Here is a 57067-nt window from a genome sequence, read left to right as displayed (position 1 = left end):
CTGGCAGCCGTGGTGGCCACCAGCGGCCTGTTCGTCTACGGCGCCTCGATGCTGAACACCGGACGCGAAACGATTCAGGCAGTTTTCGACGAGGGCCCGGCCTTCGATCCCATCGACGGCCGCTACAACATCGCGGTGTTCGGTGCCGACTCCGGTGCCAACCGCGACGGTGTGCGCACCGACGTTGCGGCGTTGCTGTCCGTGGATGCCAAGACCGGCAAGAGCCTGCTGATCTCGGTGCCGCGCAACTTCCAGAGCGCACGCTTCGCCCCTGGCTCCCCCATGGAGAAGATCTGGCCAGACGGCTACAACTGCGGTGATGAATGCATTTTCAATTCCATCTACCGCAACGCCGAAATGGAGCATGCCGATGCGTTCCCCGACTCGGTGAAGAACGTCGGCGCGCAGGCGGCCATGGACGCGCTGGAAGGCACCACCGGCCTTCCGGTCCAGGGCTACGTCATGCTCAACATGGCCGGCTTCGAGCAGTTCGTCGACGCCCTGGGCGGCGTCACCATCAACTCCGGCGGCTGGGTTCCGTACAACGGCAAGTACTACGAGAACAGCACCGTGCGCACCCACTGGTTCGCCCCGGGAACCCATGAATTCACCGGCAAGCAGGCCCTGTGGTTTGCCCGCTCGCGCGACTTCACCGATGACTACCACCGCATCAAGCGCCAGCAGTGCTTGCAGCAGGCAATCATCAAGCAGTTCACCCCGCAGACGATCCTGACCAATTTCACCTCCATCATGTCCGCCGGCGAGCAGCTGGTGGAAACAGACATTCCTGCCGGCCAGCTCGGTTCCTTCGTCTCCCTGGCTGAAAAGGTGTCCAAGGAGCCAATGGCCCGGCTGACCCTCGGTGCCCCGGACTTCGAACGCAGCTTCTCCACCTACCCGGACTTCGACAAGCTGCAGGAGCGCATCCAGTCGCTGATCGCGAAGCAGAACGAGCCGAAGAAGGACAAGAAGAAGGACAATTCGGAGAAGAGCGAGGATTCCTCCAAGTCCTCGGCTCCGGAAGAAACCACCGAGGCCTCCGAGGAGGCTGAGGAAACCACCGACGTGAACAATGCTCCGAAGCTGTCCAACAAGGAGGACCGGGAATTCACCCAGCCCGATGGCAGCCCGATCACCGAAGAATACTTGGTGAATCTGGAAATGGCTGGCTACCGCACGTTGATCTCGGAGATCGCGGCAAACAACGACGAATGCTCGGTTCCGTAAACGGTTAAGACCCCCCGACCGCCATGCGACCCATTTACCGCTCTTGAAAGGCTATGGTCAAAAGACGTGTTCGAGTTGAAAAACGCGATTAGGGACTACCACTGGGGATCTGCTTCGCAGATTTCCGATCTGCTGGATCTTCCTGCGGAAATCACCCCGCAGGCCGAAATGTGGCTCGGCGCCCACCCCGGGTGCCCGAGCCGGCTCTCCGATGACGGCACCGCGCTCAACGATTTCATCGCCCAGGACCCGGAGCGCATTTTGGGTTCGGCGGTTGCCGAGCGCTTCGGACGCCTGCCGTACCTGTTCAAGGTGCTCTCGGCGACCCAGCCGCTGTCGATCCAGACGCACCCGACGCTGCAGCAGGCGCAGGAACGCTTCGCCCAGGAAAATGCCCAGGGCAAGCCGTTGGATGCCGCCGACCGCAACTACCGCGATGACAACCACAAGCCGGAAATGCTGTTCGCCTTGACCGACTTCGTGGCGCTCTCCGGGTTCCGCCAGCCAGCGCAGATTGCCGAGGACCTGCAGCTGCTGGCAGCGCACCTGCCGGACTCGGCCCAGGCCCCGGTCAGCCAGCTCGTCGGTCTGCTGCAGGGCAGCGATCCGCTGGCCGCGATTTTCAAGCATGTGCTGACCGCCGGGGACGAAATCTCCCAGCTGGTACGCCAGATCAGCGATGCAGTGGCGGCCAGCGGCGAGCTGCAGCGCAACGTGCATTTCGCCGAACTGGTGTCGATCAGCAAGATCTATCCGGGCGATCCAGGGGTCCTGGTGGCGTTGCTGCTGAACCTGATCTTCCTGGAACCGGGCCAGGCCATCAGCCTGGGTGCGGGCAACGTCCACGCCTACCTGCGCGGCCTGGGCATCGAAGTCATGGCCAATTCGGACAATGTGCTGCGCGGCGGGCTGACCAGCAAGCATATCGATGTTCCCGAGCTGCTCGATGTCACCATCGCCCAGCCCTCCCCTGCCCCGCTGCTGGAGCCGGTCGCACTGGATACCCACGACCGCCTGTACAAGCCGGACTTCGAAGAGTTCCAGCTGCAGGTTCTCGATCCCACCGAACCTGGCCTGGCCGCCGACCTGCAGTTGCACGGTGCCGCCGTCCTGCTGTGCACCGCCGGCGAATTCCTGGTGGCCACCCGCGAAGGCGAGCACCACATCAGCCGCGGGCAGTCGCTGTTCCTCAGCGCGGCCGAGCTACCGGCCACCGCCACGCTGCAGGGCATCGTGCCGGGCCAGCTCTTCGCTGCCAGCGCCCAGATCGACTAGCCGCGCTGCCGCAAGGCCCCAAACGAAAACTGCGAGCCATGGACTTGTTTCAAGTCCATGGCTCGCAGTTTTGCAAGCAGCTAGCGGCTAGCGGGTGTACGCTTCCCACTTGTCCTGGTGGTGCTCGCCATCGACGAAGCGGATGGTGCCGGACTTGGCACGCATCACGATCGACTGGGTGTGGATGCGGCTGTTCTTGTAGCGCACCCCGCGCAGCAGATCGCCATCGGTGATGCCGGTCGCCGCGAAGTAGCAGTTGTCCGAGGTCACCAAGTCGTTGGTGGTCAGCACGCGGCCCAGCTCGTGGCCGGCGTCGATGGCCTTCTGCTTCTCATCGTCGTCGGTTGGCCACAGGCGGCCCTGGATCACGCCGCCCAATGCCTTGATGGCGCAGGCAGTCACGATGCCCTCGGGGGTGCCGCCGATGCCCATCAGCGCGTCAACGCCGGTGCCTTCGCGGGTTGCGGCAATGGCGCCGGCAACGTCGCCGTCCATGATCAGCTTGGTGCGTGCACCAGCCGCGCGGATCTCTTCGATCAACCCGGCGTGGCGCGGGCGGTCAAGGATGGTCACAGTCACCTGGCTGATCTTCTTGCCCTTGGCCTTGGCGATCAGGTGCAGGTTCTGCTTCACCGGCAGGCGGAGGTCGACAAGCTCGGCTGCCTCTGGCCCGGTGACCAGCTTCTCCATGTAGAACACTGCCGAAGGGTCGAACATCGAACCGCGGTCGGCAACAGCCAGCACGGACAGGGCGTTGTTCAGGCCCAGGGCGGTGAGCCGGGTTCCGTCAATCGGGTCAACTGCGACGTCGCACTCGGCGCCGGTTCCATTACCAACCTGTTCGCCGTTGAACAGCATCGGAGCTTCGTCTTTTTCGCCTTCGCCAATCACGACAACGCCATTGAAGTTCACGGTGGACAGCAGGCCGCGCATGGCGTCGACTGCGGCACCGTCTGCGGCGTTCTTGTCACCGAAACCAACCCATGGCGAGGAAGCGATGGCTGCCGCTTCGGTTGCGCGCACCAGCTCCAGTGCCAGGTTGCGGTCCGGCTCCGCGTCGGAAACCGACAGTCGCGGAGAAAGGTGGGCAAAATTGTTCTTTTCGGTCACGAAAGATCCCATCACTGAGTCGTAGTCATTGCGCCTATGCAAACAAGGCCATTCTATCCCCTAGGGTTTTCCCTTTACAGTTCGTGTCGGGCGCGCCTGATCATCGGTGGACGTGCGATTGGGCACTCCAGTTCGAATTACACAGAATCTTCGGGGAGAATGGAAGGCGTGGAACCTGAGAACAACACCGAGAACAACACCCAGGCAGCCGCCAATGCGGCAAGCGGTACGCAGATGCCTGCCACGGCTCGTCGAAGCCTCGACGATCCCAACGCCACCTTCGAGGACCTGCCGTTCAAGCCGCAGCTGACCGAGAAGCAGGCCAAGCGCGCGAACCAGACCTTCAAGGGCATGGTGTTGTCCATCGGTTTCACTATTGCCATCCTCATTCCGGTGCTCATGCTCAACCCTGCGCCCAAAGACGACGCGTTTGAAAGCGACGTCAACCTGCAGGCCACCGCAGAACAGACGGAGAAGATTTCAGGCTTTGAGATCTTCGCCCCGGAATTGGGCGAGAAGGAATACGCGAACTTCGCCCGCTGGCAGGCTAATACCGCACAGGGCGTCCCCTATTGGGAATGCGGACTGGTCTTCGAGAACAAGGACTTCGTGTGGGTTCGCCAAGCCGCTGAAGCCAACCCGACCTGGATTGCCCTGATCACCGATGCTGCGGTGCCAACCGAGACCCGCACCATCGGCGGAGCCCAGTGGGAAGTGCGCACCAAGGACCAGGGCACCTACCTGATCTCCGAGTTCAAGGACTCCACCGTGGTGCTGTCCAGCGACACCTCTGACGAGCAGCTGAGCGTTGTTGCCGAGCAGGTTGCCAGCGAACTGGGTTAAGTCACGTTAACGGGGATAGCCAGTCACATATTCGATATTCGAATACATTCCCGTAGAATCTGAGTCATGCACCCAGAATCAATAAAACCATCCATGACTCCTCAAGAGGCGTGGGAAAAGCTCAGCGCAGGAAATTTCCGTTTCGTCAATGACGATACCCAGCACCCTAACCAGGACAGTGCACGACGCGAGAAGCTGATTTCCGGCCAGGAACCCTTCGCTGTCATCTTCGGCTGCTCGGATTCCCGGCTTGCCGCTGAGATCATTTTCGACGTGGGATTGGGTGACATGTTCGTGGTGCGTACCGCGGGCCACGTCCTGGACCCGGCTAGCCTCGGTTCGCTGGAATTCGCCGTCGACATCCTCAACGTCCCATTGATCGTAATCCTCGGGCACAACTCCTGCGGTGCGGTCACCAGCGCCATCAAGGTCAAGGAATCGGGCAACATGCCCAAGGGCTTCGTGCGCGACCTCGTTGAGCACATCACCCCATCGGTCCAGGCCGCCGAGCGCAAGGGCATCACCGACGTGAACGGCACCGTCGTCGAGCACGTCAAGCAGACCACCGACCGCCTCGTCGATTTGTCCAGCATCATTGCGCTGGCTATCGAAGAAGGCCGGACCGCAGTCGCGGGCGTGTCCTACCACCTGCACGATGGCCGTGCCCAGCTGGTCTCCAGCCTGGGTCTCGACTAAGAACTCGAAGTTCTCGGGAAAAGCCTTGTAAAACGGCTTTTATTCCCATTTCGGCGAAGCGTCACTGTTGGTTGTGATGTTTGCGTCAGAGCCCTGTCTTTTGCTTGCGGTTCGGGCGTACTCTGGGCTCATGACTAACAGTGACGATTTCCGCATCGAACATGACACCATGGGCGAAGTCCGGGTTCCGGCCCAGGCCCTGTACCGTGCGCAAACCCAGCGCGCCGTCGAAAATTTCCCGATCTCGGGCAAGACCCTGGAATCCTCGCATATCAAGGCCCTGGCCCAGGTCAAGAAGGCCGCCGCCCAAGCCAATCTGGCGCTGGGGGTGCTGGATGAAGAACGCGCCACCGCCATCGTGGCCGCGGCCGATCAGGTCGCTACCGGCCAACACGATGAGCACTTCCCGATCGACGTGTTCCAGACCGGATCCGGAACCAGCTCGAACATGAACACCAATGAGGTGCTCGCCGAACTGGCAACCCGTGCCCTGGAAGCCAAGGGCAGCGGCACCGAGGTCCACCCGAACGACCACGTGAACGCGTCGCAGTCCTCCAACGACGTCTTCCCCACCTCCGTGCACGTTGCCGCCACCGGAGCGCTGATCAAGGACCTGGTCCCGGCGTTGGGCACCCTGGCTTCCGCACTGGAAGCGAAGTCTGCCGAGTTCAAGGATGTCGTCAAATCCGGCCGCACCCACCTGATGGATGCCACCCCGGTCACCCTTGGCCAGGAATTCGGCGGCTATGCAGCACAGGTCCGCTACGGCATTGAACGCATCGAAGCCGCGCTGCCGCGAGTTGCCGAAGTTCCCTTGGGCGGCACCGCAGTAGGCACCGGTATCAACACCCCGGATGGCTTCCCCCAGCGGGTCATCGAATTCCTCCGCGAAGACACCGGCCTGCCCATCACCGAAGCTCGCAACCACTTCGAAGCCCAAGCCAACCGCGATGGCCTGGTCGAGGCTTCGGCTGCTTTGCGCACCATCGCGATCTCGTTGATCAAGATCGCCAACGACCTGCGCTGGATGGGCTCCGGCCCGAATACCGGATTGGGCGAAATCGCGATCCCAGACCTGCAGCCCGGTTCCTCCATCATGCCCGGCAAGGTCAACCCGGTCATCTCGGAGGCAGCCATCCAGGTGGCAGCCCAGGTCATCGGCAACGACACGGCCATCGCCTGGGCCGGGACCAACGGCGCCTTCGAGCTGAACGTGGGCATCCCGGTCATGGCCTCGAACCTGCTCGAATCCATTCGCCTGCTGTCCAACACCTCGTCGGTGATGGCTGAGAAGATGATCGACGGCATCAAGGCCAATGTGGAACGCGCGCGCTTCCTGGCCGAGGCTTCCCCATCAATTGTCACCCCGCTGAACAAGCTCATCGGCTACGAGAATGCCGCCAAGATCGCCAAGAAGGCTGTGGCCGAGTCGCTGACCGTCCGCGAGGCAACCATCGCACTGGGCTTCGTCGAGCGCGGCGAAGTCACCGAGGAGCAGCTCGATGAGCTGCTGGATGTTTCCACCATGGTGGGCAAGCACTAGCTCCAGGCTATTGCACCCTCAGCTACCGCGGCCAGTTGCCGGCAACTGGCCGCGGTAGCTTGCTTAATCAGTTGGGGCGCAGCTAAATGAGCCGCCGTGGGGTGCCTCCAGCGAACTAGACCAGTTCAATCCAATAGCGTCGCAGGTCCTCGCGGGAGCCGAAGCGAGGACCGATTTCGGAAACCGGAGCGATGCTTTCGAGGACTCCTCCGCAAGCTTCAATAGTTCTCGCCGAAGCAATATTGGAGTCGTTGCACGTGAGCATGACTCGTGGCAGGCCCAGGTTGCGCGCTTGTTCCAAGGATCCGGCGAGCGCGATTCTGGCCAGGCGGTTTCCGCGGGCGCTCGGGCGTATTCCATAGCCGATGTGCCCGCCAACTTCGCGGAGGAAATCATTGCCCAGCTCGTGACGCAAGCTGGCTGCACCCAAGTATTCATCGCCATGCACTAGCCACAGTGTGCTTTGCGCGACGAAACCTTCTGGTGGCGTGAAGTCCGGCGTTTCCAGATCCTTGAGCAGCTGGACCCATTGAGCGAAGTCGTCCGCGTTGTGCAGATCCCAGCCGTATTTGGCAGCGAAGAAGACCGAGGCGCCGTCTTGATCCGTTCCCGCCCATTCAGCAGTGCTCCGCATGAAAGAAGCGTGGAGTGAGGCAGTTGGTTCAATCAGTTCGATCCCAGTCATGGAACAAGTCTATGCTCATGCCATCGGCAAGTGATTGCAGGACTCATCAGCTGGCGAAGTATCCGCCGGGCCGCGGGTCCAGTGCCCACTGCACAGCCCGCTCATGCAGCGGCGGGAGCTCTGGCCGATCAGCGAGCTCGAAATATCCCACTTCCAGGTTCTCGTCATCGTTGACCCTCGCATCGCCGGAGAGGTGGCGGGCTTTGAAAACCACATCGAGGTACTGGGCGTGATCCCCATTGGGATAAACCGTTGGCGCGGTCACTCCGACACCCAACAGGTCCGTGATTTCGCATTCAACGCCGGTCTCTTCCAGGACTTCGCGATACGCAGTGTGCGATGGTTCTTCGCCAGGGTCGATAATCCCCGCCGGCAGGGTCCATTGCCCATTGTCGGCACGGCGCACCAGCAGCACTCGGCTGTCCCGGAAGACAACAACTTTCACCCCGGAGAGCCACAGCGGTTCATGTCCGATACGTTGCCGAAGATGGGTGATGAATTCAGGAGTTGCCATGATTTCATCGTGCCACAAGCAGTACTGCCAATGCTCCAACCAGCATAAAGGGACCGAAAGGGACAGCTGATTTCAGTGTCAATTTCCGCACTGCCATTCCCCCGATCACCCAGCAGGTCGCCAGCACGAAGGTGAGCACGGTTGCGAAGAACAAGCTGGGCACAGAATAGTAGCCCAGGTTCATTCCCAGCACTCCGGCCAGCTTCACATCTCCCATGCCCATGGCGCCCGCGGAGATCAGCGTAATGATCAGATATCCTCCGCCCAGCAGCAGCAACCCCAGCAGGCCCATGAGCACGCCATGAGCATCAAAACGGAGGGTGCCCAGCAACACGATCACCACGGTGCTGGCGGCCAGCCAGTACGCGATAAGCCGATTGGGCAGGCGATGGGTTGCGATGTCTTCCTTGGCCAGGAGGAACCCGAAGCCGGCAAAGCAGGCCAGCTGGATAACGACTGCTGCCGCGACCGCCGGGCCTTCCTGGGCCACGTTCCAAATTTCTGACATGTGTAGAGCATAGGCATGTCCACGCCTGTACGGCAGAGGGGTATTCCCCTTGTGAATAATTCTGCCGCTTCTACAATTAGTGTATGGACGTTCCAGCAGTTCCACTTCTTTTCCCCGGGCAGTCTGCCCCTGAATCCGCTGCCCGGCGCCGTTTCCGCGCCCTGGCCCGTTCAGCCCCTTGGCTGAGCACCTCGTTGCAGTTCCAGGTCCAGGTCCCGGACGAATACGCCAAGCCGGAAGATGGCCTGGAAGGAACGCTGACCGCCATCATCCGCCAGCGCGAAGCCATTGCCGTGCGTTCGGCAGATGGGCAGCTGGTGTACCAGCAGGAGAAGTTCACCGCGGACCGCAGCCGCGGCTATGTCGCTGCCACGAATTCCTCCTGGAGACTGCCTGCCTCGCTGACCTCGCCGGTGTACACCTCGGACCAGTTGATATTGCGCCGTCCAGATATTTCCGGCTTCAACGGGCTGCTGCCCCTGGAGCATTGGGAATCGATGCTCGATCCCGTGGAGCTTGCCGGAACCGAGCCCGCCTCGCATGACCTGGCATTCGACCACCCCACCTACATCCACGAGCTGACCGAGATCACCCATGGCGGCCGTCCTGCGCTGGCCGCCGTCCTCACTGCGGGGCATACCTACCAGCCCACGCTGGCCAGCGCTCCTCTGGTTCCCGAAGGTGCTCGCACCCTCGTGGTCCTGGATCTGGCAACCGGCGTCTGCCTGAGCCGCCGGGTGCTGTCCGCCCCAACCGGGATGCCGCCGGCCCCGGAGCTCTCGCTCCAGGTTCTCGCCCACAACGAGTACTACATCGATTCGCTGTTCACCGCCCCAGCTCCCACGCTGACCGATGTCCGGGCACCGATTCCGTGGGAGCTGCGCAGCGAACGACGGTCCTAGGCCAGTGTCGGCGTATCGAGCAGGTTGGTGACCAGCGCGGCAATGGCAGAGCGCTCGGAGCGGGTCAGGGTCACATGCCCGAACAGCGAGTGCCCCTTGAGCTGTTCCACCACCGCGGCGACGCCGTCGTAGCGGCCCACATGCAGGTTGTCGCGCTGCGCCACGTCATGGGTGAGCACCACCTTGGAATTCTGCCCGATGCGCGAGAGCACCGTGAGCAGCACATTGCGTTCCAGGGACTGGGCTTCGTCGACGATGACGTAGGAATCATGCAGCGAACGCCCGCGGATGTGGGTCAGCGGCAGCACTTCCAGCATCCCGCGTTCCACCACTTCATCGATGGCGTTCTTGGACACGATCGACCCGAGGGTATCGAAGACCGCTTGGGCCCACGGTCCCATTTTCTCCCCTTCGGATCCGGGCAGGTAGCCCAATTCCTGGCCGCCGACAGCGTACAGGGGACGGAACACGGTGATCTTGCGGTGCTCCCTGCGTTCAAGCACCGCTTCCATGCCGGCGCACAGCGCCAACGCGGACTTGCCGGTGCCGGCATTGCCGCCCAGCGACACGATGCCCACGGAAGGGTCCATTAGCAGGTCCAGGGCAATGCGCTGCTCCGCGCTGCGGCCGTGCAGTCCGAAGGCCTGCTGGTCTCCGCGCACCAGCTTCACGGTGTTCGCATCCACCTTGCGGCCCAGGGCGCTTCCGCGCGGCGAGGTGATCACGAAGCCGGTGTTGATCGGTTCATCGGCTGCCGCAGGGTGGTTCAGCAGCTGCTCGTGCTCGTAGAGCTTGGCCATGGTCTCTTCGTCCAGTTCCAGCTGCTGGATGCCGGTCCACCCGGTTGAGGCGATCAGCTCATTGCGGTACACCTCGGCAAGGATCCCCATGGCCGAGGCCTTGATGCGCATCGGCAGATCCTTGGTCACCAGGGCAACGTCGAGGCCTTCATCCAGCAGGTGCTTGGCGACAGCCAGGATGCGTGAATCGTTATCGCCTGAGCGCATGCCTACCGGGAGGACCTCTGGGGCAATATTATTCAATTCGATGCGCAGCGTTCCACCGGTCTTGGACACCGGTACCGCCTGGGCCAGCCCGCCATGGCTGGCGATCAAGTCATCAAGCAGCCGCAAGGCCTGGCGTGCGAAGAAACCCAGATCCGGGTCCTTGCGCTTGTGTTCCAGCTCGGTGACTACGGTCAGCGGAATCACGACATGGTGCTCATCGAAGTGGAACATGGCTTTCGGATCGGAAAGCAAGACCGACGTATCAATGACGTAGGTTCGTACACCCTGTTCGGCTGTTCGTGTCATGGCAGCGCACCCATTCTCGAATCCGGCGTGGGGACTCTCCCCACGCGTCAGTGGGGAATCCCGGCACCGGATGTCCAAGGCGATTCCGGATAGCAATCCGGCTGGCGCTGCATTTGGTCATCTAGTGTGGAACCCTTCGCTCAGCCAGGGCTTGATGCCCCGGCCTTATGATCACCTTAGACCCCGAAACGCCACCAAGAGACGACGCACACACTACGTTCAGGTAACGATTAGTTGAACAGCCGAGCCTGGCGCAACGCGCTCGGCTCAGGTTCCGAAGCGGCGCTGGCGGTCAGCGAAGTCGCGCAGGGCGCGCAGGAAGTCAACGCGGCGGAAATCCGGCCACAGCGCCTCGCAGAAGTAGAACTCCGAGTAGGCGCTTTGCCAGGTCAGGAAGCCGGACAGGCGCTGCTCGCCGCTGGTGCGGATCACCAGGTCCGGATCCGGCTGGCCCTTGGTGTAGAGGGCCGATTCGATGTCTTCGGTAGACAGGCCCTCGGCTAGCTCCTCGATCGTGCGTCCATCCTCGGCGGCCTTGCACAGCAACGCCTTGAACGCATCGAGGATCTCGCGGCGCCCGCCGTAGCCGATGGCCACGTTCACATGGACGCCGGTGCGGTTGGCAGTCACGGTTTCCAGGGCGGCGAGCTTCTGCGCCAAGTCCTCGGGCAGCAGGTCCTTCGCTCCCACCTGCTGGACCTTGACCCGGTTGGTCTCGCCCAGCCGGTCCAGGGTCGAGCCGATGACCTCCAGTAGGTCGCGCAGCTCGCCGGCTTCCCGGTTGAGGTTGTCGGTGGAGAGCATGTACAAGGTGACCATCTTGATATCCAGGTCCTCGCACCAGTCGAGGAATTCCAGGATCTTGTCGGCACCGGCCTGGTGGCCCGCAACGGTCGGGGTGCCGGCCAGCTTGGCCCACCGGCGGTTGCCGTCGACCATCACGCCAATATGGTGCGGAAGCTTGTCGGCTGGAAGGGACTTCGCCAAGCGCCGTTCGTAGTAACGGTACGCAAGGTTCGGTAGCTGCACCTTGTCCCTTCCCTTCGGTAGATTCCAAAACTCTAGGTTCTAAATCTACCGCTAATTATCACCAAGCGCGGGCATCTGCCCGCCGCACCGCATCCACGGCGGACGCTTCGCCCTGGGCTCAGGCGTCCTTTCCCGAAGCGAACAGCGAGAAGAATCCGTCCATCCCGGCCACTGGCATCTGGCACAATTCCTCGCGGCACGGCTGGATCTGCAGGCCGTTCTCCGCGCCGGGCAGCGACGGATCGTGACGCACATTCATCCCCAGGCTCAACGCCACGGAACGCACGCGCTTGGCTTCTGCCGAATCCCACTGCGACAGCGCAAGATACTGGACGGGGCTGGAAACGATGCATTGCACTTCCAAGGCGGTCGCCACCTGTGTCGGCGCATCGCTGGCCAACGCCAGCGCATGGGCCGAAAGCACGCGGGCGCTGTCCAAGGCCGCCGCATCAGCTTCGCTGTACTCCCCTGCAGCCATGGACTGCAGCGCATGCATTGCCAACGCCTTGGCGTAGAGCGCCCCCGAAGCCGGCAGCGCGTCATCAAGTACCGTGACCGCAGCGATGTTGCCGCGCTGGGCGGCGATCCGCGCATCGGCGCCCACCGCATCGCGCGGCACCCCGGTTTCCGGATCCACGAAGTCCGCTGCACGTCCCAGCAACTTGCTGGCCCTCGCTGCCCACTGCTTCTGGCCGCTGGCCTGGCCCAACGCCAAGAAGCCCAGGGCCAAGGCGGCGTAGTCCTGCAAGGTGCCCTCGTTGCCGTGCTCGGCACGGTTGGAGAAGCTCACCCGAGCCAGCCGTCCGGCACGCTCATCCCACTGCATCTGCCACACAGAATTGGCCGCCTTCTCGGCGAGCTCCAGGGCCCTCGGCTGGTCCAGCAGCAGCGCGGCTTCAGCCAGGGCTTCGATGGCCAAGCCGTTCCAGCCGGCGATCACCTTTTCGTCGCGGACCGGCATGATCCGCGAGCGGCGCAGCGCGCGCATTGCCTCGCGCAGTTCCTGCAGGACGCCAAGTTCGCTCGGCTCGGGCACCCGCAGCAGCGAGAAGCAGAAATTCTGCGGGTCCTCGGCCACCGGCGCGAAACGCAGCAGCCCCTTGGGCAGGCGATGAATCAGCGGGTCGGAGACCAGCGCCATCTCCTCGCGGTTGAAGGTGTAGTACGCACCTTCGATCTGCTTGCCATCACGGGATGAATCGGCATCCAGCGACGCGGCGAAGGCCGGAGCGGCGGACGACGCGGTGAGCAGTTCCTCGTTGAGGAAATCGATGATGCCTTCGGCGCTGCGCCGGGCCAGTCCGGCCAGCGTCTGCGCGCGCTGGGCCACGTCCCCTTCGGAGGTGCGGGAGAATTCGGCGGCCAGCACGCTGGTGCGTGCCGCCAGCGACAGCAGCCCGGCATTGTCGTAGAGCATCTTCTCGAAATGCGGGACCGACCAGTTCTCGTCGACGCAGTAGCGGGCGAAACCGCCCTCAACGTGATCCTGCAAGCCGCCGAGGAACATCGCTTCGAGGTGGGTGGCCGCGGCGGTGAAGGCCTCTTCGGCCCGATCAGGGGTGGTGATTACTGCACGCCACAGTGTTTTCAGGGCCCAGGTCGGAGGGAATTTGGGTGCAGGGGTGAAGCCGCCTTCCGGCTTGGTGCCGGCAATCCACCGGTCCAGCGCTGCCCCGAAGGCCTTGTCCGCTGGTTCCTGGGATTGCAGGGACAACAGCGAGCTTTGCCGGCTTCCGAGTTCGGCCAGATGCCCGGCGAGCATCTGGGCCTGCTCCTCCAGCGATTCGCGCTTGGTTTCCCAGGCTTCATGGACCGCATCGAGCACTTGGCGGAAGCTCGGGGTCTGGCCGCGGGGCTCCTTCGGATAGTACGTGCCGGCATGCACGGTTCTCCCGTCGGGCAGCGCGAAAATGGTCATCGGCCAGCCTCCGGCACCGGTGAGCGCCTGGGTGGCCAGCATGTAGGTGTCGTCGACGAGCGGATGCTCTTCGCGGTCGACCTTGATGGCGACGAAGTTCTCGTTCAGCAGCGCCGCGATCTCGGGATCGTCGAAGGACTCGTGGCTCATCACGTGGCACCAGTGGCAGGCCGCGTAGCCGATGGAAAGCATCACCGGTACGTCGCGCAAACGGGCCTGTTCGAAGGCTTCGTCCCCATAGGGGAACCAGTCGACTAGTTGATGCGAATGCTGTCTGAGGTATTGGCTGGATGAGCCAGCGAGTCGTTGTGCCACGCAATCATGCTATCGCGCAGCTCACAAAGCTCCTACTGCTGCTCGTCGGTCTTCGGGTCGTGCGGCTCATCGGGTTCCTGAAGCTTGCGCTCTTCGCCCTTGGACACCATCTCCTGCTGCTTTGCCTCTGCTTCCGAGGTGTAGCGCACGCGGCGGACACGGCGGATCATGTCGCGGATCAGGAAGATCACGGCAACGACCATGGCTGCGGTGAAAATGAATCCGAGGAATCCTGGACCGTAATCGCTGGCAGTCTCCGTGCCGAAACCCAAGGTCGAGGAAGTCAGAGCCAAGGATTCAAAGATCGTATTCACGATGTAAAGACAACTCATTTCTAGTACTGGAAAAGCGCTTAGTACTATCTTAGTCCGGAGAACAGGTCGGTCTCGGGCAACTCGGTGGCTACCTTGGAGGAGATCAGCGTGTAGTCCTCCCACGGCCAATGCTCCGCGTAGACGTGTTCCGGCACGGCGAAGAAGAAACCTTCCGGATCAATCTGGGTTCTATGCGCCAGCAACGCCTGGTCGCGCTGCGAGAAGAAGTCCGCGCAGTGGATCTGGGTGGTCGTGGTGTGTGGGGAAACCCACTTGAACATCTGGTTGCCTTCGTCCGCTTCCCACTGCGCAACTCGCTCGGTGTACGGGGATTCGTACCCGGCTTCCAGCATCGCGTAGTGCAAGGTGCGGAAGCGATCCGAGGCGAAGGCACGGTCGTAGTACAGCTTGCTGACCGACCACGGGGCGCCCAGCTCCGGGTACATTTCAGGATTGGCCGCATGCTCGAAGGCAAAGGTGGAAACCTTGTGGCAGTGGATATGGTCCGGGTGGGGGTAGCCGCCATTTTCGTCATAGGTCGTGATGACATGTGGACGGAATTCCCGGATCAGCTTGATGATCCCGGCAGCGGCGATTTCAACTGGCTGCAAGGCGAAGGCACCAAAAGGCAGCTCGGGCAGCGGATCGCCTTCTGGCAGGCCGGAGTCGACGTAGCCCAGCCAGCGGTGCTTGACGCCCAGGACCGCGGCGGCCTCGGCCATTTCGGTGCGACGAACGCCCGCGAGGTCGCGGTGCGCATGGGCGAGTTCGCCAGCGGCGGCGTTGAGGATATCTCCGCGCTCGCCGCCGGTGCAGGAAACGACCATGACCTCGGCGCCGGCATCGACATAGGCGGCCATCGTTGCGGCGCCCTTCGAAGATTCGTCATCCGGGTGCGCGTGAATAGCCATGAGCCGCAGCCCCTGCGAAGGAGCAATTTTCTTCACGTCGTGAATCTCCACTTATCTTCTTTCCTTATGCCACGTTTTTGGACAGTCCGAAGCCTCAAATCTGCCCGTCACCCATAACAACTCATAGCCGACCACCGGTTATTCCCCCATGCCGAAAGACGGTAAACTTGAGCAGGGAATCTCTATACGGCATTCCCTATTCAAATTCCGCCAGGCAAGAGAGTGGTGCAAGGCAAATAATGTCTGATCCAAGCTTAACGGCTCGCTACAACAACCCCAAGAAACGCAGTCTTCCTAAGAAAACGCGTAATTGGCTGATTGCTGCCGCGCTCTCCGTCGGCGTTGCCGGGGCCGCTTATTTCGGCTTCAGCAATTACACTGCCATCCAGGCGCAGGACATCGAGTTCGAGGTCGTTTCCGCAACCCAGGCCAAGGCCATTGTCGCGGTTGAATACAACGCCAAGCACCGCGTGCAGTGCGACATTCGAGCGATGAATGAATCCAAGGCGATTGTCGGTTACGAAACCGTCTTGCTTGATCCAGGAGAAGCTACCGGGCACATCACCCAGCGCCTGGATGTCGACCTGCACACCGATAACCTTGCGACCACGGTTGGCGTGGAGTCCTGCTACGAGGTTCCGCAAGAATACAAGGGTTAACATTTCAGCTTGTTCATCCCCTAATAGCTGAATCTATTGGGCTTAAAGCGTTTTGGCGACTACTATCGTTGAAAAGATACGTTTCGCCCCGCATCGGCGCATGGTTCTAGCAAAGCAAAAGGACATGAGCCTAGCGGGGTCTTTGCTTGCATCTCCAATAACGTGCGAGCCCGCAGATCCGTACCGAATCCGACTTCGTCGACGCCACCGTTCCGGTGGCGTTCGGCTTTAGGACCTGTTGCAGGTTCCCAAGGCAGAGCGAAGTCCCTACTGACCAAAGGAAGTACAACGTGAGCACCAACAGCAACGAACCTGTCGTTTGGCTGACTCAGGAAGCCTACGATCGGCTCCAGGACGAACTGACTTTCCTCTCAGGCCCGGGACGTGCCGAGATTGTTGCCCGTATCGAGCAGGCACGTTCGGAAGGTGACCTGAAGGAGAACGGCGGTTACCACGCCGCTCGTGAAGAGCAGGGCAAGGCCGAAGCCCGCATCCTGTACCTGAAGGATCTGCTGCGTCGCGCCGACGTAGGCGAAGCTCCTGCCGATGACGGAGTTGTCGAGCCTGGCATGCTGGTGGTCGCCAACATCGCAGGCGACGAAACCACCTTCCTGTTCGGCTCCCGCGAAGTTGCCGGCGACACCGACCTCGAGGTCTACTCCGAGCAGTCCCCTATCGGCGTTGCCGTGCACGGCGCCAAGGTTGGCGACAAGCTCTCGTACCTGGCACCAAACGGCCGCGACATCAAGGTTGAGATCATCTCCGCGAAGCCTTACCAGGCCTCGTAACAAGATCCACAGAACAGCGCGATGGCCGCCACCCCGCAGGGGTGGCGGCCATCGCGCTTTGCTGCTCCTGGCTAGGCTACCGAACCGCCAGCCGTGTTGGTGACCTGCGGGTCGAAGCCCTCGGCACGCAGGTTGTTCAGCACCGTCTTGGAATGCTCATGGCCCTTGGTTTCCAAATCGATGGTGATCGCGACATCGCCCATGGACAGCGAACCGCCGATGCGGGTGTGGTCCAGGCGGGTGACGTTGGCATCTGATTCGGCGATGATGTTGGAGATCTGCGCCAGCGAACCGGGACGGTCCGGAAGCATCATCCGAATGGTCAGGAAGCGGCCGGCCGCAGACAGGCCACGCTGGATCACCTTAAGCATCAGCAGCGGGTCGATATTGCCTCCGGAAAGGATTACAGCGGTGGTTGCCGGGTTGATCCCGTGCGCCTCCAGCTTGTTCTCCAGCAGGGCCGCGACGCCCACCGCGCCAGCGGGTTCCACCACGAGCTTGTTGCGTTCCAGGAGCACCACTAAAGCACGCGCGAGCGTATCTTCCGATACCGTCACCACGTCGTCGACCAATTCCTTAATGATCGTGAACGGCAGCTGCCCCGGCTTGCCGACGGCGATGCCATCGGCAATGGTGTGCACGTTATCCAGCGGGACCAATGCGTCAGCGGCCAGTGATGGCGGATAGGCCGCGGCGTTTTCCGCCTGGACGCCCACCACCTTGATCTCGCGGCCCAGTTCGCGGGCCTTCTCCTTCAGCGCGATGGCAACGCCGGCCAGCAGGCCGCCGCCGCCCACGCCCATCAGCACGGTGTCGACCTCAGGCAGTTGCTCAAGCAGCTCCAGGCCGATGGTGCCCTGTCCAGCGATGATGTCCGGGTGGTCGAAGGGATGCACGAAGACTGCGCCGGATTCGTCGGCGAAACGCTGCGCCTCGGCCAGCGCCTCATCCACAGTGTTGCCGAACAGCACGACTTCCGCGCCGTGGTCACGCGTTGCGGTCAGCTTCGGCAGGGCTACGCCTAGAGGCATGTAGATCCGCGCCTTGATGCCGAGGTGGCTGGCGGCCTGGGCGACGCCCTGCGCGTGGTTGCCTGCCGATGCGGCGACGACTCCGCGCGCCTTCTCCTCGTCGCTGAGCTTGGACATGCGCACATAGGCGCCGCGGACCTTGAAGGATCCGGCGCGCTGCATATTCTCGCATTTGAGGAAGACTTCGGCGCCAACGTGCTGGGAGAGCACGCGGGAGTGCTCCACCGGGGTGCGGGCAATGACCGGCTTGAGTACTTCGGCCGCGGCTTCGATCTCAGCCAGCGTTACGGGCAACGTAGTTTCAGTGCTCATGGTTTATTCCTCATCTGCTGTGGGCCCAGGGTGCCGGGGCTCCGGCGAAGCTTGTAGGGCGGGGGCGGCGCCTGCAGCCGTTGCGGCTGGGCTTGTCTTCCCCGGGTCGCTGGTTTTGGGACTGTCCGCCGCGATCTGGCTACCGTAGAGCTCAATCACGAATTCATCGGTTTCCCAGGCTCTGCCCGACAGGTATTTCGCGACCGCGTTGATCACTGCCAGCAGCGGTACCGCGAAGAGCGCGCCGGGAATGCCTGCGAGCATCGTGCCGCCGGCGACGGCCAGGACGACTGCCAGCGGGTGCAGGCTGACTGCCTTGCCCATGATCAGCGGCTGCAGGATATTGGATTCGGCTTGCTGGACCAGCAGCACGACGGCCAGCATGATCAGCGCGTTGATCCAGCCATTGGCAACCAGGGCAAGCAAAACTGCCAGGGCGCCGGTAAACAGCGCACCGACGATCGGGATGAAGGAGCCGACGAAGACCAGCACGCCCAGCGGCATCGCCAGCGGCACGCCGAGGAAGAAGGCGCCGAACCCGATGCCGATGGCGTCGATCAGCGCCACCACCATCTGGACGCGCACGTAGCGGACCAGCGAGCCCCAGCCGCGGGTCAGGGCACCGTCCATTGCCGGGCGGGCGCGGCGCGGCAAGAGGTTCACCAGGAACAAGCCGATCTTGCGTCCGTCGAGCAGCAGGAAAATCAGCGCGAAGACTGCCAGCAAAGTGCCGGTCAGGATCTGCCCGATCGCCGAAGTCCAGCTGATGGCCTCGCTCAGGATGTTGGTGGCATTGCCGCGAAGCTGGACCAGGGCGTCGTCCAGCACGTTTTGCAGGTCGTCATTGGTCAGCTTGAGCGGGCCGTTGAACAGCCAATCCTGGACCTGCTCGATGCCCGACAGGGCTTGGGTCCACAGGGCGGTGAATCCGGCTGAGAGCTTTTGCCCTGCAACCGAGAGTCCAGCTGTAACTAGCGCTAGGAAGCCGATGAGCGTAATGCCGACGGCCAACCCGCGGGGCACCGCCAGCTTGCGGTTCATCGTGTTCACGACCGGTGAGAGCAGCCCGGCCAGCAGCGCCGCGACGAGAACGGGGATGACAAGCAGGGAGACTTTTGACAGCGCCCACACCAGTACGCCCACGGCCGCGACGATGATCAAAAAACGCCAGGCCCACGCGGCTGCCATGCGCACTGCGTAGGGCATGTCCTCGGCGCTTTTGAAATCCGTCAGGTCTGGGCTCGGTGCGGCAGGGATTTCCACCGGCTTGCTCGGAAGCGAGACACGAATACGGCGTAGACGTTCCAACCGGCTGCTTTTCATGGAACTACGCTATCGCGTTTGCCAGACAGCGTCTTGATCCATGTCTCAATTGTGACAAATTCCAAAGACCAGTGCCCGATATGGGCACTGGTCCTAGAAATCTAATTCAATATGTGTATTTCACTCCGCCGCAGGTAACCAGATTGCGCAGGCCGCCCAATCCTGGACATGGGGCGTGGAAGCCACGGTTCATCAGGCGTTTCGCGCACCCTTGCTCCGGCGGCGCATGACAGCTTCCAGGACCTTTTCCTCGGCGTCTTCGCCGGGCTTGATTCCGGCTGGCACCTTGAAGAAGTAGATTGCGCCCAAGGCCCACCAGATGGCGAAGATGGCCCATGGTTCCCAGCTCAATGATGCAGGCATGCCCGGCATGTACAGGCTGAAGAGCGCAGCGGTAAGCAGGACCGAAATCCAGCCGATGACCGCTCCAGCATTTCCGGTGCCGCCGACGCGCAACGGCCGGTCCATCTTCGGTTCGCGCTTGCGCAAGACCAGGAAGGTGACCGAGACCAGGAAGTAGGCAACAATGATGCTTGGCGCTCCCGAATCAACGAGCCATCCCAGCATTTCGGCACCGAAGAATGGGGCCAGCATGGAGATCCCGCCGATGAATACCAGGGCGTTGGCCGGGGTGCGGTACTTGGGATGCAGTTTGCCGAACCAGGATGGGAGCATGCCGCTGCGGGCCAGCGAGTAGACCAGCCGGGAGGCTCCGAGCAGCAGCGAGTTCCACGAGGTCAGGATGCCGGCGATGCCGCCGGCGATCAGCACCTTGGCCATCAGATCCGAACCGAACAAGGCTCCGAACGCATCCGCCGTTGCAATGTCGGCTCCGGCCAGTTGCGCTGCAGGCATCGCCGAGGACGTGGTCAGGACGACCATCACATACCAGACGGTGGCCAGGATGACGGAGAGGACCACGAGCTTGCCAATCTGCTTGGCCGGAATCTTCACTTCCTCGGCAGACTGCGGAATCACATCGAAGCCGATGAACAAGAAGGGCACGGCCACCAGCACGGCAAAGAACCCGCTGGTTCCCGGGGTGAAGAACGGCTCCATGTTCTTGGCTTCGCCGCCGGCAAAGGCCCCGGCTATCATCAAGAGGCCGATGGCCACGAGGAATAGCACCACGAAAGTCTGCAGCACCCCGGCTTGCTTCACGCCGCGGATATTGATCCAGGTGATGATGATTGCCGACAGTACGCCGACCAATGCCCAGGTCAGGTTTACTTCAAAACCGGCAATGGTCCACAGGGGAATCTGGCTCATGCCGGGGAAGATGTATTCCACGGTCCGCGGCAAGGCGACCGCTTCGAAAGCCACGATGGTCACGTAGCCGCCGGTGATCGCCCAGGAACCGATAAACGACGGCCGGGCTCCCAAAGCACGCAGAATGAAGTTGTGCTCGCCGCCAGCTTTCGGCATGGCCGCGGTCAGTTCGGCATAGGTCAAGCCGACGACAGCCATGATGCCACCGCCAACGACCATGGCCAGCACAGCGCCCATGGTGCCAGCGTTATCCAGCCATCCACCGGTGAGCACCACCCAGCCGAAGCCGATCATCGCTCCGAACCCCAGGGCCAGGGCATCCAGGTTGCCCAGGGACTTCACCAGACCCGGCGAATTTCCTTCTGCTTGCTCGATTGCCATTGCGCTCTTCCTGTCAAAATAACTGTGAGTTGGATAACTGAATAGCTATAGGGAAATCTAACCAAGGATTCGCGTAACTGCCCAATCAGCTGTCATTTTCCATCGCATTGGCGGTTGCGGCAGTACATATTGGATTCATATTTGAACAGCCGCTTAATGTAGAAAGACCAGCGCCCTGAATGGGCGCTGGTCCTTTCAAGCTGTGCTGCTGCGGCTAGTCGTCGCCGCGCAGGATCGCGAGGATGCGAAGGATCTCGGTGTACAGCCAGATCAGGGTCATGGTCAGGCCGAAGGCACCGCGCCAAGCCATGATGGCCGGAGCGCCCTGGTTGGACAGTTCCTCGATCATGGTGAAGTCGGCAACCAGTGCGTAGGTTGCCAGCAGTACGGCAACGACACCGATAACCAGGCCAAGCACGCCACCGCGCATGCCGAACATGCCGTCGATCACGCCGGTGAGCATCAGGACCATGTTGAGCAGCGAGAAGACGATCAGGCCGACCATGCCGATCATGAACATCTTGTTCAGCTTAGGCGTCATCCGGTACTTGCCCGAGCGGTAGAGAGCCAAGGTTACGCCGGCAACACACAGGGTCGCAAGCACAGCCTGGAGTGCAACTCCTGGGTACAGCCCGTCAAGGAAGCCGGACAGACCGCCGAGGAACAAGCCCTGGGCTGCAGAGTACAGGAGGATCAGCACTGGCGATGGGCGCTTCTTGAAAGCGTTAACCAGGCCGAGGACGAAACCAACCAGGGCGCCTGGCAGCATGAGTGCCGGCATGACCCAACCAATCGCGGCGCCAACGACAACCAAGGCCAGGCAGAACACGGTCTTGTTGATAGTGTCACCGATGGTCATGCGGCCTGTGTCGGCGCTGGTTGCGGCAGGCTGCTGGTACATCTGATTCAGCTGGTCTGCGCTCATGTTTTCGGTGTCGCGGAATCCAACAGGACTTCCAGGCTTGGTTCCCCAAGCATCGGAGCGGCTGCTAGAACCAAAAATTGGATTGCCCAATGTCATTCCCCTATAGATTGCGAATTCGCCAGCCGCTTGGCTAGCTGAAGATCTTTTGCTTAATCCTATTGAGGATTGCTGTGAAATCACTCAGTCGGAAGGATGATATAGGGCAATTTCCCGAGGAAAAACTACTCTCTCAGCGATATTCTTGAAACTTCCAGCATCATGGTTGCGTCAGACGAAAATATGGTCGAGGAACGATGCCGGAGGCTGGACGGCGAACGTGCCCTTGCTGGCGGCAAGAGAAAAGACCGATGCGAACCGGAAAATCCGGAACACGTCGGCCTTACTCTGTACCCCCAGTGGGACTCGAACCCACAAGCCTTTCGGCAGCTGATTTTAAGTCAGCCGTGTATGCCAATTCCACCATAGGGGCAGGACTCTCAAATTTTACGTGATCGGCAAAGCAAATATAAAATTCAACTTTGCTGACGCATGCGAGGAGCCAATCGCTTGGCCCCTCGCATCATCGTCGATCATCTGCGCCCCAAGCCTACTTCTTTGGCTTGGCCGACTCCTCGAAAGCAGTGCGTGGCGCTTCGAGGTTGTTCAGCTGCAGCGCATCGCGCTTGAAGAACAGCGCAACCAGCCAGTCGCCGACAACGCGGAACTTGCGCTCGAAGGTTGGCATGGCCATGCCGTGGTAGCCACGGTGCGCCATCCATGCTGGCCAGCCCTTGAGCTTGATGCCGACAACCTTGGCAACGCCCTTGTTCTTGCCGAAGCCGGCGACCGCGCCGAGGTTCTTGTGCTTGTATTCCTTGATAGTGCCCACACCGTAGCGGGCAGCATACAGGTTCTTCGCCAACAGCTTGGCCTGGCGCACAGCGTGCTGCGCGTTCGGAACACAGGTGCCGTCTGGCAGGCCACCGGTGACGTCCTTGACTGCCGAGATGTCGCCGGCTGCCCAGGCGCCTTCCAGCGGTTCGCCGTTGGCGTCCTTGATGCGCAGGTCGGTGCGGGTCTCGATGCGGCCGCGCTGCTCGATCGGGAAATCGGTGGAGCGGACCATCGGGTTGGCCATGACGCCAGCGGTCCAGATCAGGGTGTCTGCACCGAACTCGCCCGCTGGGGACTTGTCAGCCATGTTGATCAGTTCCAGGTTGCCTTCTTCAGCGTTGTTCAGCGAAGTGTTCAGCAGTACCTCGATGCCGCGGCTGCGCAGGTGCTCGACAACCCACTCGGCCTGCTCGGCGGTGACCTCTGGCATGATGCGGCCCATGGCCTCGACGAGAACGAAGCGTGCTTCCTTTTCGTCAATGCGGTCGTTGAGCTTGATCAGGTGCCGAGCCATGTCTTCGAGCTCGGCGATGGTTTCGATGCCGGCAAAGCCGCCACCGACAACGACGAAGGTCAGTGCGCGCTTGCGGGCCACTGGATCAGTCATGTTCGAAGCGGACTCGATGCGCTCGGCAACCTTGTTGCGCAGGGCGACGGCCTCTTCGATGGTCTTCAGGCCGATGCCGGTTTCAGCCAGGCCGGAGATCGGGAAGGTACGGGTGACCGCGCCGGCGGACATCACGATGTCGGTGTATTCCAGCTCGAACTGCTCGCCGTTGACCGGAGCAATCACGGCCTTCTTGTTGGCGTGGTCGACGCTCAGCACGCGGCCGTTGACCAGCTCGGAGTGCTTCAAGTGCTGGCGGTGCGAGACCACAACGTGGCGTGGCTCGATTTGGCCACCTGCAACTTCTGGCAGGAATGGCTGGTAAGTCATGTATGGGTTCGGGTCGACAACGGTGACGATGCCGCCGTGTGCCTTGACCTTCTTCTGCAACTTCATCGCGACGTACAGGCCTACGTAGCCACCGCCGACGATCAGGATGCGCGGACGCTTCTGGGAGGTTTCGATGATCGACATACTGTTGATTCTACGCGGATTGTCCGAGTTAGTGAAAACATTCACTAACTATTTTCGTTCGGTGCGTCACGTCTTCGCAAGGCTGCGGAGCTTCCTGCCGGCACAGCCTGCATCCAGCGGTCGAATTAACTGCCGGCAAGCGCGCAAAAGCGGGGTGGATCTTCAGGATCCACCCCGCTGGAAACGCTATTTACTTCTCTTCTTCGGGAATCTCGTCGAACAGGTCCCGTCCATCTGACTGGTCCGGGACTTGCAGCGAGCTCAACGACGCCGAACCGAGCTGCGCCGCGGCCTTCTCGCGTCGGCGGCGCACCAGGGTCTGGGTGGAGCCGGCAATGAGCACCAGCAGCAGGAGCACTCCCCCGCCCACGATGAGCACCGGCTGCAGCGCCGGTGCCGAGTCGTCAGGAAGGATCGGCTTGGGCGCCGCGACCTGCTTGAGGTCCGATTTCTCCATCGAAACACCCGGCGCTGGGGTATCGGTGGTCTTCTCGGTGTTGCGGCGATGCACTCGGATCCACTCGCTGATCGTGCCCAGCGGGTTTTCCGAAACTGCAGGGACGGTCGCCGTCACCGCTGCCTGGGCATCGATGATTCCGTATCCGTAGAGGTTGTCCACGCCGGGTGCGCCGGTGTCCTTGGCGGTCTTCAGGATGCGGTTGATGACCTCGGGAGCCTTCATCTCCGGGTACTGCGAGCGGATCAGCGCTGCCACGCCGGCCACCAGCGGGGCCGCGCCGGAGGTGCCCGACCAGCGTGCGTAGCCGTCATCCGGCAAGCCGCCGACCAATTGCTCGGCAGGGGCCGCCACGCCGATGGAGATGCCTTCGGTCGAGGAATCCTGCGACGCCTTGCCGCTGGTATCGACGCCGGCCACGGTCAGCACCCCGGGAATGGTCGCCGGGGCGCCCACCTGGCTCATGCCGCCCGAACGGTTGCCCGCCGCTGCGACAATGACGACGTCATGGTCTTCTGCATACTTGAAGGCGTCATCCCAGCTTTCCGGCCACGCCGGGCTGGTGGAGCCCAGGGACATGTTGATGACCTTGGCTCCGGAATCCACGGCCCACTTCACCGCGCGGGGAATCTGGGTTTCCACCGGAATCTTCGACGGGTTGCCCTCGCCCATCCACAGCGACACTGACAGCAGATCCGCTGCCGGGGCGACGCCGAGCACGCCGTCCTTGCCGCTCTTCAGCTTGGGAACCTTTTCGTATTCAGGCTCCTCGGGAATGTCCTCGTCTTCTTCCTCGGCGTGCTTCTTGGCCTTTTCCCACGCGGCCTTCAAGCGCTCGTTCTCGGATTTGATCCGCTTGATCTCGCCCTTGTTGTTCCCGCGTCCTGCGAGCAGGGTCGCCACCAGGGTGCCGTGCTCGCTCATTACGCCAATCGGCTTGTTGCCTTTTTCGCCGCCCGAGCCGGACATGTCCGCACCGCCGACCACAGCACCCTTCAGATCCGGATGAGTGGTATCGATGCCGGTGTCGATGACCGCGACTTTGACGCCTTCGCCCTTGGTAGTCTTGTGCGCTTCGGTCACGCCCAGGGAATCGAGCCAGTACTCGGACTCGCGCATGTTGTCGGCGCGGGCCGGAGCGCCCACGCTGAGCAGGGTGGCCGCCAGCAGTGCTGCGACGAGCAGAGAGCTGAGCTTGAACAAGCTCGTTCTATTCTTGGCGCGCAAAGCTGAGCTCAAGACAACTCCTTGGGTCGGTGACTCGATGACAGGTTCAGGCCACGGCAGCTGAAGCCGCGATTCCGTCGAGGATATCGTGTTCCGAGGCAATCAGAACCATTTCGCGGTTTCCGCTGGCCTTTTCGAGGTAATGAAGGATGCGTTGGACAATTGCGGCACCGGCCTGGATCACGTCGACACGGCCAGGATGCATGAAGCCCAGCGCGGCGCGCTCGTCCCTGGTGTAGGACAGCATGCTCGCGGTTGCCTGGCGCATCTGGGCGAAACTCAGCTGCGCCCCGTGGATCTTTTCCGACTCGTACTGCTTCAGGCCCAGGGCCTGGGCGGTGAGGGTAGTGAAGGTGCCGGCAACCATGATCACCGCATCCACCTGCGTCACATCCACGGTTCCGGACAGGGTTTCCAAGGTGCTGTCCATGAATTCCAGCGCTTCATCCGAACGCAGTCCCGCCTGGTGGAAGCGCTCGGTGACGCGCACGCACCCCATGTCCAGGCTCTTGGCCGCCAGCGGGCCGGTGGCATCGCCGAGCACGAATTCAGTGGATCCGCCGCCGAGGTCGATCACCAGTGACTTGCCGCTTTGCCCCGCCCGGACCGATGCCGCTCCGGCAAAGGACAGGGAGGCTTCTTCCTCGCCGCTGATCACTTCAGGGGCCACGCCCAGGATCTTGGTGATCCGCTCGGAGAAGACCTCGCGGTTCGATGCATCGCGGGCTGCGGAGGTCGCGGCGAAGCGGATCGCTTCCACGTCGTGCTCATCGCACAGCTTCTTGAACTCGCGGGCGGCTTCGAAAGTGCGTTCCAATGCTTCGGGGGCGAAGGCGCCGGTCGCGTCGACGCCCTGGCCCAGGCGAACGATGCGCATGGTGCGCAGCACGTCGACCAGCTGGCCATCGGCATCGACGTCGGCGATCAGCAGACGGATGGAGTTGGTTCCGCAGTCAATACCGGCAACGCGCATCAGGCATCCCCCTGCTCGGCGGACTCGGCCGCTTGGGCTGCCTCGCGCTCGGCACGCTTGCGGGCACGCTCTGCGCGCTTGGCCTCCGGGTCCTGCTGTTCCTGGGTCTTCACGTGGCGCGAGCGGTCACGGCTCGGCGCCTCGGAGTCGGTGTCCCACGCGCCAACGCAGTAGCACTTGTCCTTGGTCCACCACTCGGCGATGGCGGCCAGCGCCTCGTCGCCCAGCGGGTTCACGCCCTCGCCGGCTGCCAGCGAGTGGCCCACCAGCACGTGCAGGCACTTGACGCGGGTCGGCATGCCGCCGGCGGAGACGCCGGCGATTTCCGGAACGGCACCGGTGCCCGAGCGCTGGCCGATGGCATCGCGGTTGGCCAGGTACGACTCGTGGGCCGCGGCGTAGGCCTGCGCCAGCTGAGCGTCTTCGCCCAGGCGGTCATTCATCTCGTTCATCAGCCCGGCCGCCTCCAGGCGGGAAACAGCCGAAGTGATCACCGGGTGCGCCAGGTAGTAGGTGGTCGGGAACGGGATGCCCGAGGACAGCCGCGGGGCGGTCGTTGCCACCAGCGGATTGCCGCACACGCAGCGCGCACCAATCTCCACCACATCGCGCACCGGGCGGTTCAGCTGGCGGGACAGGGTGTCCAGGTCGGCTTCGCTCGGTACTCGTCCGGCGGCGTCAAGTGCTTCGCGGATTGGCTGTTCAGTCACGGTTATAGGTCTCTTCGCGTTTAAAGTGGTTAGTCGGTGGCAGAACGTCGAACAGAGTCGAGCAGCGCATCAACCCATGGAAGTTCCTGGCGCACCTCGAAGGTGCTTCCATTGCCGTCGGCGGGCGTCTCTTCATCCTTGGGGCGTTCGCCCACCACCATGTAGAGCTTCTCGCCAGGCATGACCAAGTTTATCCGCTCGCGTGCCTGCTGCTTGATGTACAGCGGGTCATCCCAGCGCGCGATTTCCTCCTTGAGGTCATCGCGCTGCGCCTCCAGCGCTTCGATCGAGGCATGCAGCTCGTTCAGTTCCGCCATCTGTGTGCGGTAGAAATTCACCGTCGGCACCAGCATCACTGCGAAGAAGGCCAGGACCACGATCAGCGCGGCGATGCGGCCGGAAAAACGGTGCGCCGCAACGGGTTCGCCCTCGGGGACCTGGTTCTGGTCCACCGGCTTTTCTCCCGGCTTGCGGCGGACCGCGGCGGAGAACTTCAGCCGGTCATCGCGGCGGCGTTCGCTCTGCTTTTCCTTGGCGCGTTCACGCAGCGGCACCTTGGGCTTCTGCGCGTAGTTGCCGGCAAATTTTTTCGGCGCACGTGACGCATCTGACGCTGGGGAGGCACCCTGTTTCGGCTTGGCGGCAGCGCTCTTCGGCTTCGGCGCGGAGGAGGCGTCCTTCACCCGGCGGGGTTTCGCGGGAGCCTGCTTGGCCGCCGGCTGCGGCTCGACAATGCGCAAGGCATCGGTTGGCGGTTCAGCCTGGAAATCCGCGCCGGCGTGTTTTGTCTGGTCAACCGGGGTTGCTGTGGCGTCTTTAGCCGGATCCGGAGTATTACGGCGAGGCATTCGCGGTGGTCGCTGAGCCATACTCCCCCAATTCCCATGGTGCTTGTCGTGCGGTCTTGCCGTGGACTTGGCAAGATAATTCCATTAAATAACGAAAAGCCCGCCGGTATCCACTACCGACGAGCTTATTCGCTATTACTGAATATTAGCTGTTGAAACGCGGGAACGCGCTGCGGCCAGCGTAGACCGCCGAGGCGCCCAGGTCCTCTTCGATGCGCAGCAGCTGGTTGTACTTGGCTACGCGCTCGGAGCGGGCCGGTGCACCGGTCTTGATCTGCCCGGCGTTGGTTGCCACGCAGATGTCAGCGATGGTGACATCCTCGGTCTCGCCCGAACGGTGCGAGGTGATGGTGGTGTAGCCGGCACGCTGCGCCATGGTCACCGCATCGATGGTCTCGGTCAGGGTGCCGATCTGGTTGACCTTCACCAGCAGCGAGTTGGCGGTGCCCTTGGCGATGCCGTCGGCCAGGCGCTGCGGGTTGGTGACGAACAGGTCGTCGCCCACCAGCTGGACCTTGTCGCCGATGGCGTCGGTCAGGGTCTTCCAGCCATCCCAGTCGTCCTCGTCCAGCGGATCCTCAATGGACACCAGCGGGAAGTCGGCCACCAGGCCGGCGTAGTAGTCGCTCATGTCCTTGGCGGACAGCGCCTTGCCTTCGAACTGGTAGGCGCCGTTCTCGTAGAACTCGGAGGAGGCGACGTCCAGCGCCAGGGCGATATCCTGGCCCGGGGTGTAGCCGGCGCGCTTGATCGCTTCGGTGATCAGTTCCAGTGCCGCGCGGTTGCTTGGCAGGTTCGGGGCGAAGCCGCCCTCGTCGCCCAGGCCGGTGGACAGGTTCTTTTCCTTCAGCACGGACTTGAGGCTGTGGTAGACCTCGACGCCCCAGCGCAGGCCCTCGGAGAAGGTCGGCGCGCCGATCGGGGCGATCATGAATTCCTGGATGTCCACGTCGGAGTCGGCGTGGGAGCCGCCGTTGAGGATGTTCATCAGCGGCACGGGGAGCACGTGCGCGTTGGGGCCGCCCAGGTACTTGAACAGCGGCAGGTTGGAGCTGGTTGCTGCGGCGTTGGCGACGGCCAGGGAGACGCCGAGGATGGCGTTGGCGCCGAGCTTGGACTTGTTCGCGGTGCCGTCCAGCTCGATCATGGCGGCGTCGATGGAGCGCTGGTCGGTGGCGTCCAGGCCCTCCAGCTCGTCGGCGATCTCGTCGATGACGGACTCTACAGCGCCCAGTACGCCCTTGCCGAGGTAGCGGTCCTTGTCGCCGTCGCGGCGCTCCGCCGCTTCGAAGGCGCCGGTGGATGCACCGGAAGGAACAGCGGCACGGCCGTGCGAGCCGTCGGAAAGCAGGACCTCGACCTCAACGGTCGGATTGCCGCGGGAATCGAGGATTTCGCGCGCGTGAATGGCGTCAATCAATGCCATGAGTATGGACTCCTTGTAGAAAGGGGTGGTCTTGGGGCAGGTCAACCAGCGGTCGCTGATTAGACCGTGGGCGCCATTGCCTGTCTCTAGCCTAGCGCTTCGATGGTGATTTACGCGATGTTATGTCATCCAGTTCCGCGCCGTACTGCTGGTTCAAGGCCGAGCGCAGCACCGACTCTGCGTCCAGGCCCAGCTCCTCGGCCCGCGCTGACAGGGCCATCAGTTCATTGGCCAAGGACTGCTCATCGGTGATCCGCTGGCGAACCTGCTCGGTGGCAAGCCCGCCAGCAGGCTGCGCCGACCCGGCCCTGGCATGGCGATCAAGCAATTTCTGCGCGAGCGCCAGGGAAGGCAGCCCGGCGGGCAGTCCCGCGTTCTTCCGCTTCTTCGGCTGCCCGGCGCGCTCGGCCTGCTTCGCCGCATCCCAAACCCGGATGATTTCATCGATGTCAGTGATGATGTCTTCGCGGACCTGCCCCTGCTCGTCGAAGATATGCCGGTTGCGGCGCAGCAGCTTCGCATTCAGGGTTTCGGCAACGTCCTCCAGGCCGAAGTGCCCGTGCTCCTCGGCGATCAGCGAGTGCAGCAGGATCTGGAAGTACAAGTCCCCCAGCTCCTCCTTGAGCAAGGCCGGGTTCTGCTCCGCGATGGCGTCGAGAACCTCATAGCTTTCCTCGATCAGGTAGGTGCGCAGCGACTCGTGGGTCAGCGCCTTGGTCCACGCGCATCTGCTGCGCAGGGTCCGGACGGTGGCGGCGAGCTGTTCGAGTTGCGTTCTGTTCTCCGGCATATGGCCATGCTATCGAAGCGGGTGTTCAGCTGGCGGCCGATTCGGTCCCATTCACTGCCTATTCGGGCTAGCATGGCCGTAGTTCATCCCGACGACGCGAAGGATTGCCAATGACCATCCAAGATACCGCCCGGCTCGAATTCCTGGAGCAGGTTCCAGCCAAGCTCTTCATCGGCGGCCGGTGGGTTGAAGGGCGATCCAAAAGCGTGTTGCGCACGGCCAACCCGTTCGATGACTCGCTGCTGGCCGAGATCCGCCAGGCCTCGACCGACGACGTCGACGCCGCCTACCAGGCCGCCGAGCAGGCCCAGGCCGGCTGGGCGGCGCTCTCCCCCGGCAAGCGTTCCAAGATCATGGGCCAGGCCGCAGACTACCTGCAAGCGAACTTCAAGGACATCCTGGCGCTGCTGATTGCCGAGTCCGGTTCCACCCATCTGAAGGCGAACATCGAATTGGGCGGCACCATCGCCGCCATCCGCGAAGCCGCCACCTTCCCCACCCGGGTGCACGGCAAGATCCTTCCCTCGAATGCCGAAGGCAAGGAGAACCGGGTCTACCGCGAACCGGTCGGCGTGGTGGGCATCATCAGCCCCTGGAACTTCCCGATGCTGCTCTCCGCCCGTTCCGTGGCTCCCGCCCTGGCACTGGGCAACGCGGTAGTGCTCAAGCCTGCCTCGGACACCCCATTGGTTGGCGCCCTGGTCCTGGCCAAGGCGTTCTCCGAGGCCGGCCTGCCCGAGGGCGTCTTGAACGCGGTGGTCGGTTCCGGTTCGGAAATCGGCGACTACTTCGTGGCGCACAAGATCCCGTCGCTGGTGTCCTTCACCGGATCGACCCCGGTAGGCAAGAACGTCGGCAAGATCGCGGTCAGCGGCGAGCACATGAAGCGAGTGGCGCTGGAACTTGGCGGCAACGCGCCCTTCGTGGTGCTGGAAGACGCCGACCTCGACGAAGCGGCCAAGGCCGCGACCCTGGGCAAGTTCCTGCACCAGGGGCAGATCTGCATGGCGATCAACCGCATCATCGTCCAGGCCCCGGTCTACGAGGCGTTCATCGAGAAGTTCATCGAGCAGGTCAACAAGCTCGGCTACGGAGATGCCGCGGATCCTGCCAACCTCGTGGGACCGATCATCAACGATGCCCAGCTTGAGTCGGTCAGCGCCAAGATCACCACCGCCCGCGAGCAGGGCGCGCGCGAGGTCCTGGCTGGCTCGATCAATGGCCGGGTGGTCTCTCCCCATGTCTTCGCCGATGTCACCAGCGGCATGGAACTGTTCCGCGAGGAGATTTTCGGTCCGGTCGTGGGCATCGCCAAGGCCGACTCCGAAGAGCATGCGCTTCAACTGGCCAACGACACCGAATTCGGCTTGTCCTCGGCCGTCTTCACGCAGAACCTGGAGAAGGGCGTCGCCTTTGCCCGCGGCATCAAGGCCGGAATGACCCACGTCAATGACATCACGGTCAACGACGAGCCGCATGTGATGTTCGGCGGCGAGAAGAATTCGGGGCTGGGCCGCTTCAACGGCGAGTGGGCCATCGAGGAATTCACCACCGATCATTGGGTCGGCGTGCAGTCCACCAAGAAGCAGTACCCGTTCTAGGCATCCTCCCGGATGCAGCGAAGCCGCCCAGTCCATGGACTGGGCGGCTTCGCTGTTTGGGAATTGAATCCCGGGAACTAGTCGGCGACGTTCTCGTATTCGTCTTCGTCGTAGTCTTCCTCGTCATCCAGCAGGTTGTCGTAGTAGTCGTTGATGTACTCGACCAGCAGCTCGCGCATTTCCAGCGGAACGAAGGCGGCCTCGGCTGCATTCAGCGTCAAATCCAGCAGGTCTTCCAGGTCGTAGTCGAAGGCTTCGACCAGCAACTCGAACTCGTCGGACAAGCTGGTGCCGGACATCAGGCGGTTATCCGGCGAGATGGTGACATTGAAACCGGTCTGTACCAGCAGGTCGATTGGGTGGTTCTCGATGCCTTCGCCGAACTTGGCGGTGGCGCCGGTCTGCAGGTTCGAAGACGGGCAGACTTCCAGCGGGATGCCGCGTTCGCGAACCCAGTTCGCGACCGGGCCCAGGGAGACCAGGCCGGTATCGTCGCTGAGTTCTTCGCCGTTCTCGTCGATCGCGCCGAACTCGATTTCGATGTCCTCGGCAACGCGGACGCCGTGGCCCAGGCGCTGGGCGCGGCCGACCAGGATGGCTTCCTTGATGGAGTCCAGCCCGGCTGCTTCGCCGGCGTGCACGGTGGTCGGGAAGAGGTTCTCGGCCAGCAGGTCGAAGGCTTCCTTCATTGCCGATGGTGGGAACCCGTCTTCGGCGCCGGCGATATCGAAACCGACCACGCCGCGGCCACGGTGGCGCAGGGCCAGCTTGGCGATTTCCACGCCCTGGTCGCCATGGCGCATGGCGACCAGGATCTGGCCGATCTGCATTGGGTGGCCTTCGGCGTTGAGCTGCTCGCAGGCCTGGTCCAGGCCTTCCTGGATCGCGTCGACGACGTCGTCCAGGCTCAGGCCCTCGCGGCGGTGCTGTTCCGGGGCGTAGCGGACTTCGCCGTAGATGACGCCGTCCTCGGCGAGGTCCTCGACGAATTCGCGGGCTACGCGGATCAGCGCATCGCGGGTCTGCATGACCGCGACGGTGTGCTCGAAGGTTTCCAGGTAGCGTGGCAACGAGCCGGAATCGGCTGATTCACGGAACCATTCGCCCAAAGCTTCGGCTTCGGTCTCTGGCAGCTCGTGTCCAATCTCGGCGGCCAGCTCGATGATCGTCTGAGGGCGCAGGCCACCGTCGAGGTGGTCGTGGAGCGAAACTTTAGGCAGATCCCGGAAGTCGAACTCGGGATCGTAGTCAGTATGAATCATTTCTTCAGTCACACCACTGAGCCTAGTCGCATTTTCGCTGAACTGACAGCTCCTGCGGGCAAAGATCTGCAAGCCGCAATGTGACCCTGGTCAATACTGCAGGTTAACCCTCGTCACCGGTTGGCGGCACGGTCTCGCGGACCCGTTCTTCCGCTTGTTCTTCGCGCTTCTCGGCACGGCGATGCAGGCGCCCTAGCACCCAGCTGACGATCCGGTCGATGACGAAGCCGAGCACCACGGCAATGACAATCGAGACGATGATTCCCAGCAGCTTGTTGTCGTGCATCCAGTTGCCGGCCAGTGCGCCGATGCTGATGGAATAGGTGGCCCAGGTCAGCACGCCGATGGTGTCGAAGAGGGTGAAGCGCTTGTGGCTGAACCCGGTGGCGCCGGCGGTCAGGTTGACGGCCACACGGCCAATGGGGATGTACCGGGCGGTGAAAATCAGCAGTGCTCCGGAGGTTTCAAGTTTTTTCTCGGCATAGGCCAGCACCCGCTGCGCGCGTTGCCCGCGCATCCATTTGAAGCCCCGGGATCCGATTTTCCGCCCTATGGCGTAGGTGATCTGGTCGCCGATCAAGGCACCGCCGGCACCCAGCAGGCCGATCAGCACGAGGTTGGGAACGCCGGTGTGGACGCCGACCGCGGCCAAAGAAACCAAAAATGATTCGCTCGGCACGATTGGGAAAATGGCATCGATCATGCAGAACAGAAACAATAACGGCAGGATCCACCATGCGCTGGCTGCCTGCGCAATTGCTTCATTGACTAATTCCATGCGTGCTTACATCTACTTTCCCAATGCGCTCAATGCGCTGAATTTCTATCCATTTTCGCTCGAGAACTCAACCGCCCGCATCCTGCTTAAGTGGCGTTGTGGACAATTCCCACCCGCTACCTAGGTAGGAGATAACTTGTCCAACGTTTGACTAGTCCGTTTTGGTTCCCGGGAAATCTCTGGGAACTTCCATGGGGCATCTCCCGCTGCGCAAGCAACGAAAGAGCCGGGAAACACTGCACAGTGTTTCCCGGCTCTTTGCCATGGATTCTTGTCCGCCTACTTGGCCGCGATGCGATCCAGGATCAGACGAGTGTCCGGACGGTCATCGGCCGAACCGATCATGATGGCCCGCTGGACCAGCTCGATGGCACGCTGCATTTTTTCCGGGGTGTCGGTCAGCAAGGTGGCAATCGGCTCGCCGCGGCGGACCAGGGCACCCGGCTTCACGTGCATGCGCACGCCTGCGCCGGCCTGGACGCTGTCTTCCTTGCGGGCACGTCCCGCACCGAGGGTCCATGCGGCCAGGCCGATGTCCATCGCATCGAGCTTGAGCAGCACGCCCTCGGCCTCAGCCACCACGGTGTGCGACTCCTTGGCTACCGGCAGCTTGGCATCCGGGTCGCCTCCCTGAGCGGCGATCATCCTGCGCCACACATCCATGGCCTTGCCATTTTGCAGCGCGTCGGCGACATCCACGTCCTTGATGCCGGCACCGGCCAGCATCTCGGTGGCCAGGGCCACGGTCAGCTCCACGACATCGCTTGGTCCGCCGCCGGCCAGGACCTCGACGGATTCCTCCACCTCGATGGCGTTGCCTGCGGTCAGGCCCAGCGGGGTTTCCATGTTGGTCAGCAGGGCCACGGTGTTCACCGACGCATCGGTGCCAAGGTTCACCATGGTTTCTGCCAACTCGCGGGCCATGGCCTCGTCCTTCATGAACGCGCCGGAACCGACCTTCACATCCAGCACCAGGGTGCCGGTGCCTTCGGCGATCTTCTTGCTCATGATCGAGGATGCGATCAGCGGGATGGCTTCCACGGTGGCGGTGACGTCGCGCAGGGCGTAGAGCTTCTTGTCCGCCGGAGCCAGCCCGGTGCCGGCGGCGCAGATGACCGCGCCGACGTTGGACAGCTGGGAGAACAGCTCTTCGTTGGACAGATCCGCCTTCCAGCCGGGGATGGCTTCGAGCTTGTCCAGCGTGCCGCCGGTGTGGCCCAGCCCGCGCCCGGAAAGCTGCGGAACGGCCACGCCGAAGCTGGCGACCAGCGGAGCCAGCGGCAAGGTGATCTTGTCCCCCACCCCGCCGGTGGAGTGCTTGTCGGTGGTGGCCAGATTCTTGCCCGACGGGTCGGTGAGGGCGGAGAAGTCCATGCGTTCGCCGGAATTGATCATCGCGGCGGTCCAGCGTGAGATCTCGTTGCGGTTCATGCCCTGGAAGTAGATGGCCATGTTCAGCGCGGACATCTGCTCTTCGGCGATGACCCCGCGGGTGTAGGCATCGATGGTCCAGTCGATCATCTCGTTGCTCAGTTCGCCGCCATCGCGCTTTGCGCGGATGACTTCGACGGCACTGAATTGCTCGGCAGCCATGTAAGGCACCTTCCGTTCTGCTGTTGGCCGGTGTGCTCCGGCGCTAGGCGTTGAGGTTGTTCGGCCCGAACGCGTCAGGCAAGAGGTCGTCGATGCCGAGAATTCCGCGGGCGGTCTTGATCTTCATATCCGCCCCGCGGTGCTCGAAGAGCAGCTGGCGGCAGCGGCCGCACGGGGTGATCAGCTCCAGCTCGCCGTCGCGCAGCTGGCCGAAGCACAGGAAGTATTCAAGGGTGCCCCCGCCGGTGGCGAAGAGCTGGCCCACCATGGCGCATTCGGCACACAGGGTGACCCCGTAGGCGGCATTCTCGATATTGCATCCGGAAACCAGGCGGCCGTCGCTGGCCAGGGCCGCGGCGCCCACCCGGAATTCCGAGTAGGGCGCGTAGGCCTGGGACAGCGCGGCCGTGGCCGCTGCTTCGAGCTGCGGCCACGGCGCGTTGTTGCTATCCATGGGTAATCGCTATTCCTTCACATACGGTTCGCCGGCGGCGGCAGGTCCGCGGGAGCGGCCCACCAGGCCGGCCACCGCGAAGATGGTAACCAGGTACGGCAGCATGGCCATGAACTGGCTCGGTACCGGGGTGCCGATGATGGTCAGGATGACCTGAAGGTTGTCGGCGAATCCGAAGAGCAGGGCGGCCAGGAAGGCGCCGATCGGGTTCCACCGGCCGAAGATCACCGCGGCCAGGGCGATAAAGCCGCGTCCGCCGGAGATTTCCTTCGTGAAGGAGTCGATCGCCACCAGGGTGAAGAAGGAACCGCCGATGCCCGCCACGATGCCGCCGAGGGTGACATTCCAGAAGCGGATCGAGTTGACCTTGATGCCCAGGGTGTCGGCGGCTTTCGGGTGCTCGCCGACCGCGCGCACCCGAAGGCCCCACTTGGTCTTGAACAGTCCGAACCAGACCAGGAACACTGCCAGGTACATCAGGTAGCCGATGACCGACTGCTTGAACAGGATCGGTCCGATGACCGGGATGGCCGAAAGCAGCGGGATCTCGACCACCGGCAGGTGCACCGGCGAGTTGAACAGCTCCGGGTCTTCCTGCATCACGGTGGTGAACAGGAAGCCGGTGATGCCGGAGACCAGCACGTTGAGCACCACGCCGACGATGATCTGGTTGACCACGTACTTGATGGAGAACAGTGCCAGCACCAGGGACACCACGGCGCCGGCCAGGCCGGCGGCGATCAGGCCCGCGAAGGCGTTCTGCGTCACCGAGGCGACGATGGCCGCGGTGAATGCGCCGCCCAGCAGCTGGCCCTCGATGGCGATGTTGACCACGCCGGCGCGTTCGGAGAGCACGCCGGACAGGGAGCCGAAGACCAGCGGCACGGCCAACACCACGCCGCCGGCCAGCAGGCTGGCCAGCGAGATGCTGTTGATGTTGGCGCCGGAGACCACCCACACCAGGAAGCCGAGCACGAAGAGGATGGCCGCGACGGCGATCATCCAGGTGGCCAGCGCCTTGCCCTGCTTGCGCTGCATCCACGAGTAGGCGGCGATGGCCAGCAACAGCACGCCGAACACGATGTTGGTGATCCGGCCCGGGAAGATCAGTTCCGGCAGCTCGAAGGCGTCGCCGGCGCTGTTCAGCGTGAAGTGCGCTGCCTGGTCGTTGCCCAGCAGGCCGAAGCTGAAGAAGGTGATCACGGCGATCACCGTCAGGATGATCGGGGTCTTCTTGCTCGGCAAGACGTTGATTGCTGGTTGCAAGGTGGTTGCGGTCACTTGGCACCTGCCTTAGTAGGTTCGAGCTTGGAGCTGCGCTTCTTCTTGCGGTTCATGCCGAAGATGGCCTTCACCAGCGGAGGTGCGGCGATGAACAGCACGATCAGCGACTGCACCACCGACACGATGTCGATCGGGGTGCCGGTGGTGATCTGCATGTTCACCGCACCGGCCTGGAATGCGCCGAAGAGCAGGCCGGCGAAGAAGGTGCCCCATGGGGTGGAGCGGCCCAGCAGGGCCACGGTGATCGCGTCGAAGCCCAGCGAGCCGGCAATGCCGCCGGTGAGCACCTTTTCGGTGCCCGCCACCTGGGCCACGCCGGCGGCGCCGGCCAGGGCGCCGGCCAGCGCCATCGCGATGATGGTGGTGCGCGCGACGTTGATGCCGGCGGTCTGCGCGGCCTCGGGGTTATGCCCCACGGCACGGAATTCGAAGCCCACGGTGGAGCGCTTGAACATCCAGGCCACTGCCAGCACCAGCAGCACCGCCATCACGAAGCCCAGGTGCAGGCGCGAGCCGGGGATCGCCGGGAAGATGGCCGAGCTGTCGAGGATCGGCGAGATCGGGTTGGTCTCGCCGGGGCGGCGGAAGGCCTGGGTGTTCATCAGGAAGTCGATCAGGTATACAGCCACGTAGTTGAACATGATCGTGAGGATCACTTCGTGGGCGCCGGTCTTGGCCTTGAGCAGGCCCACCAGTCCGCCCCAGATCGCGCCGCCGAGAAGGCCGAAGACGATGACCAGCAGCAGGTGCAGGCCGATCGGCAGGTGCCAGGCGAAGCCGATGTAGGCGGCCAGCACAGAGCCGATGATGATCTGGCCCTGCGCGCCGATGTTGAACAGGCCGGCGCGGAAGGCCACCGCCACGCCCAAACCGGCGCAGATCAGCGGGGTGGAGACGGTCAGCGTCTCGAGGAACGGCTTGAAGCCCTGCGCGGAATTGTAGATCGAGCCGTTGAACAGCGCCACATAGCTTTCGGTGGCGGCACGCCAGAATTCACTGAAGAACGCAGAGGGCTTGGCCAGCAGGTAGCCGGCGGTTTCGCCAACCTTCTCGTCGGTGACCGCGATCAGCAGGCCGCCGATGACCAGCGCGACGATGACGCCGAGGACCGAGACCAGTCCCGGTCCCTGGGTGATCTGGCGCAGCAGGTCGTTGCCCGGCTTGCCGGAGTCGGGAACCACAGGTGCTTTCTCGCTCACTGCGCTTCTCCTTCCTGGTTGTCGTGCTCGCTGGCCGGCTGCGCTTCAACCGGCTCGTTGTCCGCCTTGGCGTATTCGGCCTGGGCGAAGGCCTCTTCCTGGGATACGCCGGCCATCATCAGGCCGAGCACCTCGCGGGAGGTGTCCCCCGGCACGATGCCGTTGATCCTGCCCTTGTAGAGCACGGCGATGCGGTCGGCCAGTTCCATGACCTCGTCCAGCTCGGTGGACACGATCATCACCGGGGTGCCCTTGTCGCGTTCGGCCACGATGCGCCGGTGCAGGAACTCGATGGATCCCACATCCACGCCGCGGGTCGGCTGCGAGGCGATGAACAGTTTCAGATCGCGGCTCAGCTCGCGGGCCATGACGACCTTCTGCTGGTTGCCGCCGGAGAGGCTGGAGGCCGGGTTCAGCGGGTTGTCGGTGCGCACGTCGAAGCCCTCGATCTGCTCCTTGGCGTTCTTCTTGATCGCCTCGAGGTTCATCGAGATGCCCCTGCCGAACGGCGGGCGGTCGTAGAGGTCCAGCACCAGGTTCTCCTCGATGGAGAACTGGGTGACCAGCCCGTGCACCGAACGGTCCTCGGGAACGAAGCCCAGGCCCGAACGCAGGATCGACTTCACCGACTTGCCCACCAGCTCTTCGCCGGCCAGCTTGACCGAGCCGCCGGTCACCGGCTGGGTGCCCAGGATCGCTTCGGTCAACTCGGTCTGGCCGTTGCCCTGCACGCCGGCCACTGCAAGGATTTCGCCCTCGTGGATGGTGAAGGACACCGAGTCCAAGGTGGTGGTGCCTGCCGGGTCGACGACGCTCAGGTCGCGCACTTCCAGGGCGGCGGCGCCAGGGGTGGCGGCCGCCTTGTTCAGGTTCAGCTCCACCGCGCGGCCCACCATCAGGTTGGCCAGCTCGGTGGTGGAGGATTCCGGGAAGACCGAATCGATGACCCGTCCGCGGCGGATCACGGTGATGACATCGGAGACGGCGCGCACTTCGCGCAGCTTGTGCGAGATGAAGACGATGGAGGTGCCGTTGGCCTTGAGCTGGCGCATGATGTCCAGCAGCTCGTCGGTTTCCTGCGGGGTCAGCACCGCCGTCGGCTCATCGAGGATCAGGATGCGCGCATCGCGCACCAGCGCCTTGATGATTTCCACGCGCTGCTGCACGCCCACCGGCAGGTCTTCGACGATCGCATCGGGATCCACGGCGAAGCCGTAGCGGTCCGAGATTTCGCGGATCTTCTTGCGGGTGACCTGAAGGTCCAGCATGCCGCCAGCCTTGGTGGTCTCGGCGCCCAGCGCGATGTTCTCGGCCACCGTGAAGACCGGGACCAGCATGAAGTGCTGGTGCACCATGCCGATGCCGGCGGCCATGGCATCGCCCGGTCCGGAGAACTCGACGGGCTTCCCGTCCAGCAAAATTTGGCCCTCGGTCGGCTGGTACAGGCCGTAGAGCACGTTCATAAGCGTGGACTTTCCAGCACCGTTTTCGCCAAGCAGACAGTGAATCTGGGCGTCGTCGACCGTCAGGTCGATATCTTTGTTGGCGTAGAAAGAACCGAAGGCTTTCGAGATTCCTCGTAGTTCGAGTTTCACGATTCCACCATCTTCATTGTTCGTTTGGCGAAGTTCTTGCTTGCAAGTTGTTTTGGCCCTTAGGCAGGCATAAAGCGCGTCACCTGCCCACCGCTGTGCTGCGGCGAGCGGTGACGCGCTCCATGGCTGATTAGCCTAGTCCTACTTCGGGCTGGAGGCCGATTCGATCTTCAGCTCACCGGAGATGATCTGCTGCTTCAGCGCCTCGATCTCCTTCTTGGTGTCCTCGCCGATCTCTTCGTCGAAGTTGTGGAACGGTGCCAGTGCAACGCCCTCGTTCTCCAGGGTGCCGACGTACGGGGTCGAATCGAAGTTGCCCTCGGCGTCGGTGCGGATGACATCCTCGACTGCGGTGTCCATGGTCTTGACCACCGAGGTCAGCATGACGTCCTTGTAGTCGGGAGCGGTCAGGAAGCCGTCGGAGTCGACCCAGACGAGCTTGGCGTCCTTGCCGCTGTTGTTGGCCTCGACCACGGCAGCGCCAGCGCCCTTGCCCACTGGGCCGGCAACAGGCATGACAACGTCAGCGCCGGAAGCGATGAAGTTCTTGGTGATCTGCTTGCCTTTGTCCTGCTTCTCGAAGTCGCCGGAGAAGGTGCCGTCCTGCTTGTCCTTGTTCCAGCCCAGCAGCTTGACGTCCTTGCCCTTGTCCTCGTTGAACTTGTCAACGCCGTCGGCGAAGCCGTCCATGAAGATGGTCACGGTAGGGATCTTGATGCCGCCGAAGGTGGCAACGGTGCCGGTCTTCGAGGCGGCAGCTGCGGCGTAGCCTGCCAGGTAGGCAGCCTGGGCCGTGTCGTAGATGATCGGCTTGACGTTCTCGATCGGCTTGTCGTACTGGAAGTCGACGATCGCGAAGTGCTTGTCCGAGTTGGCAGCGGCGGCCTCGGCGGTGGCATCGCCCAGCAGGAAGCCGATGGTGACGGTCAGGTCGCAGCCTGCGTTGACCATGCCGTTGAGGTTGGTCGCGAAGTCCGCGTTGGACTTGGATTCCGCGTCCTTGGTCTGGATACCCAGGTCCTTCTCGGCGTTCTTCAGGCCGCGGAAGGAAGATTCGTTGAAGGACTGGTCGTCGAATCCGCCGGAGTCGGACACAATGCAGCCGACGTAGTCCGGGTACTGGCCAGCCGAGCTGCTCTCTTCCGGTGCAGCGCCGCAGGCGCTCAAAGCTAATGCCGAGATGCCGAGCATGGCTGCCGCCACACCGGTCTTGCGCGATACGAAGCGCATCTGTTCCTCCAAAGAATCTTGCGAGATAATGCGGGAGGCAAGACACCTGACCCTCGTGCAAGGCTCCATTGCCTAGGCCTTACGCGAGCACACCAAAAGTCCTAGCGTTCCCATCGTTTCCATAGCCTATCGGAGATACGTCACAGGTAAAGACGAGAAAGATTACAAACAGATAACTTGCAGGCCACAAAACGGCAAGCGCTTAACGTCAATGCCCAAGTCACTGACCGAATTGTTAAAGTGTCAAAGAATTGTTAAAAATTTTTGGGTTTACTGTGGCCAACGCCTTATTTGGCGTTCGCCTCATGCACGGCCTGCAGGGCGGCAGCCACCATGATGCGCACTCCGACGCCGATGCACGATTCGTCCGGGATGTAGTCCCCGCGGTGCAGGTCGTAGGTCTTGCCACCCGGGGTGCGGGTTCCCAGCCGCAGCATCGCGCCGGAAACCTTCTGCGTCATCCAGGCGAAGTCCTCCCCGCCCATGGATTGCGGGGTCAGCTCGATCGCGTCGGCGCCGAACTCGCGGCGCGCGGCATCCTCGATCAGCGCCGTCTGCGCCGGGGCGTTGACCACCGGCGGCACCCCGCGGGTGTGCTGCAACTTGATCTCCACTCCGTAGGGTGCGGCGATCTGGCGTACCGCCGCATCCAGCAGCTCGCCGGCCTCGTACCAGACATCCCCGTCCAGGCAGCGCATGGTCCCGGCCAGGTAGCCGGTGGCGGGAATCGCGTTGGGCACGCTGCCTGCATGGATCTGGCCCCACACCACGGAAACCGCCGAGCGCACGTCGACCTTCCGGCCGAGCACCGCCGGCACCTGGGTGGCGATCTGGCTCATGGCGAAGACGATGTCCTCGGTCAGGTGCGGTCGCGAGGTGTGCCCGCCGCGGCCGTTGACCTCGATGCGGATGGTATCGCTGGCCGAGGTGATCGCGCCGATGCGGGTGCCGATATGCCCGGCGTCGATCCGCGGGTCGCAGTGCAGCGCGAGGATCCGCGGCACGCCATCGAGCAGGCCCTGCCCGATCACCGACTGCGCCCCGCCGGGAAGCTTCTCCTCGGCAGGCTGGAAGATCACCCGCACGCGTCCGTCGAGCTGGCCGGCGGCATGAATCCTGCCCAGCGCCAGCGCCACGCCGAGCATCACGGTGGTGTGGATGTCGTGGCCGCAGGCGTGCGCCACGCCCTCGGTCATCGAGGCGTACTCCAGGCCGGTTTCCTCCACCACCGGTAGCGCGTCGATATCAGCGCGGAACGCAATGCGGATGGGGCCTTCGCCGATGTCCACGAAGGCGCCGGTGTCGGCCATCTTCTGCGGGGCCAGGCCGGCGGCGCGCAATGCTTCGAGGATCCGCTCGGTAGTCTGGTGCTCCGCAAAAGACAGCTCCGGGTTGCGATGCAGCTCGCGGCGGAAGCCGATCAGCTGGTCGATGAGTGGCTCGGTGAAGCCGCTGACGGAAGCCAAATTGCCATTTTCATTCACGGTGGACACCTTTTGACGATACTCGGCACGGCGGCGGAAATGACAGTTTCGCGTAATGTTCACGCGCACCGCGCAACATCGGGAACGCGAAAAAGGGGCGCGCCAGCCTGGTCCAGGCCAGCACGCCCCGTCACACCTAGCGCGATTTCGTCCTAGAGCACCTCGGTGGCGCCGTCGGCCTTGAGCTGCTCCACGGTCTGCTTGACCTTCTGCGCATGCTCCTTGGTGGTCACCAGCAACGCGTCGGCGGTATCCACCACGACCACGTCCTCGATGCCCACCAGCGCCACCACGCGCGGGCGGTCCGAATAGACGACGCCGGTCGCGCTGTCCGCGTACACGCGCACCTCGTCGCCGCCCAGGTTGATGATGCCCTGATCGGCACTGGCCTTGTTCAGCCGGCCGATCGCGGCGAAATCGCCCACGTCATCCCAGTTGAACACGCCAGGGATCACCGCGACGTCCCCGGCCGCGGCGGCCGGCTCGGCCACCGCATAGTCGATGGCGGTCTTGGGCAGATCAGCCCAGACCTCGCGCATCACTTCTTCGCGCTGCCCGGTCTCCCACGCATCGGCGATCTTCATCAGCCCGGCATGCAGCGCCGGCTCGTTGGCTTCCAGGTGCTCGAGCATCAGGCTCACCGGCGCGACGAACATCCCGGCATTCCACAGGAACCCGCCGGAGGCCAGGTACTTGCGGGCGGTGTCCTCATCGGGCTTCTCCACGAACTGCACCACCCCGCGCGCCGAGGGCGCGTTGGGCACCTGCAGCGGCTCGCCGGTCTGGATGTAGCCGAAGCCGGTGGACGGGTGCGTCGGGTGGATGCCGATGGTCACGATCTTGCCGGTGGCGGCGGTGTGGATCGCTTCGCTCAGCGCTGCCTGGAACACCTCGACCGGCTCGATGACCTGGTCCGCTGCGAAGGAGCCCATGATGATGCTCGGGTCGCGGCGGTACAGGATGGCGGCAGCCAGGCCGATGGCGGCGGCCGAGTCGCGCGGCTCCGGCTCGAGGACCAGGTCCTCGTCGCACAGCTCGGGCAGCTGGGAGACGACAGCTCCGCGGTGCGCACGCCCGGTGACCACCATGATGCGTTCGCCGGCCAGCGGGACCAGGCGGTCATAGGTGGCGCGGATCAGCGTGGAGCCGGATCCGGTCAGATCGTGCAAAAACTTCGGAGCGGAGGCCCTTGACAGCGGCCACAATCGGGTGCCGACGCCGCCGGCGGGGATCACGCCGTGGAATCGGGCTAATAGGTCTGCATTCACGCATTCCAGACTAATTCATTCGGTGGATAATCCCGTCCATTGAAACCTGTGCAAGAAATTAAATACGAAACCATCCCATGAGGTATTACGGGCGGAATATCGGCCTTTTAGCGCATAATTACCCCTTTTCGGTGAACATGCTCACAGGAACAAGACACGAAATAGATCGGAGCTGGCTAAGTGGTTTAGACTCGCACAAGGAACGCTCGCACAAGTGCGTCAAATCTCATTGTGTGCAATATACACATGCGCCGTTGCGAGCCTTGGAGGTTTAGTTCAGTGTCGAAGACTTCGTCAGGCACCCTATACCGCGGCCATGAAGGCATGTGGTCCTGGGTGGGACACCGAGTCACCGGTGTCGTTATTTTTCTCTATCTGCTGGTGCACGTGCTCGATACGGCAATGGTTCGTGTCGATGCCGGCGCATACGACGCAATCATTAGCACCTACCAGACTCCGTGGATGGCACTTGGTGAAACCGGTCTGGTTGCAGCAATCCTCTTCCACGCATTCAACGGCCTGCGCTTGATCCTGGTCGACTTCTGGAAGCAGGGCACCAAGTACCAGCGCCAGATGCTCTGGGGCGTCTTGATCCTCTGGGTCATCGTCTTCGCAGGCTTCGCTATCCGTCACCTGTCGATCGCATTTGGGAGCCACTAAGCCATGAGCGTTTCTATTCCTGCTCCGCGCAGCCAGCGCATTGATCCAAAGTACAAGCGCGGACCGAAGTCCCGCGGCAGCTTCGAGATGCTGGCATGGCTGTTCATGCGCCTGTCCGGCGTCGTGCTGATCATCCTGATCTTCGGCCACCTGTTCTCCAACCTGATGGTCGGCGAAGGCATCTCCGGCATCGGCTTCGGCTTCGTCGCCGGCAAGTGGGCCTCGCCGCTGTGGCAGTTCTGGGACCTGGCCATGCTGTGGCTGGCCATGCTGCACGGCACCAACGGCGTGCGCACCATCATCAACGACTACGCAGAGAAGCACGCAACCCGTGCATGGCTCAAGGGCATCCTCTACGTCGCAACGATCTTCATCATCGTGCTTGGCTCCCTGGTGATCTTCACCTTCGATCCATGCGTCACCGGCAGCACCCTGCCGCAGTGCTAAGTGGAACTCCCCTAGTTCCAGCCAATAGCCACAAAGATTTTTAGAAAAGAGAGCATCAAGAATGCAGGTACATAAGTACGACGTAGTCATCGTCGGTGCCGGTGGTGCAGGCATGCGTGCAGCGATCGAATCCGGTCAGCGCGCACGCACCGCAGTGCTAACCAAGCTTTACCCAACCCGCTCGCACACCGGTGCGGCCCAGGGCGGCATGTGCGCAGCACTTGCCAACGTCGAGGAAGACAACTGGGAGTGGCACACCTTCGACACCATCAAGGGTGGCGACTACCTGGTTGACCAGGACGCAGCCGAGGTCATGGCGAAGGAAGCCATCGACGCCGTGCTGGACCTGGAGAAGATGGGCCTGCCGTTCAACCGCACCCCAGAGGGCAAGATCGACCAGCGCCGCTTCGGCGGCCACACCCGCGACCACGGCAAGGCCGCCGTGCGCCGCGCCTGCTACGCAGCTGACCGCACCGGCCACATGATCCTGCAGACCCTGTACCAAAACTGCGTCAAGCACAACGTCGAGTTCTACAACGAGTACTACGTGCTGGACCTGCTGCTGGTCGAGGAGGATGCCTACCGCGAGGACGGCACCGCCTACAAGCAGAAGCGCGTTGCCGGCGTCGTCTCCTACGACCTGGCTACCGGCGAACTGCACGTCTTCCAGGCCAAGTCGGTCATCTTCGCCTCGGGCGGCGCCGGCAAGGTCTTCAAGACCACCTCGAACGCGCACACCCTGACCGGTGACGGCATGGGCATCGCCTTCCGCGCAGGCCTGCCGCTGGAGGACATGGAGTTCTTCCAGTTCCACCCAACGGGCCTGGCCGGCCTGGGCATCCTGCTCACCGAGGGCGCCCGCGGCGAAGGCGCGATCCTGCGCAACTCGGATGGCGAACGCTTCATGGAGCGCTACGCACCGACCATCAAGGATCTGGCCCCACGCGACATCGTCGCTCGCGCCATGGCCAACGAAGTGCGCGAAGGCCGCGGCTGCGGTCCCAACAAGGACTACGTGCTGCTGGATTTGACCCACCTGGAACCAGAGCACATCGAATCCAAGCTGCCGGACATCACCGAATTCGCCCGCACCTACCTGGGCGTGGAGCCATTCACCGATCCGGTTCCGGTCTACCCGACCGCGCACTACGCCATGGGCGGCGTGCCGACCAACATCAACACCGAAGTGCTGCAGGACAATGACACCGTCATTCCTGGCCTGTACGCCGCCGGCGAAGTCGCCTGCGTTTCGGTGCACGGCTCCAACCGCCTGGGCACCAACTCGCTGCTGGACATCAACGTGTTCGGCAAGCGCGCCGGCGTGGCAGCTGCCGAGTATTCCAAGACCGCCGACTTCGTCGAGCTGCCTCAGAACCCGGAAGCCTTCGTGTCCGCACAGCTCGAAGGCGTGCTGAACGGCACCGGCACCGAGCGTGTCGCCGACCTGCGCGCAACCCTGCAGGAGACCATGGACGCCAACGTCCAGGTGTTCCGCGACGAGCGTTCGCTGAAGGAAGCGCGCGACGTGATCGAGGATCTGCGCCGCCGCTACAAGAACATCAGCATCCAGGACAAGGGCAAGCGCTTCAACCTGGATCTGCTCGAAGCCGTCGAGCTGGGCTTCCTGCTCGACTTGGCCGAGGTCATCACCGTTGCCGCATTGCACCGCAAGGAATCCCGCGGCGGCCACTACCGCGAGGACTACCCAGACCGCGACGATGAGAACTTCATGAAGCACTCGATGTCCTACCGCGACGCAGATGCCGTCACCGAGGACATCAAGGGCATCCGCATGGAGACCAAGCCAGTGGTCTTTACCCGTTACCAGCCAATGGAGCGTAAGTACTAATGAGCACCGAACTGCCAGAACCACCGTCAAAGATCGAGCTGAAGCCAGGCGTCGGCGGCGGCGGAGAAGTTCCAAGCTTCGACATCACCCTGCGCGTTCGCCGCTACCTGCCAGAGGCTACCGCGGACGCATACTGGGAAGATTTCAAGCTGACCATGTACGGCACCGACCGCGTGCTGGACGCCCTGCACAAGGTCAAGTGGGACCACGACGGCACCCTGTCCTTCCGCCGTTCCTGCGCCCACGGCGTGTGCGGTTCCGATGCCATGCGCATCAACGGACGCAACCGCCTGGCCTGCAAGACCCTGCTCAAGGACCTGGACACCTCCAAGCCGATCACCGTTGAAGCCATCAAGGGCCTGCCCCTTGAAAAGGACCTCATCGTCGATATGGAACCGTTCTTCCAGTCCTACCGCGAGATCATGCCATTCCTGATCTCCAAGGGCCACGAGCCAACCAAGGAACGCTACCAGTCCGCCGAGGATCGCGAGCGCTTCGACGACACCACCAAGTGCATCCTGTGCGCTGCGTGCACCAGCTCGTGCCCGGTCTTCTGGACCGATGGCCAGTACTTCGGCCCGGCCGCGATCGTCAACGCCCACCGCTTCATCTTCGACTCGCGCGATGATGCAGGCGACATGCGCCTGGAGATCCTGAACGACAAGGAAGGCGTGTGGCGCTGCCGCACCACCTTCAACTGCACCGAAGCATGCCCACGCGGCATCCAGGTGACCAAGGCTATCGCCGAGGTCAAGCAGGCAATTCTGGCGCGCACCGTCTAAGTGCCGGAAAGGGCCCGAACCGCTGCGCGGTTCGGGCCTTTTTGCATCCCTTCAACTCCTGCGCGTGTCGTGGCATGATGGGCAGTACTCGTCCTTTTCCCAATGCACCACAGAGCTGAGGAGCAAACATGGCCAGTGAAGAACCCACCTCGACAACCCAAGCAGGAATCCCGGCAGCCAGCGACCGCAACTCGCTGACCGTGGGCGCCAACGGCCCCATCGTGCTGCACGATCATCATCTGGTCGAGACCCTGCAGCATTTCAACCGGATGAACGTGCCCGAACGCCGCCCGCACGCCAAGGGGGCCGGTGCCTTCGGCGAATTCGAAACCACCGAGGACGTCTCGGCATACACCAAGGCCGCCCTGTTCCAGCCCGGGGTGAAAACTGAAACGCTGCTGCGTTTCTCCACCGTTGCCGGCGAGCTCGGCTCTCCCGATACCTGGCGCGATGTGCGCGGCTTCGCGCTGAAGTTCTACACCACCGAAGGCAATTTCGACCTGGTCGGTAACAACACCCCGGTGTTCTTCGTGCGCGACCCGATGAAGTTCCCGCACTTCATCCGCTCGCAGAAGCGGCTGCCCGATTCCGGGCTGCGCGACGGGACCATGCAGTGGGACTTCTGGACACAGAACCCCGAATCCGCCCACCAGGTCACCTACATCATGGGCCAGCGCGGCCTGCCCAAGACCTGGCGGGAGATGAACGGCTACGGCTCGCACACCTACATGTGGGTCAACGCGGCCGGCGAGAAATTCTGGGTGAAGTACCACTTCTTGAACAAGCAGTCCGAGAAGTTCGAGACTATGCGCGGGGCTCAGGCCGAGGAGCTGGCCGGGGCCGACGCCGACTTCCACCGCCGCGATTTGTTCGAGGCAATCAAGGCCGGCAACTTCCCGCAGTGGGACCTGTACGTGCAGGTCATGCCCTACGAGGAGGCGAAGACCTACCGCTTCAACCCCTTCGACCTGACCAAGGTCTGGTCCAAGAAGGACTATCCGCGGATCAAGGTCGGCACCCTGACGCTGAATAGGAACCCGGAGAACTTCTTCGCGCAGATCGAGCAGGCGGCCTTCTCGCCGGGGAACATGGTTCCGGGCATGGGGATGAGCCCGGACAAGATGCTGCTGGGCCGCAATTTCGCCTATGCGGACGCCCAGCGCTACCGCATCGGCACCAACTTCCAGCAGCTGCCGGTGAACAAGCCCAAGTGCCCGGTGCACTCGTACAACTTCGAAGGCAACATGACCTACGAGCACACCGGCGATCGCAGCGTCTACGCGCCGAACTCCTTCGGTGACTCGTGGAGCGATGAAACCGGGCCGGCGGAGAATTCCTTCGAGTCCGACGGAGAGCTGGTCCGCGAGGCCTACACGCTGCGCAAGGACGACGGGGACTTCGTCCAGCCCGGCATCCTGGTCCGCGAGGTGATGGACGATGCCCAGCGCGCCGAGCTGGTCGAAACCGTCACCGGGGCGCTGGACGGGGTCATCGAGCCGGTGCTGTCCAACGCGATCCAGTACTGGAAGAACATCGACGCGGACACCGGAGCGAAGATCGAAGCGAACGTGCGCGCCAAATAGCGCGCATGAAAAAACGCCAGCCGCATGGCTGGCGTTTTTTCATGCACGGGATCCGCTAGGAACCGAGCGCGATGTCCTCGCTGAAGTTCCACTCCCCGCCACGGGTATCGAACAGCTGGATGCGATCGGCGGTGAAGGACAGCCGCGTCCCGGTCAGCGCTGCCTGCGCAGCGTCCAATTGGGCCGCCGGCACGTTCTGCGCGATGGTCAGGTGCGGATGGTAGGCGAAGGCCGATTCGTGCCTCAGCGCGTCGCCCAGCAGCGCCCGGTGCAGCTCCCAGCACTCGTCCGCGCCGGCATCCAGCGGAAGGAACACGACGTCGCTGGCCGGCCGGAAGGTTTGCGCCGCACCCAGCTCGATGTCGAAGGGCTTTAGCGCGGCGGCCACCCGGCGCACCTGCGCGGCCGCTTTCTCCCAGGAATTCAGGTAGGACCCGGACACCAGGGTGATATGCGGGGCGATCGGCGCGGTGGCCTCTCCCCCGTATTCCTCGCGCCACGCGCGCAGCGTCTCCCGGTGCGGCTGCGGCACCGGGATCACTACGCCCAGGGTGTACTCGAAGACCATTGTTTCAGCTAGATTCCCAGCGGCGGCAGGAAGCCGACCTTCTGGTAGACATCGGACACGGTCTTGGAAGCGACTTCGCGGGCCTTGGCGGCACCGGCCAGCAGCAGCCGGTCCAGCTCCGCCGGGTCATCCAGCAGCTCCAGGGTGCGGGTGCGGATCGGGGCCAGGCGCTCCACGACGGCGTCGGCGACGGCCACCTTCAGGTGGCCGTACATCTTGCCCTCGAACTCTTCGACCAGCTGGGGCACATGCTTGCCGGTCACTGCGGCCAGGATGTCCAGCAGGTTCGAGACCCCTGGCTTCTCGGCCTTGTCGTAGGCCACCACGGAGCCGGCATCGGTCACCGCGGACTTGATGCGCTTGGCGATCAGCTTCGGCTCGTCGAGCACGTTGATCAGGCCGGCCGGGGACTCGGCGGACTTGGACATCTTCGAGGTCGGGTTCTGCAGGTCGTAGATGCGTGCGCCCTCCTTCGGGATGAACGCCTCGGGCACGGTGAAGGTCTCGCCGAAGCGGTGGTTGAAGCGCTTGGCCAGATCGCGGGCCAGCTCCACGTGCTGGCGCTGGTCATCGCCCACCGGAACGCCCTGCGGCTGGTAGAGCAGGATGTCGGCGGCCATCAGGATCGGGTAGGTGAACAGCCCGACGCTGGCGGCGTCCGCGCCGCCCTTGGAGGATTTGTCCTTGAACTGGGTCATGCGGCTGGCTTCGCCGAAGCCGGTGATGCAGTTCAGCACCCAGGCCAGCTGGGCATGCTCGGGCACCTGCGACTGGACGAACAGGGTGGATTTGTCCAGGTCGATGCCGCCGGCGATGAACTGCGCTGCGGTCTTGCGGGTGCGGGCGCGCAGCTCGGCCGGATCCTGGGTCACGGTGATCGCGTGCATGTCCGGGATGAAGAAGAAGGCGTCGTGGTCGTCCTGGGTCTTGACCCAGTTGACCAGTGCGCCCAGGTAGTTGCCCAGGTGCAGGGAGTCGCCCGAAGGCTGCATGCCCGAGAGAACGCGGGGCTTAGTCATGAAAAAATCCTTAGAACTGGTAGTCGACGACCAGCGGTGCATGGTCGGAGAAGCGCAAATCGTAGGCCGAGGCACGGTCCACATGTGACTTGATGGCCTTGCCGGCCAGCGCCGGGGTGGCCATGTGGTAGTCGATGCGCCAACCGGCGTCGTTGTCGAAGGCCTGCCCGCGGAAGGACCACCAGGTGTACGGTCCCTGCACGTCGCCGGCCAGTTCGCGCGCCACATCCTTGTAGCCGATTTCCGGGCCGAAGAAGCCGTCGAAGTAGGCTATTTCCTCGTCCATCACGCCGGCGCGCTTATTGTGGTTCGGTTTCCAGTTCTTGATGTCCTTCTCGGTGTGCACGACGTTCAGATCGCCCACCACCAAAACGTGGTCCTTCTCGTTCTTCAGCTCCACCAGGCGCACGTTCATGCGCTGCAGGAAGCGGTACTTGTCCTCCTGCTTCTGCGTGCCCAGCTCGCCGGAGTGGACGTAGGCGGAGACCACGGTGAAGATCTCGCCGTTGACGTCGAAGTCGGCCTCCACCCAGCGGCCGGATTCGGCGAAGTAGTCCTCGCCGATGTGCTCGCGCACGGCGACCGGCTCGGTGCGCGAGAGCACTGCGACCCCGGCCCGGCCCTTGTCCTTGGCTTCGGCGTGCAGAATATGCCAACCCTCGCCGATCAGCTCGCGCAGGATCTTGTCCGGTGCGCGCACTTCCTGCAGGCACAGGATGTCCACGTCGCGGGCGGCAATCCAGTCGGCCATATTGCGCTTGTAGGCGGCGCGGATGCCGTTGACGTTGACCGACGCGACGCGCAGCGCGCCGACGTCCTTGTTGAGAATTTCCACACTGGTAGGTATCACCATTCCACCTTACAAAACTATGTGTCCTATTACGCGCTGATCTGGCCTGCGCCGAAATACACGCAACGAAAAGGGGCAACGCTTTCGCGTTGCCCGGATCGGTTAGTCGATGATTTCGCCGTCCATCGGCTTGGCCGGCTTGATCATGTCCCGCGCATTCGCCGCGGTCATCTGGATCGTCTCCAGCGCCCGGTCGATCATGCCCTCGTAGTCCTCGCCCTTCGCCTCGCGCTGCTCGGCGATCACCCGGGCTTGGACCTGGACGATCTTGAAGGAGTGGTCCAGCTTCATGTCGCGCTGGCTGGTGGATTCGTCGACGATCACCGAGCCGGACTGGGCGCGCGGGGTGGCCGCCGCGGTCGCTTCACGCAACGAGCTGTTGAGCTTATCCGCGCCGCGCTTGAGGCCGAACATCATGAATGCGGCCAGCAGCAGCCAACCGGCGGAGATGACCACGACAAACCAGCCGACGATCTCATTGGAGTTGGCGGCGAATACAACTGCCACCAGAAGGACGATGACCATTACGGCCATTGCCAGAGTTGATGCGTTCAGGGTGACTTTCTTGCCCTGCTTCGCGCTGCTGCCTAGAGGTTCCATGCCTCCAATTCTCGCACCATCACCCCGCTTCTAGCCAATTTCAACCCTGCCCTTTCGCCCACAGCGTGGCTAGCCGAACAAGCTGTGCAGATCCTGCCCGGAAAGGCTCGCGCGAATCAGCAGGTAGCCGGCGATGCCCACCACCCAGCCGAGAGTTTCCTGGGCGTAGACCGCGGCCTTGGCCCCCATCTTCTGCATCCAGGCTTCGATGCGCGGCCCGGCCAGCGCACGCGCGCCCACCAGCGCCAGGGCGGGCACGATCATCACCAGGCAGTAGCCGATGAGCGCGAGCAGCTGCACGCTGGTGCCCCAGCCGGCAGACTGCATCACCCCGACGGCCGCCAGATAGGGAAGCATGGTGGGCAGTTCCAGCAGTCCGGCGAACAGCGCCAGTGCCACCAGCCCGGTGCGCGTATCCAGAGCGGTGCCCAGGCGTCCGCGCAGCCGCTTCGGCACCTGATCGGTGGCCTCCGTTGCTTCTGGGGCGTGGGCTGCGGATCCCCCGCCGCTATGCACCCCGCCGCTATGCGCGGCGGCTTTCTTCCGCGCGCTGGCCGACTTCTGCGCGTCGGTGCGGTAGGACAGCGCCCAGATGATCATCAGCGCGCCAATCGCCATGCCCGCCAGCCGGAAGAACCGGTGCTCGAAGATGCTGGGGTCGATGAGCAGCAGCCCGCTGCGCAGCAGTACCCCGATGACCCAGTAGAACCCGGCGATGACCATGAGGTAGGCCAGCACCTTGGCGATGGCCTCGCGGCGCCCGCGCAGCAGCAGCCACAGCGGGATGACCAGGGTGCCGATGCTGGTCGAGTCGATCAGCGCCAGGATGACCAGGGAGAGTTCGGGATTGCTCGTGATGATGTCCATGGTTTCCACTTTTCCGTGCCTTGCCGCAATGCGGTATCGGCCAGTGGTCTGCGCTTTCTCCTCCTTAAGGGGGATACCCGGCGGGCAGGGCGTCGGGGATGCTGGAAGCATGAACTTCATTCGGCGGATGGGCAGCGGCGACAAGGAGCCCGAGGTCGTCGGCACCTATCTGGTGCTGACCGTGATCCTGCATCTGTCCGGGCTGACCAACCCGCCATGGGTCGCGATCGGCGGCTACGAGTGGATTGTGCTGCTGCTGATCGGCCTGGCCGCCGTGCTGGTGCGCCGCCGGTTCCTGCTCGCCAGCACGCTGATCGTGCTGCTGTGCGGTGCCGGCCTGCTGGCGGTGGGCAGCATCGGCGGGTATTTCCTGCTCTTCGAGTGCGTCTTCGGCCTGTTCCTGCTCGGCTCATCGAGGCTCCGGACGGCGGCCTTCGCGCTGCTGTGCCTGGCCGCCATCGTGCTGGGCATCGCCGCCTGGCTGGGCAGCGGTGATCCGCAACAGGTGGTGCTGAGCCTGTTCATGGCCGGCTTCATCCTGTTCACCCCGATGCTCTGGGCGCAGAATGTGCGCACGGCCAAGGACCTGGCCACCGCCGAGGCCCAGCGGGTCCAGGCGGTGCAGTCAGCGGCGGCGGCCCGCGAGGACCAGCTGGTGGCGGAGCACGAGTTCTCGCGGGTCGAAGAGCGCACCGCCTTGGCGCGGGAAATGCATGACGTGCTTTCGGCCAGGTTCTCGTCGATCGCCCTGCTGTCCGGCGCGCTGCTGCCCTCGGCGCCGGAAACGGTGCGCGCTCCGCTGCAGAGCATCCGCGACGAGTCGGTGTCCGGGCTGGAGGACATGGCCGAAATGGTGCGGATGCTGCATTCTGGCGGGCCGGCGCTGCAGGCGCGGATCGAGGACCTACCCGAGCTGGTGGCAGGGTTCGGCAGCCCGGTGCGCTGGGAGTACCGGGTGGCACGGCCGCAGCGCTTCTCCCCGGCGGTGCACACCGCCGCGCACCGCACGGTGGCCGAGCTGCTGGTCAACCATGCCAAGCATGCCCCGGGCACCGATCTGAAGCTGAGCGTCATCCAGGAGCGGAACCTGTCCATCACCGCACGCAACCCGCTGGGGCAGGATGCCGGCTCGTCCCCGGGTGCCGGGACCGGGCTGGAGAACATCAAGACCCGCGTTGCCGCGCTGGGCGGGCACGTCGAGGTGCGCAACGGCGCGGATTTCGCGGTGCACGTCGAATTCCCTGAAACAACGGAGGAAGAATGAAAGTGCTGATCGTCGATGACCATGCCACCGTCCGCATGGGCATCCTGCTGGTGCTGCAGGCGGCCGATGACCTGGAGGTCGTCGGCGAGGCGGCGGACGGCCGCTCGGCCATTTCCATGGCCCGGGCCCTGTCCCCGGACGTGATCCTGATGGATCTGCGCATGCCGGTGCTCGATGGCATCGAGGCCACGAAGGCGCTGCATGAGAAGTACCGGGTCGTGGTGCTCACGACCTTCGATGATGACGAATACCTGTTCGGCGCGCTGCAGGCCGGCGCGCACGGGTTCTTGCTCAAGAGCGCGCAGCCGCAGGCGATCATCCTGGGCGTGCGGGCCGCCGCCCGCGGCGAATCGGTGCTGGATCCGCAGGTCACCGCCCGGATCCTGGCCCGGGCGCTGGCGGTGCCCGAGGCCGCGGCGCTGCCGGAGCTGACCGGCCGGGAACACGAGGTGCTGCAGGGCATCGGCGAGGGGCTGAGCAACCCGCAGCTGGCGCAGCGCCTGGGCATCGGGCAGAGCACCGTGAAGACGCATGTCTCCCAGGTGCTGGCCAAGCTCGGGGTGTCAACCAGGCTGCAGGCGGCGAGGATCGCCTACGGGGCTACCAGCTCACCAGGCAGAACGGGTGGTCCTGCGGATCCAGGTACACCCTGAAGGTCTTGGTGCCTTCGCCGGTGGCCTTCGCGCCCAGGTGCAGCACCTGCTCTTCGGCCAGGTCCAGGTCGGCGACCTTCACGTCGATATGCGCCTGCTGCGGGTGCACATGCCCCGGCCATTGCGGCGCCACATAGGGGCTGACCGCCTGGAAGGCGAGCGCAGGATGATCCGGGGCATCGCCAATGGAGACCCAGTCGGGCTCGTTGTCGATGCGCACCATTCCGAGGAGCTGTTCATAGAATCCGGCCAGTGCATCGGGGTCCTCGCAGTCGATGACCATGGCCTGCCATGTGCCAATCATGTGGCCATTATCCGCGCAGCATTGCTCCGCGTCTACCAGGATTCAGCCATTGCGCAGGTGCAGTGGTCGATCAGCGCCTGCACGCGGGCAGGGATCTGCACCCCCTTGGGCGTGATTGCGACGACCGCGTTCGGGTAGTTGGGCGCCTTGAGCTCGCGGAAGGCCAGCGGGCGGCCCTCGATGGAGACCTCGGCGTTGTTCGGGCGGCGCATCAGCAGCCCGTAGCCCAGGCCGCGGCCCACCATCGCGGCGACCAGGATCATCTGCGGGACCGAGGCGGTGATCTTCGGGACCAGGCCCTGGGAGGCGAAGAGCTGCATCTGGTGCTGGGTGCTCGGGTCGGACTCGTAGACGATCAGCGATTCGCTGACCAGGTCCGCAAGTTCCAGCGGCCTGTCGAGGTTGGCCAGCCGGTGCTCGGGGTGCAGCACCACCTGCATCTCGGTCTGGTAGATCGGCTGCTTGTCCATGTCGGCGGGCAGCTGCAGGTCGTAGACGAAGGCGACGTCGATCTCGCCCTCGCGCAGCGCCGGCAGCAGCTCGTCGTGGGTGCCCACGCGCACATCGAGCTGCACCTCGGGGTGGTCGAAGCCTTCCAGCGTGGCGGGGATCAGGTGCGGGGAGAGCGAGGCAAAGCATCCGAAGCGCACCGGCCCGCGCAGCGCACCCTCAGTTTGCGGAAATGTTGCGCGCAGCTCGCCGACCTCTGCGAGGATCTTGCGGGCCATCGCGGCGAAGTGCTGGCCGGAGGCGGTGAGCCGGATCCCGTGGGCCTTGCGGCGCAGGCACAGGGTCTCCCCGGCGAGCCTCTCGATCGCGGTTATGGCCTGCGACAAGGCGGATTCCGAAATCTTCAATTCGCTGGCCGCCGAACCCAGGGTGTCGTGGACGGGCAGTTCGGCCATGATTTCCAGATGCCGCATCGAATACATAAGCCAGCCTTCAGAAGTTTTGCAGATATTTGAAGTTTACCTTACCTATGAGGGGTGCCACACTGGAGTGACCCAAAACTCACCAGCCAGTGATCGATGCCTCGATCGCAGCTCGCAAGGGAAGCACACATGACTTCAACAGCACACGCCGGAAAGGCTACGCAGCGTCGCGTAGCATTCGCGACGGTCATCGGCACCACCGTTGAGTGGTACGACTTCTTCATCTACGCCACCGCCGCTGGCCTGGTCTTCAGCCAGCTGTTCTTCGAGCCGGCCGGCCAGGACATCGCACTGCTGATCTCCTTCGCCTCGGTGGGCCTGTCCTTCCTCTTCCGTCCGCTGGGCGCGTTTTTGGCCGGGCACTTCGGCGACAAGATCGGCCGCCGCGCCATGCTGGTGCTCACCCTGGCCCTGATGGGTGCTTCCACCACGCTGATCGGCGTGCTGCCGACCTTCGAGACCGCAGGCCTGTGGGCACCGGTGCTGCTGTTGCTGCTGCGCATCCTGCAGGGCATCTCCGCCGGCGGCGAATGGGGCGGCGCGGTGCTGATGGCAGTGGAGCACGCTCCGGTCGATGGCCGCGGCCGTGCCGGTTCCTACCCGCAGGTCGGCGTGCCGCTGGGCATGCTGCTGGCCTCGGGCACCATGGCGCTGATGACCGGCGTGATCTCCCCCGGCGAGCAGTTCCTCGAATGGGGCTGGCGCATTCCGTTCCTGGTCTCGATCGTGCTGATCGCCGTGGGCTACTTCGTGCGCCGCTCGGTG

General features: G+C 63.3%; 54 protein-coding genes and 1 tRNA gene (2 of these 55 only partly in view). 17 read left to right on the top strand and 38 right to left on the bottom strand.

Translation table 11 applies throughout. The features are described from left to right. Both EKH49_RS03155 and manA read left to right on the top strand, forming a co-directional pair. A protein-coding gene (locus tag EKH49_RS03155) for an LCP family glycopolymer transferase (RefSeq protein ID WP_128469670.1) crosses the window boundary here: on the top strand, positions 1 to 1227 show its 3' portion. Its footprint begins 393 nt before the window's first position; the window shows 1227 of its 1620 coding nt (coding positions 394-1620); its start codon lies off the left edge, out of view; it ends in the stop codon at positions 1225 to 1227. Positions 1228 to 1293: 66 nt separating this feature from the next. Then, the gene (gene manA / locus EKH49_RS03150) at positions 1294 to 2502 is read left to right on the top strand and encodes a mannose-6-phosphate isomerase, class I (protein ID WP_128469669.1); all 1209 of its coding nucleotides are present in this window, start codon (positions 1294 to 1296) and stop codon (positions 2500 to 2502) included. An 87-nt stretch (positions 2503 to 2589) separates the two neighbouring features. On the opposite strand, the gene glpX is transcribed toward manA, so the two are convergent. Continuing rightward, positions 2590 to 3624 (bottom strand): class II fructose-bisphosphatase, encoded by a 1035-nt coding sequence (gene glpX / locus EKH49_RS03145; protein WP_066139805.1) that lies wholly within the window; start codon positions 3622 to 3624, stop codon positions 2590 to 2592. Between the two features lie 156 nt (positions 3625 to 3780). Here glpX and EKH49_RS03140 point away from each other — a divergent pair, with 156 nt between their 5' ends. The 3 genes from EKH49_RS03140 (at position 3781) to EKH49_RS03130 (ending at position 6694) form a co-directional block, all read left to right on the top strand. Then, the gene (locus EKH49_RS03140; protein ID WP_161567435.1) at positions 3781 to 4455 is read left to right on the top strand and encodes a DUF4245 domain-containing protein; all 675 of its coding nucleotides are present in this window, start codon (positions 3781 to 3783) and stop codon (positions 4453 to 4455) included. 81 nt (positions 4456 to 4536) lie between these two features. After that, entirely contained in the window at positions 4537 to 5151 is a 615-nt protein-coding gene (locus EKH49_RS03135) for a carbonic anhydrase (protein WP_100339307.1), read from the top strand. A 130-nt stretch (positions 5152 to 5281) separates the two neighbouring features. Next, positions 5282 to 6694, top strand: coding sequence for a class II fumarate hydratase (locus tag EKH49_RS03130; RefSeq protein ID WP_128469667.1), 1413 nt, complete (start codon positions 5282 to 5284; stop codon positions 6692 to 6694). A gap of 115 nt (positions 6695 to 6809) precedes the next feature. On the opposite strand, the gene EKH49_RS03125 is transcribed toward EKH49_RS03130, so the two are convergent. From EKH49_RS03125 to EKH49_RS03115, 3 genes are all read right to left on the bottom strand, one after another. Next, positions 6810 to 7328 carry a GNAT family N-acetyltransferase gene (locus EKH49_RS03125; protein WP_236641016.1) on the bottom strand — a complete coding sequence of 173 codons (519 nt, stop codon included), beginning with the start codon at positions 7326 to 7328 and terminating at the stop codon, positions 6810 to 6812. Positions 7329 to 7425: 97 nt separating this feature from the next. After that, a complete protein-coding gene (locus tag EKH49_RS03120; RefSeq protein ID WP_128469665.1) occupies positions 7426 to 7893 on the bottom strand; it encodes an NUDIX hydrolase in 468 nt (155 codons plus the stop codon). Between the two features lie 4 nt (positions 7894 to 7897). Next, positions 7898 to 8401, bottom strand: a complete 504-nt coding sequence (locus tag EKH49_RS03115; protein WP_121866321.1) for a prepilin peptidase — start codon at positions 8399 to 8401, stop codon at positions 7898 to 7900. An 83-nt stretch (positions 8402 to 8484) separates the two neighbouring features. Here EKH49_RS03115 and EKH49_RS03110 point away from each other — a divergent pair, with 83 nt between their 5' ends. Beyond that, positions 8485 to 9303, top strand: coding sequence for a hypothetical protein (locus tag EKH49_RS03110; RefSeq protein WP_121866320.1), 819 nt, complete (start codon positions 8485 to 8487; stop codon positions 9301 to 9303). Here the strand turns inward: EKH49_RS03110 and EKH49_RS03105 are convergent. The 5 genes from EKH49_RS03105 to mca all read right to left on the bottom strand — a co-directional run bounded on the left by EKH49_RS03105 (position 9300) and on the right by mca (position 15103). Then, entirely contained in the window at positions 9300 to 10616 is a 1317-nt protein-coding gene (locus EKH49_RS03105; protein ID WP_128469664.1) for a PhoH family protein, read from the bottom strand. The genes EKH49_RS03110 and EKH49_RS03105 overlap by 4 nt on opposite strands. Before the next feature lie 267 nt (positions 10617 to 10883). Beyond that, complete coding sequence (locus EKH49_RS03100; RefSeq protein WP_073706612.1) at positions 10884 to 11645, bottom strand: isoprenyl transferase; 762 nt, start codon at positions 11643 to 11645, stop codon at positions 10884 to 10886. A gap of 118 nt (positions 11646 to 11763) precedes the next feature. Then, complete coding sequence (locus tag EKH49_RS03095; RefSeq protein WP_128469663.1) at positions 11764 to 13878, bottom strand: thioredoxin domain-containing protein; 2115 nt, start codon at positions 13876 to 13878, stop codon at positions 11764 to 11766. A gap of 32 nt (positions 13879 to 13910) precedes the next feature. After that, entirely contained in the window at positions 13911 to 14192 is a 282-nt protein-coding gene (locus EKH49_RS03090; RefSeq protein ID WP_038989899.1) for a hypothetical protein, read from the bottom strand. Between the two features lie 44 nt (positions 14193 to 14236). After that, positions 14237 to 15103 (bottom strand): mycothiol conjugate amidase Mca, encoded by an 867-nt coding sequence (gene mca, locus EKH49_RS03085; protein WP_128469900.1) that lies wholly within the window; start codon positions 15101 to 15103, stop codon positions 14237 to 14239. 239 nt (positions 15104 to 15342) lie between these two features. On the opposite strand from mca, the gene EKH49_RS03080 reads away from it, so the two are divergent. Beyond that, the gene (locus EKH49_RS03080) at positions 15343 to 15762 is read left to right on the top strand and encodes a DUF4307 domain-containing protein (RefSeq protein ID WP_052253530.1); all 420 of its coding nucleotides are present in this window, start codon (positions 15343 to 15345) and stop codon (positions 15760 to 15762) included. Positions 15763 to 16052: 290 nt separating this feature from the next. Next, complete coding sequence (gene greA / locus EKH49_RS03075) at positions 16053 to 16550, top strand: transcription elongation factor GreA (RefSeq protein ID WP_038989900.1); 498 nt, start codon at positions 16053 to 16055, stop codon at positions 16548 to 16550. 71 nt (positions 16551 to 16621) lie between these two features. Here the strand turns inward: greA and ilvA are convergent, their stop codons facing one another. From ilvA to EKH49_RS03015, 12 genes are all read right to left on the bottom strand, one after another. Further along, positions 16622 to 17893: a threonine ammonia-lyase gene (gene ilvA / locus EKH49_RS03070; RefSeq protein WP_128469662.1), complete on the bottom strand. Its 1272-nt coding sequence runs from the start codon at positions 17891 to 17893 to the stop codon at positions 16622 to 16624. Positions 17894 to 17896: 3 nt separating this feature from the next. After that, a complete protein-coding gene (locus EKH49_RS03065) occupies positions 17897 to 19216 on the bottom strand; it encodes an AI-2E family transporter (RefSeq protein ID WP_128469661.1) in 1320 nt (439 codons plus the stop codon). Between the two features lie 192 nt (positions 19217 to 19408). Beyond that, a complete protein-coding gene (locus tag EKH49_RS03060) occupies positions 19409 to 20866 on the bottom strand; it encodes an APC family permease (protein WP_128469660.1) in 1458 nt (485 codons plus the stop codon). 214 nt (positions 20867 to 21080) lie between these two features. Continuing rightward, positions 21081 to 21881, bottom strand: coding sequence for a Bax inhibitor-1/YccA family protein (locus tag EKH49_RS03055; protein WP_128469659.1), 801 nt, complete (start codon positions 21879 to 21881; stop codon positions 21081 to 21083). 297 nt (positions 21882 to 22178) lie between these two features. Then, positions 22179 to 22260 (bottom strand) — tRNA-Leu (locus EKH49_RS03050). A 117-nt stretch (positions 22261 to 22377) separates the two neighbouring features. Beyond that, positions 22378 to 23745 (bottom strand): NAD(P)/FAD-dependent oxidoreductase, encoded by a 1368-nt coding sequence (locus EKH49_RS03045; RefSeq protein ID WP_038989906.1) that lies wholly within the window; start codon positions 23743 to 23745, stop codon positions 22378 to 22380. 190 nt (positions 23746 to 23935) lie between these two features. Further along, positions 23936 to 25441, bottom strand: coding sequence for a S8 family serine peptidase (locus EKH49_RS03040; protein WP_128469658.1), 1506 nt, complete (start codon positions 25439 to 25441; stop codon positions 23936 to 23938). A 34-nt stretch (positions 25442 to 25475) separates the two neighbouring features. Further along, positions 25476 to 26402: a Ppx/GppA phosphatase family protein gene (locus tag EKH49_RS03035; RefSeq protein WP_201739548.1), complete on the bottom strand. Its 927-nt coding sequence runs from the start codon at positions 26400 to 26402 to the stop codon at positions 25476 to 25478. After that, complete coding sequence (locus EKH49_RS03030; RefSeq protein WP_128469656.1) at positions 26402 to 27112, bottom strand: DUF501 domain-containing protein; 711 nt, start codon at positions 27110 to 27112, stop codon at positions 26402 to 26404. Before EKH49_RS03030 ends, EKH49_RS03035 begins: the two co-directional genes overlap by 1 nt. 29 nt (positions 27113 to 27141) lie before the next feature. Next, positions 27142 to 27960 carry an FtsB family cell division protein gene (locus EKH49_RS03025; RefSeq protein ID WP_083586665.1) on the bottom strand — a complete coding sequence of 273 codons (819 nt, stop codon included), beginning with the start codon at positions 27958 to 27960 and terminating at the stop codon, positions 27142 to 27144. A gap of 145 nt (positions 27961 to 28105) precedes the next feature. Continuing rightward, the gene (gene eno / locus EKH49_RS03020) at positions 28106 to 29386 is read right to left on the bottom strand and encodes a phosphopyruvate hydratase (protein WP_038989910.1); all 1281 of its coding nucleotides are present in this window, start codon (positions 29384 to 29386) and stop codon (positions 28106 to 28108) included. A 91-nt stretch (positions 29387 to 29477) separates the two neighbouring features. Then, positions 29478 to 30176 carry a MazG nucleotide pyrophosphohydrolase domain-containing protein gene (locus tag EKH49_RS03015; protein WP_038989911.1) on the bottom strand — a complete coding sequence of 233 codons (699 nt, stop codon included), beginning with the start codon at positions 30174 to 30176 and terminating at the stop codon, positions 29478 to 29480. Between the two features lie 110 nt (positions 30177 to 30286). Between EKH49_RS03015 and EKH49_RS03010 the strand changes: the two genes are divergently transcribed. Further along, positions 30287 to 31777, top strand: a complete 1491-nt coding sequence (locus tag EKH49_RS03010; protein WP_128469655.1) for an aldehyde dehydrogenase family protein — start codon at positions 30287 to 30289, stop codon at positions 31775 to 31777. Between the two features lie 77 nt (positions 31778 to 31854). Here the strand turns inward: EKH49_RS03010 and EKH49_RS03005 are convergent, their stop codons facing one another. The 10 genes from EKH49_RS03005 to EKH49_RS02960 form a co-directional block, all read right to left on the bottom strand. Next, on the bottom strand, positions 31855 to 33039 hold the full coding sequence (locus tag EKH49_RS03005) for an adenosine deaminase (protein ID WP_121866309.1): 1185 nt from the start codon (positions 33037 to 33039) through the stop codon (positions 31855 to 31857). A 103-nt stretch (positions 33040 to 33142) separates the two neighbouring features. Beyond that, positions 33143 to 33817, bottom strand: a complete 675-nt coding sequence (locus EKH49_RS03000; protein WP_128469654.1) for a DedA family protein — start codon at positions 33815 to 33817, stop codon at positions 33143 to 33145. Positions 33818 to 34096: 279 nt separating this feature from the next. Beyond that, a complete protein-coding gene (locus EKH49_RS02995; protein ID WP_128469653.1) occupies positions 34097 to 35410 on the bottom strand; it encodes a thymidine phosphorylase in 1314 nt (437 codons plus the stop codon). A 43-nt stretch (positions 35411 to 35453) separates the two neighbouring features. Next, positions 35454 to 35864: a cytidine deaminase gene (locus EKH49_RS02990; RefSeq protein WP_128469652.1), complete on the bottom strand. Its 411-nt coding sequence runs from the start codon at positions 35862 to 35864 to the stop codon at positions 35454 to 35456. Positions 35865 to 35873: 9 nt separating this feature from the next. Then, on the bottom strand, positions 35874 to 37145 hold the full coding sequence (locus EKH49_RS02985) for an ABC transporter permease (RefSeq protein WP_128469651.1): 1272 nt from the start codon (positions 37143 to 37145) through the stop codon (positions 35874 to 35876). Further along, complete coding sequence (locus tag EKH49_RS02980; RefSeq protein WP_128469650.1) at positions 37142 to 38347, bottom strand: ABC transporter permease; 1206 nt, start codon at positions 38345 to 38347, stop codon at positions 37142 to 37144. The genes EKH49_RS02985 and EKH49_RS02980 overlap by 4 nt, the downstream gene beginning before the upstream one ends. Continuing rightward, a complete protein-coding gene (locus EKH49_RS02975) occupies positions 38344 to 39942 on the bottom strand; it encodes an ABC transporter ATP-binding protein (RefSeq protein ID WP_128469649.1) in 1599 nt (532 codons plus the stop codon). Before EKH49_RS02975 ends, EKH49_RS02980 begins: the two co-directional genes overlap by 4 nt. Before the next feature lie 141 nt (positions 39943 to 40083). Next, entirely contained in the window at positions 40084 to 41172 is a 1089-nt protein-coding gene (locus EKH49_RS02970; RefSeq protein WP_128469648.1) for a BMP family lipoprotein, read from the bottom strand. Between the two features lie 287 nt (positions 41173 to 41459). Further along, positions 41460 to 42656 carry an amidohydrolase gene (locus tag EKH49_RS02965; protein WP_128469899.1) on the bottom strand — a complete coding sequence of 399 codons (1197 nt, stop codon included), beginning with the start codon at positions 42654 to 42656 and terminating at the stop codon, positions 41460 to 41462. 152 nt (positions 42657 to 42808) lie between these two features. Further along, positions 42809 to 43924, bottom strand: coding sequence for a mannose-1-phosphate guanylyltransferase (locus EKH49_RS02960; protein WP_128469647.1), 1116 nt, complete (start codon positions 43922 to 43924; stop codon positions 42809 to 42811). A 246-nt stretch (positions 43925 to 44170) separates the two neighbouring features. On the opposite strand from EKH49_RS02960, the gene sdhC reads away from it, so the two are divergent. The 5 genes from sdhC to EKH49_RS02935 all read left to right on the top strand — a co-directional run bounded on the left by sdhC (position 44171) and on the right by EKH49_RS02935 (position 49245). Continuing rightward, a complete protein-coding gene (gene sdhC, locus EKH49_RS02955) occupies positions 44171 to 44584 on the top strand; it encodes a succinate dehydrogenase, cytochrome b556 subunit (RefSeq protein ID WP_369826774.1) in 414 nt (137 codons plus the stop codon). 3 nt (positions 44585 to 44587) lie between these two features. Then, a complete protein-coding gene (locus tag EKH49_RS02950; RefSeq protein ID WP_128469646.1) occupies positions 44588 to 45031 on the top strand; it encodes a succinate dehydrogenase hydrophobic membrane anchor subunit in 444 nt (147 codons plus the stop codon). A 61-nt stretch (positions 45032 to 45092) separates the two neighbouring features. Next, positions 45093 to 46880 (top strand): succinate dehydrogenase flavoprotein subunit, encoded by a 1788-nt coding sequence (gene sdhA, locus EKH49_RS02945; RefSeq protein WP_128469645.1) that lies wholly within the window; start codon positions 45093 to 45095, stop codon positions 46878 to 46880. Next, entirely contained in the window at positions 46880 to 47662 is a 783-nt protein-coding gene (locus tag EKH49_RS02940; RefSeq protein WP_128469644.1) for a succinate dehydrogenase iron-sulfur subunit, read from the top strand. The genes sdhA and EKH49_RS02940 overlap by 1 nt, the downstream gene beginning before the upstream one ends. A gap of 128 nt (positions 47663 to 47790) precedes the next feature. Further along, positions 47791 to 49245, top strand: coding sequence for a catalase (locus EKH49_RS02935; RefSeq protein ID WP_128469643.1), 1455 nt, complete (start codon positions 47791 to 47793; stop codon positions 49243 to 49245). Between the two features lie 55 nt (positions 49246 to 49300). On the opposite strand, the gene EKH49_RS02930 is transcribed toward EKH49_RS02935, so the two are convergent. From EKH49_RS02930 to EKH49_RS02910, 5 genes are all read right to left on the bottom strand, one after another. Then, the gene (locus EKH49_RS02930) at positions 49301 to 49813 is read right to left on the bottom strand and encodes a 2'-5' RNA ligase family protein (RefSeq protein ID WP_128469642.1); all 513 of its coding nucleotides are present in this window, start codon (positions 49811 to 49813) and stop codon (positions 49301 to 49303) included. 8 nt (positions 49814 to 49821) lie between these two features. Next, entirely contained in the window at positions 49822 to 50832 is a 1011-nt protein-coding gene (gene trpS / locus EKH49_RS02925) for a tryptophan--tRNA ligase (RefSeq protein ID WP_128469641.1), read from the bottom strand. A 10-nt stretch (positions 50833 to 50842) separates the two neighbouring features. Next, entirely contained in the window at positions 50843 to 51685 is an 843-nt protein-coding gene (locus EKH49_RS02920; RefSeq protein ID WP_128469640.1) for an exodeoxyribonuclease III, read from the bottom strand. Between the two features lie 99 nt (positions 51686 to 51784). After that, positions 51785 to 52282, bottom strand: a complete 498-nt coding sequence (locus tag EKH49_RS02915) for a hypothetical protein (RefSeq protein ID WP_038989932.1) — start codon at positions 52280 to 52282, stop codon at positions 51785 to 51787. A gap of 69 nt (positions 52283 to 52351) precedes the next feature. Further along, positions 52352 to 53149: a GAP family protein gene (locus EKH49_RS02910; RefSeq protein ID WP_161567434.1), complete on the bottom strand. Its 798-nt coding sequence runs from the start codon at positions 53147 to 53149 to the stop codon at positions 52352 to 52354. A 109-nt stretch (positions 53150 to 53258) separates the two neighbouring features. Between EKH49_RS02910 and EKH49_RS02905 the strand changes: the two genes are divergently transcribed. Together EKH49_RS02905 and EKH49_RS02900 are read left to right on the top strand one after the other, a co-directional pair. After that, positions 53259 to 54413, top strand: coding sequence for a sensor histidine kinase (locus EKH49_RS02905; RefSeq protein WP_128469638.1), 1155 nt, complete (start codon positions 53259 to 53261; stop codon positions 54411 to 54413). Continuing rightward, positions 54410 to 55066, top strand: coding sequence for a response regulator (locus EKH49_RS02900; protein WP_128469637.1), 657 nt, complete (start codon positions 54410 to 54412; stop codon positions 55064 to 55066). The genes EKH49_RS02905 and EKH49_RS02900 overlap by 4 nt, the downstream gene beginning before the upstream one ends. On the opposite strand, the gene EKH49_RS02895 is transcribed toward EKH49_RS02900, so the two are convergent. Both EKH49_RS02895 and EKH49_RS02890 read right to left on the bottom strand, forming a co-directional pair. Further along, positions 55014 to 55370 (bottom strand): VOC family protein, encoded by a 357-nt coding sequence (locus tag EKH49_RS02895; protein ID WP_128469636.1) that lies wholly within the window; start codon positions 55368 to 55370, stop codon positions 55014 to 55016. The two genes, EKH49_RS02900 and EKH49_RS02895, sit on opposite strands and share 53 nt — an antisense overlap. A 32-nt stretch (positions 55371 to 55402) precedes the next feature. Then, entirely contained in the window at positions 55403 to 56293 is an 891-nt protein-coding gene (locus tag EKH49_RS02890) for a LysR family transcriptional regulator (RefSeq protein ID WP_269088421.1), read from the bottom strand. A 138-nt stretch (positions 56294 to 56431) separates the two neighbouring features. Between EKH49_RS02890 and EKH49_RS02885 the strand changes: the two genes are divergently transcribed. Further along, positions 56432 to 57067, top strand: partial view of an MFS transporter gene (locus EKH49_RS02885; protein WP_128469634.1) — the beginning only. It continues 753 nt past the right edge of the window; only the first 636 of its 1389 coding nucleotides appear in the window; its start codon is at positions 56432 to 56434; its stop codon lies beyond the right edge, outside the window.

It is taken from the genome of Glutamicibacter sp. HZAU (assembly GCF_004100365.1).
Taxonomy (GTDB): domain Bacteria; phylum Actinomycetota; class Actinomycetes; order Actinomycetales; family Micrococcaceae; genus Glutamicibacter; species Glutamicibacter nicotianae.
The sequence above is the reverse complement of the archived record's forward strand: the minus strand, read 5'-3'. Positions and strand labels throughout refer to the sequence as shown.

Excerpts from the sequence above, each read along its gene's own strand:
- glpX (WP_066139805.1), bottom strand. The coding sequence starts at position 3,624 with ATGGGATCTTTCGTGACCGAAAAGAACAATTTTGCCCACCTTTCTCCG.
- EKH49_RS03130 (WP_128469667.1), top strand. The coding sequence starts at position 5,282 with ATGACTAACAGTGACGATTTCCGCATCGAACATGACACCATGGGCGAA.
- EKH49_RS03125 (WP_236641016.1), bottom strand. The coding sequence starts at position 7,328 with ATGCGGAGCACTGCTGAATGGGCGGGAACGGATCAAGACGGCGCCTCG.
- EKH49_RS03120 (WP_128469665.1), bottom strand. The coding sequence starts at position 7,893 with ATGGCAACTCCTGAATTCATCACCCATCTTCGGCAACGTATCGGACAT.
- EKH49_RS03115 (WP_121866321.1), bottom strand. The coding sequence starts at position 8,401 with ATGTCAGAAATTTGGAACGTGGCCCAGGAAGGCCCGGCGGTCGCGGCA.
- EKH49_RS03110 (WP_121866320.1), top strand. The coding sequence starts at position 8,485 with ATGGACGTTCCAGCAGTTCCACTTCTTTTCCCCGGGCAGTCTGCCCCT.
- EKH49_RS03105 (WP_128469664.1), bottom strand. The coding sequence starts at position 10,616 with ATGACACGAACAGCCGAACAGGGTGTACGAACCTACGTCATTGATACG.
- mca (WP_128469900.1), bottom strand. The coding sequence starts at position 15,103 with ATGGCTATTCACGCGCACCCGGATGACGAATCTTCGAAGGGCGCCGCA.
- EKH49_RS03080 (WP_052253530.1), top strand. The coding sequence starts at position 15,343 with ATGTCTGATCCAAGCTTAACGGCTCGCTACAACAACCCCAAGAAACGC.
- ilvA (WP_128469662.1), bottom strand. The coding sequence starts at position 17,893 with ATGAGCACTGAAACTACGTTGCCCGTAACGCTGGCTGAGATCGAAGCC.
- EKH49_RS03065 (WP_128469661.1), bottom strand. The coding sequence starts at position 19,216 with ATGAAAAGCAGCCGGTTGGAACGTCTACGCCGTATTCGTGTCTCGCTT.
- EKH49_RS03060 (WP_128469660.1), bottom strand. The coding sequence starts at position 20,866 with ATGGCAATCGAGCAAGCAGAAGGAAATTCGCCGGGTCTGGTGAAGTCC.
- EKH49_RS03045 (WP_038989906.1), bottom strand. The coding sequence starts at position 23,745 with ATGTCGATCATCGAAACCTCCCAGAAGCGTCCGCGCATCCTGATCGTC.
- EKH49_RS03035 (WP_201739548.1), bottom strand. The coding sequence starts at position 26,402 with ATGCGCGTTGCCGGTATTGACTGCGGAACCAACTCCATCCGTCTGCTG.
- EKH49_RS03025 (WP_083586665.1), bottom strand. The coding sequence starts at position 27,960 with ATGCCTCGCCGTAATACTCCGGATCCGGCTAAAGACGCCACAGCAACC.
- eno (WP_038989910.1), bottom strand. The coding sequence starts at position 29,386 with ATGGCATTGATTGACGCCATTCACGCGCGCGAAATCCTCGATTCCCGC.
- EKH49_RS03015 (WP_038989911.1), bottom strand. The coding sequence starts at position 30,176 with ATGCCGGAGAACAGAACGCAACTCGAACAGCTCGCCGCCACCGTCCGG.
- EKH49_RS03010 (WP_128469655.1), top strand. The coding sequence starts at position 30,287 with ATGACCATCCAAGATACCGCCCGGCTCGAATTCCTGGAGCAGGTTCCA.
- EKH49_RS03005 (WP_121866309.1), bottom strand. The coding sequence starts at position 33,039 with ATGATTCATACTGACTACGATCCCGAGTTCGACTTCCGGGATCTGCCT.
- EKH49_RS03000 (WP_128469654.1), bottom strand. The coding sequence starts at position 33,817 with ATGGAATTAGTCAATGAAGCAATTGCGCAGGCAGCCAGCGCATGGTGG.
- EKH49_RS02995 (WP_128469653.1), bottom strand. The coding sequence starts at position 35,410 with ATGGCTGCCGAGCAATTCAGTGCCGTCGAAGTCATCCGCGCAAAGCGC.
- EKH49_RS02990 (WP_128469652.1), bottom strand. The coding sequence starts at position 35,864 with ATGGATAGCAACAACGCGCCGTGGCCGCAGCTCGAAGCAGCGGCCACG.
- EKH49_RS02970 (WP_128469648.1), bottom strand. The coding sequence starts at position 41,172 with ATGCGCTTCGTATCGCGCAAGACCGGTGTGGCGGCAGCCATGCTCGGC.
- sdhC (WP_369826774.1), top strand. The coding sequence starts at position 44,171 with ATGCGCCGTTGCGAGCCTTGGAGGTTTAGTTCAGTGTCGAAGACTTCG.
- EKH49_RS02950 (WP_128469646.1), top strand. The coding sequence starts at position 44,588 with ATGAGCGTTTCTATTCCTGCTCCGCGCAGCCAGCGCATTGATCCAAAG.
- sdhA (WP_128469645.1), top strand. The coding sequence starts at position 45,093 with ATGCAGGTACATAAGTACGACGTAGTCATCGTCGGTGCCGGTGGTGCA.
- EKH49_RS02940 (WP_128469644.1), top strand. The coding sequence starts at position 46,880 with ATGAGCACCGAACTGCCAGAACCACCGTCAAAGATCGAGCTGAAGCCA.
- EKH49_RS02935 (WP_128469643.1), top strand. The coding sequence starts at position 47,791 with ATGGCCAGTGAAGAACCCACCTCGACAACCCAAGCAGGAATCCCGGCA.
- EKH49_RS02930 (WP_128469642.1), bottom strand. The coding sequence starts at position 49,813 with ATGGTCTTCGAGTACACCCTGGGCGTAGTGATCCCGGTGCCGCAGCCG.
- trpS (WP_128469641.1), bottom strand. The coding sequence starts at position 50,832 with ATGACTAAGCCCCGCGTTCTCTCGGGCATGCAGCCTTCGGGCGACTCC.
- EKH49_RS02920 (WP_128469640.1), bottom strand. The coding sequence starts at position 51,685 with ATGGTGATACCTACCAGTGTGGAAATTCTCAACAAGGACGTCGGCGCG.
- EKH49_RS02915 (WP_038989932.1), bottom strand. The coding sequence starts at position 52,282 with ATGGAACCTCTAGGCAGCAGCGCGAAGCAGGGCAAGAAAGTCACCCTG.
- EKH49_RS02910 (WP_161567434.1), bottom strand. The coding sequence starts at position 53,149 with ATGGACATCATCACGAGCAATCCCGAACTCTCCCTGGTCATCCTGGCG.
- EKH49_RS02905 (WP_128469638.1), top strand. The coding sequence starts at position 53,259 with ATGAACTTCATTCGGCGGATGGGCAGCGGCGACAAGGAGCCCGAGGTC.
- EKH49_RS02900 (WP_128469637.1), top strand. The coding sequence starts at position 54,410 with ATGAAAGTGCTGATCGTCGATGACCATGCCACCGTCCGCATGGGCATC.
- EKH49_RS02895 (WP_128469636.1), bottom strand. The coding sequence starts at position 55,370 with ATGATTGGCACATGGCAGGCCATGGTCATCGACTGCGAGGACCCCGAT.
- EKH49_RS02890 (WP_269088421.1), bottom strand. The coding sequence starts at position 56,293 with ATGCGGCATCTGGAAATCATGGCCGAACTGCCCGTCCACGACACCCTG.